Origin of the sequence: Serratia grimesii NBRC 13537 (assembly GCF_001590905.1) — a bacterium.
Taxonomy (GTDB): Bacteria; Pseudomonadota; Gammaproteobacteria; order Enterobacterales; family Enterobacteriaceae; genus Serratia; species Serratia grimesii.
Window position 1 is genome coordinate 1 of record NZ_BCTT01000003.1, and the last position, 56,702, is coordinate 56,702.

Annotated in this window: 57 protein-coding genes and 1 other RNA gene (1 of these 58 running past the window's edge); 25 read left to right on the plus strand and 33 right to left on the minus strand. The window is 50.8% G+C overall.

Annotation, left to right across the window (positions count from 1 at the left end; genetic code table 11):
- Positions 1 to 46: 46 nt before the first annotated feature.
- From SGR01S_RS02325 to SGR01S_RS02340, 4 genes are all read left to right on the plus strand, one after another.
- Positions 47 to 173: non-coding RNA, RtT sRNA (locus SGR01S_RS02325), on the plus strand.
- A gap of 222 nt (positions 174 to 395) precedes the next feature.
- On the plus strand, positions 396 to 968 hold the full coding sequence (locus tag SGR01S_RS02330) for an LOG family protein (RefSeq protein ID WP_037427044.1): 573 nt from the start codon (positions 396 to 398) through the stop codon (positions 966 to 968).
- A 102-nt stretch (positions 969 to 1,070) separates the two neighbouring features.
- Positions 1,071 to 1,877, plus strand: a complete 807-nt coding sequence (gene xthA / locus SGR01S_RS02335) for an exodeoxyribonuclease III (RefSeq protein ID WP_061806418.1) — start codon at positions 1,071 to 1,073, stop codon at positions 1,875 to 1,877.
- A gap of 45 nt (positions 1,878 to 1,922) precedes the next feature.
- Positions 1,923 to 2,324: a pyrimidine (deoxy)nucleoside triphosphate diphosphatase gene (locus tag SGR01S_RS02340; RefSeq protein WP_061806419.1), complete on the plus strand. Its 402-nt coding sequence runs from the start codon at positions 1,923 to 1,925 to the stop codon at positions 2,322 to 2,324.
- A 17-nt stretch (positions 2,325 to 2,341) separates the two neighbouring features.
- Here SGR01S_RS02340 and SGR01S_RS02345 read toward each other — a convergent pair whose 3' ends face one another.
- The 5 genes from SGR01S_RS02345 to SGR01S_RS02365 form a co-directional block, all read right to left on the minus strand.
- Positions 2,342 to 2,635 (minus strand): YnjH family protein, encoded by a 294-nt coding sequence (locus tag SGR01S_RS02345; protein WP_061806420.1) that lies wholly within the window; start codon positions 2,633 to 2,635, stop codon positions 2,342 to 2,344.
- Entirely contained in the window at positions 2,632 to 4,557 is a 1,926-nt protein-coding gene (locus SGR01S_RS02350; protein ID WP_061806421.1) for a DNA topoisomerase III, read from the minus strand. The genes SGR01S_RS02345 and SGR01S_RS02350 overlap by 4 nt, the downstream gene beginning before the upstream one ends.
- On the minus strand, positions 4,557 to 5,675 hold the full coding sequence (gene mnmH, locus SGR01S_RS02355; protein ID WP_061806422.1) for a tRNA 2-selenouridine(34) synthase MnmH: 1,119 nt from the start codon (positions 5,673 to 5,675) through the stop codon (positions 4,557 to 4,559). The genes SGR01S_RS02350 and mnmH overlap by 1 nt, the downstream gene beginning before the upstream one ends.
- Positions 5,675 to 6,718, minus strand: a complete 1,044-nt coding sequence (gene selD, locus SGR01S_RS02360; protein WP_061806423.1) for a selenide, water dikinase SelD — start codon at positions 6,716 to 6,718, stop codon at positions 5,675 to 5,677. The genes mnmH and selD overlap by 1 nt, the downstream gene beginning before the upstream one ends.
- 156 nt (positions 6,719 to 6,874) lie before the next feature.
- A complete protein-coding gene (locus tag SGR01S_RS02365) occupies positions 6,875 to 7,426 on the minus strand; it encodes an NAD(P)H nitroreductase (protein ID WP_037419683.1) in 552 nt (183 codons plus the stop codon).
- A gap of 160 nt (positions 7,427 to 7,586) precedes the next feature.
- On the opposite strand from SGR01S_RS02365, the gene sppA reads away from it, so the two are divergent.
- The 4 genes from sppA to chiD all read left to right on the plus strand — a co-directional run bounded on the left by sppA (position 7,587) and on the right by chiD (position 12,718).
- Entirely contained in the window at positions 7,587 to 9,443 is a 1,857-nt protein-coding gene (sppA, locus tag SGR01S_RS02370; protein ID WP_037419686.1) for a signal peptide peptidase SppA, read from the plus strand.
- Positions 9,444 to 9,536: 93 nt separating this feature from the next.
- A complete protein-coding gene (gene ansA / locus SGR01S_RS02375) occupies positions 9,537 to 10,553 on the plus strand; it encodes an asparaginase (RefSeq protein WP_037419689.1) in 1,017 nt (338 codons plus the stop codon).
- A 23-nt stretch (positions 10,554 to 10,576) separates the two neighbouring features.
- Positions 10,577 to 11,209: a bifunctional nicotinamidase/pyrazinamidase gene (gene pncA, locus SGR01S_RS02380; protein WP_061806424.1), complete on the plus strand. Its 633-nt coding sequence runs from the start codon at positions 10,577 to 10,579 to the stop codon at positions 11,207 to 11,209.
- Between the two features lie 228 nt (positions 11,210 to 11,437).
- A complete protein-coding gene (gene chiD, locus SGR01S_RS02385) occupies positions 11,438 to 12,718 on the plus strand; it encodes a chitinase ChiD (protein WP_061806425.1) in 1,281 nt (426 codons plus the stop codon).
- 38 nt (positions 12,719 to 12,756) lie between these two features.
- On the opposite strand, the gene SGR01S_RS02390 is transcribed toward chiD, so the two are convergent.
- Both SGR01S_RS02390 and msrB read right to left on the minus strand, forming a co-directional pair.
- A complete protein-coding gene (locus SGR01S_RS02390) occupies positions 12,757 to 13,029 on the minus strand; it encodes a YeaC family protein (RefSeq protein ID WP_061806426.1) in 273 nt (90 codons plus the stop codon).
- Between the two features lie 63 nt (positions 13,030 to 13,092).
- Positions 13,093 to 13,506: a peptide-methionine (R)-S-oxide reductase MsrB gene (gene msrB / locus SGR01S_RS02395; RefSeq protein ID WP_037419703.1), complete on the minus strand. Its 414-nt coding sequence runs from the start codon at positions 13,504 to 13,506 to the stop codon at positions 13,093 to 13,095.
- Positions 13,507 to 13,854: 348 nt separating this feature from the next.
- On the opposite strand from msrB, the gene gapA reads away from it, so the two are divergent.
- The gene (gene gapA / locus SGR01S_RS02400) at positions 13,855 to 14,850 is read left to right on the plus strand and encodes a glyceraldehyde-3-phosphate dehydrogenase (protein ID WP_012145453.1); all 996 of its coding nucleotides are present in this window, start codon (positions 13,855 to 13,857) and stop codon (positions 14,848 to 14,850) included.
- 78 nt (positions 14,851 to 14,928) lie between these two features.
- A complete protein-coding gene (locus SGR01S_RS02405; RefSeq protein ID WP_061806427.1) occupies positions 14,929 to 15,804 on the plus strand; it encodes a D-hexose-6-phosphate mutarotase in 876 nt (291 codons plus the stop codon).
- Between the two features lie 115 nt (positions 15,805 to 15,919).
- On the opposite strand, the gene SGR01S_RS02410 is transcribed toward SGR01S_RS02405, so the two are convergent.
- Positions 15,920 to 16,684, minus strand: a complete 765-nt coding sequence (locus SGR01S_RS02410) for a MipA/OmpV family protein (protein ID WP_061806428.1) — start codon at positions 16,682 to 16,684, stop codon at positions 15,920 to 15,922.
- 428 nt (positions 16,685 to 17,112) lie between these two features.
- Between SGR01S_RS02410 and yeaG the strand changes: the two genes are divergently transcribed.
- The 3 genes from yeaG to SGR01S_RS02425 all read left to right on the plus strand — a co-directional run bounded on the left by yeaG (position 17,113) and on the right by SGR01S_RS02425 (position 21,900).
- A complete protein-coding gene (yeaG, locus tag SGR01S_RS02415; protein WP_037419709.1) occupies positions 17,113 to 19,047 on the plus strand; it encodes a protein kinase YeaG in 1,935 nt (644 codons plus the stop codon).
- 179 nt (positions 19,048 to 19,226) lie between these two features.
- Positions 19,227 to 20,495: a YeaH/YhbH family protein gene (locus tag SGR01S_RS02420; RefSeq protein WP_037419712.1), complete on the plus strand. Its 1,269-nt coding sequence runs from the start codon at positions 19,227 to 19,229 to the stop codon at positions 20,493 to 20,495.
- Positions 20,496 to 21,324: 829 nt separating this feature from the next.
- Complete coding sequence (locus tag SGR01S_RS02425) at positions 21,325 to 21,900, plus strand: type 1 glutamine amidotransferase family protein (RefSeq protein ID WP_061806429.1); 576 nt, start codon at positions 21,325 to 21,327, stop codon at positions 21,898 to 21,900.
- 39 nt (positions 21,901 to 21,939) lie between these two features.
- Here the strand turns inward: SGR01S_RS02425 and SGR01S_RS02430 are convergent, their stop codons facing one another.
- The 6 genes from SGR01S_RS02430 to SGR01S_RS23565 all read right to left on the minus strand — a co-directional run bounded on the left by SGR01S_RS02430 (position 21,940) and on the right by SGR01S_RS23565 (position 25,849).
- Positions 21,940 to 22,602 carry an anti-sigma factor gene (locus tag SGR01S_RS02430; RefSeq protein WP_061806430.1) on the minus strand — a complete coding sequence of 221 codons (663 nt, stop codon included), beginning with the start codon at positions 22,600 to 22,602 and terminating at the stop codon, positions 21,940 to 21,942.
- On the minus strand, positions 22,599 to 23,159 hold the full coding sequence (locus SGR01S_RS02435) for an RNA polymerase sigma factor (RefSeq protein WP_061806431.1): 561 nt from the start codon (positions 23,157 to 23,159) through the stop codon (positions 22,599 to 22,601). The genes SGR01S_RS02430 and SGR01S_RS02435 overlap by 4 nt, the downstream gene beginning before the upstream one ends.
- Before the next feature lie 64 nt (positions 23,160 to 23,223).
- A complete protein-coding gene (locus SGR01S_RS02440; protein WP_061806432.1) occupies positions 23,224 to 23,784 on the minus strand; it encodes a fasciclin domain-containing protein in 561 nt (186 codons plus the stop codon).
- A gap of 158 nt (positions 23,785 to 23,942) precedes the next feature.
- Entirely contained in the window at positions 23,943 to 24,632 is a 690-nt protein-coding gene (locus tag SGR01S_RS02445; RefSeq protein WP_061806433.1) for an alpha/beta hydrolase, read from the minus strand.
- A 157-nt stretch (positions 24,633 to 24,789) separates the two neighbouring features.
- Entirely contained in the window at positions 24,790 to 25,341 is a 552-nt protein-coding gene (locus SGR01S_RS02450; protein ID WP_061806434.1) for a GNAT family N-acetyltransferase, read from the minus strand.
- Positions 25,342 to 25,690: 349 nt separating this feature from the next.
- Entirely contained in the window at positions 25,691 to 25,849 is a 159-nt protein-coding gene (locus SGR01S_RS23565) for a YqaE/Pmp3 family membrane protein (protein ID WP_037419737.1), read from the minus strand.
- Positions 25,850 to 26,071: 222 nt separating this feature from the next.
- On the opposite strand from SGR01S_RS23565, the gene SGR01S_RS23570 reads away from it, so the two are divergent.
- Positions 26,072 to 26,248, plus strand: a complete 177-nt coding sequence (locus SGR01S_RS23570; RefSeq protein ID WP_037419739.1) for a GhoT/OrtT family toxin — start codon at positions 26,072 to 26,074, stop codon at positions 26,246 to 26,248.
- 52 nt (positions 26,249 to 26,300) lie between these two features.
- Here the strand turns inward: SGR01S_RS23570 and SGR01S_RS02455 are convergent, their stop codons facing one another.
- Positions 26,301 to 28,418, minus strand: coding sequence for a TonB-dependent siderophore receptor (locus tag SGR01S_RS02455; protein WP_061806435.1), 2,118 nt, complete (start codon positions 28,416 to 28,418; stop codon positions 26,301 to 26,303).
- Positions 28,419 to 28,839: 421 nt separating this feature from the next.
- Positions 28,840 to 29,130 (minus strand): hypothetical protein, encoded by a 291-nt coding sequence (locus SGR01S_RS23575; protein ID WP_073963401.1) that lies wholly within the window; start codon positions 29,128 to 29,130, stop codon positions 28,840 to 28,842.
- Between the two features lie 170 nt (positions 29,131 to 29,300).
- Between SGR01S_RS23575 and SGR01S_RS02460 the strand changes: the two genes are divergently transcribed.
- From SGR01S_RS02460 to SGR01S_RS02470, 3 genes are all read left to right on the plus strand, one after another.
- Entirely contained in the window at positions 29,301 to 29,783 is a 483-nt protein-coding gene (locus SGR01S_RS02460) for a hypothetical protein (RefSeq protein WP_061806436.1), read from the plus strand.
- Between the two features lie 464 nt (positions 29,784 to 30,247).
- The gene (locus tag SGR01S_RS02465) at positions 30,248 to 30,808 is read left to right on the plus strand and encodes a 3'-5' exonuclease (RefSeq protein WP_061806437.1); all 561 of its coding nucleotides are present in this window, start codon (positions 30,248 to 30,250) and stop codon (positions 30,806 to 30,808) included.
- Positions 30,809 to 30,916: 108 nt separating this feature from the next.
- Entirely contained in the window at positions 30,917 to 32,110 is a 1,194-nt protein-coding gene (locus tag SGR01S_RS02470; RefSeq protein WP_061806438.1) for a multidrug effflux MFS transporter, read from the plus strand.
- Between the two features lie 5 nt (positions 32,111 to 32,115).
- On the opposite strand, the gene dadX is transcribed toward SGR01S_RS02470, so the two are convergent.
- Both dadX and SGR01S_RS02480 read right to left on the minus strand, forming a co-directional pair.
- On the minus strand, positions 32,116 to 33,189 hold the full coding sequence (gene dadX, locus SGR01S_RS02475; RefSeq protein ID WP_061806439.1) for a catabolic alanine racemase DadX: 1,074 nt from the start codon (positions 33,187 to 33,189) through the stop codon (positions 32,116 to 32,118).
- Positions 33,190 to 33,261: 72 nt separating this feature from the next.
- Positions 33,262 to 34,566 carry a D-amino acid dehydrogenase gene (locus SGR01S_RS02480; protein WP_037419747.1) on the minus strand — a complete coding sequence of 435 codons (1,305 nt, stop codon included), beginning with the start codon at positions 34,564 to 34,566 and terminating at the stop codon, positions 33,262 to 33,264.
- A 538-nt stretch (positions 34,567 to 35,104) separates the two neighbouring features.
- On the opposite strand from SGR01S_RS02480, the gene SGR01S_RS02485 reads away from it, so the two are divergent.
- Positions 35,105 to 36,640 (plus strand): SpoVR family protein, encoded by a 1,536-nt coding sequence (locus SGR01S_RS02485; protein WP_037419977.1) that lies wholly within the window; start codon positions 35,105 to 35,107, stop codon positions 36,638 to 36,640.
- Positions 36,641 to 36,701: 61 nt separating this feature from the next.
- Here SGR01S_RS02485 and fadR read toward each other — a convergent pair whose 3' ends face one another.
- The gene (gene fadR / locus SGR01S_RS02490) at positions 36,702 to 37,421 is read right to left on the minus strand and encodes a fatty acid metabolism transcriptional regulator FadR (RefSeq protein WP_037419750.1); all 720 of its coding nucleotides are present in this window, start codon (positions 37,419 to 37,421) and stop codon (positions 36,702 to 36,704) included.
- A 243-nt stretch (positions 37,422 to 37,664) separates the two neighbouring features.
- On the opposite strand from fadR, the gene nhaB reads away from it, so the two are divergent.
- Complete coding sequence (gene nhaB, locus SGR01S_RS02495) at positions 37,665 to 39,236, plus strand: sodium/proton antiporter NhaB (protein ID WP_061806440.1); 1,572 nt, start codon at positions 37,665 to 37,667, stop codon at positions 39,234 to 39,236.
- A 123-nt stretch (positions 39,237 to 39,359) separates the two neighbouring features.
- Positions 39,360 to 39,890, plus strand: a complete 531-nt coding sequence (gene dsbB, locus SGR01S_RS02500) for a disulfide bond formation protein DsbB (RefSeq protein ID WP_037419753.1) — start codon at positions 39,360 to 39,362, stop codon at positions 39,888 to 39,890.
- A gap of 735 nt (positions 39,891 to 40,625) precedes the next feature.
- On the opposite strand, the gene SGR01S_RS02505 is transcribed toward dsbB, so the two are convergent.
- Together SGR01S_RS02505 and ycgN are read right to left on the minus strand one after the other, a co-directional pair.
- Entirely contained in the window at positions 40,626 to 40,952 is a 327-nt protein-coding gene (locus tag SGR01S_RS02505; RefSeq protein ID WP_061806441.1) for a TonB family protein, read from the minus strand.
- A 179-nt stretch (positions 40,953 to 41,131) separates the two neighbouring features.
- A complete protein-coding gene (gene ycgN / locus SGR01S_RS02510; RefSeq protein ID WP_037419758.1) occupies positions 41,132 to 41,578 on the minus strand; it encodes a cysteine cluster protein YcgN in 447 nt (148 codons plus the stop codon).
- 403 nt (positions 41,579 to 41,981) lie between these two features.
- Between ycgN and SGR01S_RS02515 the strand changes: the two genes are divergently transcribed.
- Entirely contained in the window at positions 41,982 to 42,230 is a 249-nt protein-coding gene (locus SGR01S_RS02515) for a CsbD family protein (RefSeq protein ID WP_037419760.1), read from the plus strand.
- Positions 42,231 to 42,301: 71 nt separating this feature from the next.
- On the opposite strand, the gene SGR01S_RS02520 is transcribed toward SGR01S_RS02515, so the two are convergent.
- From SGR01S_RS02520 to SGR01S_RS02530, 3 genes are all read right to left on the minus strand, one after another.
- A complete protein-coding gene (locus tag SGR01S_RS02520; protein ID WP_012145477.1) occupies positions 42,302 to 42,958 on the minus strand; it encodes a fumarylacetoacetate hydrolase family protein in 657 nt (218 codons plus the stop codon).
- A gap of 83 nt (positions 42,959 to 43,041) precedes the next feature.
- Complete coding sequence (locus SGR01S_RS02525) at positions 43,042 to 44,103, minus strand: lytic murein transglycosylase (protein WP_061806442.1); 1,062 nt, start codon at positions 44,101 to 44,103, stop codon at positions 43,042 to 43,044.
- 63 nt (positions 44,104 to 44,166) lie between these two features.
- Entirely contained in the window at positions 44,167 to 44,439 is a 273-nt protein-coding gene (locus SGR01S_RS02530; RefSeq protein WP_061806443.1) for a YcgL domain-containing protein, read from the minus strand.
- Positions 44,440 to 44,575: 136 nt separating this feature from the next.
- On the opposite strand from SGR01S_RS02530, the gene minC reads away from it, so the two are divergent.
- The 3 genes from minC to minE are packed head-to-tail and all read left to right on the plus strand — an operon-like array spanning position 44,576 to position 46,388.
- Positions 44,576 to 45,277 carry a septum site-determining protein MinC gene (gene minC, locus SGR01S_RS02535; protein ID WP_037419762.1) on the plus strand — a complete coding sequence of 234 codons (702 nt, stop codon included), beginning with the start codon at positions 44,576 to 44,578 and terminating at the stop codon, positions 45,275 to 45,277.
- A gap of 25 nt (positions 45,278 to 45,302) precedes the next feature.
- Positions 45,303 to 46,115 carry a septum site-determining protein MinD gene (minD, locus tag SGR01S_RS02540; protein ID WP_037419763.1) on the plus strand — a complete coding sequence of 271 codons (813 nt, stop codon included), beginning with the start codon at positions 45,303 to 45,305 and terminating at the stop codon, positions 46,113 to 46,115.
- 3 nt (positions 46,116 to 46,118) lie between these two features.
- Positions 46,119 to 46,388, plus strand: a complete 270-nt coding sequence (gene minE / locus SGR01S_RS02545; RefSeq protein WP_012145482.1) for a cell division topological specificity factor MinE — start codon at positions 46,119 to 46,121, stop codon at positions 46,386 to 46,388.
- Between the two features lie 236 nt (positions 46,389 to 46,624).
- Here minE and rnd read toward each other — a convergent pair whose 3' ends face one another.
- The 5 genes from rnd to yoaA all read right to left on the minus strand — a co-directional run bounded on the left by rnd (position 46,625) and on the right by yoaA (position 53,112).
- Positions 46,625 to 47,746: a ribonuclease D gene (gene rnd / locus SGR01S_RS02550; protein ID WP_037419979.1), complete on the minus strand. Its 1,122-nt coding sequence runs from the start codon at positions 47,744 to 47,746 to the stop codon at positions 46,625 to 46,627.
- Positions 47,747 to 47,835: 89 nt separating this feature from the next.
- Positions 47,836 to 49,524, minus strand: a complete 1,689-nt coding sequence (gene fadD, locus SGR01S_RS02555) for a long-chain-fatty-acid--CoA ligase FadD (RefSeq protein ID WP_061806444.1) — start codon at positions 49,522 to 49,524, stop codon at positions 47,836 to 47,838.
- Between the two features lie 209 nt (positions 49,525 to 49,733).
- Positions 49,734 to 50,324, minus strand: coding sequence for a Slp family lipoprotein (locus tag SGR01S_RS02560; RefSeq protein ID WP_037419767.1), 591 nt, complete (start codon positions 50,322 to 50,324; stop codon positions 49,734 to 49,736).
- 101 nt (positions 50,325 to 50,425) lie between these two features.
- On the minus strand, positions 50,426 to 51,127 hold the full coding sequence (gene tsaB / locus SGR01S_RS02565; protein WP_061806664.1) for a tRNA (adenosine(37)-N6)-threonylcarbamoyltransferase complex dimerization subunit type 1 TsaB: 702 nt from the start codon (positions 51,125 to 51,127) through the stop codon (positions 50,426 to 50,428).
- An 80-nt stretch (positions 51,128 to 51,207) separates the two neighbouring features.
- Positions 51,208 to 53,112, minus strand: coding sequence for a DNA repair helicase YoaA (gene yoaA, locus SGR01S_RS02570; RefSeq protein ID WP_037419770.1), 1,905 nt, complete (start codon positions 53,110 to 53,112; stop codon positions 51,208 to 51,210).
- 227 nt (positions 53,113 to 53,339) lie between these two features.
- On the opposite strand from yoaA, the gene SGR01S_RS02575 reads away from it, so the two are divergent.
- Positions 53,340 to 53,684 (plus strand): RidA family protein, encoded by a 345-nt coding sequence (locus tag SGR01S_RS02575; protein WP_037419773.1) that lies wholly within the window; start codon positions 53,340 to 53,342, stop codon positions 53,682 to 53,684.
- Positions 53,685 to 53,738: 54 nt separating this feature from the next.
- Here the strand turns inward: SGR01S_RS02575 and mdtI are convergent, their stop codons facing one another.
- The 4 genes from mdtI to zwf form a co-directional block, all read right to left on the minus strand.
- Positions 53,739 to 54,068: a multidrug/spermidine efflux SMR transporter subunit MdtI gene (gene mdtI, locus SGR01S_RS02580; RefSeq protein WP_037419775.1), complete on the minus strand. Its 330-nt coding sequence runs from the start codon at positions 54,066 to 54,068 to the stop codon at positions 53,739 to 53,741.
- On the minus strand, positions 54,055 to 54,423 hold the full coding sequence (gene mdtJ / locus SGR01S_RS02585) for a multidrug/spermidine efflux SMR transporter subunit MdtJ (protein ID WP_061806445.1): 369 nt from the start codon (positions 54,421 to 54,423) through the stop codon (positions 54,055 to 54,057). Before mdtJ ends, mdtI begins: the two co-directional genes overlap by 14 nt.
- A gap of 565 nt (positions 54,424 to 54,988) precedes the next feature.
- Positions 54,989 to 55,630, minus strand: coding sequence for a bifunctional 4-hydroxy-2-oxoglutarate aldolase/2-dehydro-3-deoxy-phosphogluconate aldolase (locus tag SGR01S_RS02590; RefSeq protein WP_061806446.1), 642 nt, complete (start codon positions 55,628 to 55,630; stop codon positions 54,989 to 54,991).
- A gap of 151 nt (positions 55,631 to 55,781) precedes the next feature.
- Positions 55,782 to 56,702, minus strand: the 3' portion of a protein-coding gene (zwf, locus tag SGR01S_RS02595) for a glucose-6-phosphate dehydrogenase (protein ID WP_037419787.1). It continues 555 nt past the right edge of the window; the window shows 921 of its 1,476 coding nt (coding positions 556-1,476); its start codon lies beyond the right edge, outside the window — the gene reads right to left on this strand; it ends in the stop codon at positions 55,782 to 55,784.

The window sequence follows — 56,702 nt, forward strand, 5'->3', positions numbered from 1 at the left end:
CCTTTTTATATATCCCCCAAAATCAAATCAAACCTGACAGCATCCATATCACCCCTTACCGGGAAGGATGAGAAGCTTCGACAAGGTTCGAGTCTCATGCAATGAGACAACGCGCTTCAGCGCGGCCCACAGGGTAAGGAGTGCAACGACGAGTAATCCTTCCCCCACCACCATCCTTGTATGCCCCCCAGATTTAAATCAAATTTGAATGCTCCATATAACTCCCAAACGGGAAGGATGCGAAACGTCCAGTATTACACTGTAAATATTTCCCTTCAGCCTCTCAGATTTATCATTTATCAATTCCCTTAACCATTCAGCAGATCCTCAACTTGAACTCCGGCTAACAATTCGCTATACCACTGACTTCTTTAATGCAGTAAGGAAAGAAGTGCATGCGTAACAATATCTGCGTTTTTTGTGGCGCCAGTGAAGGCGTTAACCCTGCTTATGCCGATAACGCACGGCAGTTGGGCCAAATACTTGCCGCTCAAGGCCGACGCTTAATCTATGGCGGCGGTAAGAAAGGATTAATGGGCATTGTGGCTGATGCCGTGCTGGCCGCCGGTGGCGAGGCCATTGGCATCATTCCTGAACGATTGGTAGAAGCAGAAACTGCACACCGTGGCCTGACTGAGCTGGAAGTCGTACCCGACATGCACACGCGTAAAGCCCGCATGGCAGCCCTGGCAGATGGTTTTATCGCATTGCCCGGTGGCATAGGCACGCTGGAAGAGTTGTTCGAAATCTGGACCTGGGGACAGATCGGTTACCACAGCAAACCGGTCGGCCTGCTGGATGTAAACGGTTTTTATCGCCCGTTAAACGGTTTCTTGCAGCATGTGGCCGATCAAGGCTTTATGCGTCATGACTACCTCAACACCCTGCACATCAGTGACTCTGCGCAGACCTTGCTGCAGCAGTTCGACGATTACCAACCAAAGACTTACGATCGCTGGGCGAAATAACACAGCACGCCGCTGGCGGCCATTGCCGCTGGCCTGCGTTACATTTCTGGCTAAACTCTGCTACTATCTCAACACATTTTTCTCGTAAAAACGGCATCGCTCATGAAGTTTGTCTCTTTTAATATCAATGGACTGCGTGCGCGTCCGCACCAACTGGCCGCCATCATCGAACAGCACCAGCCTGACGTGATTGGTCTGCAAGAAACAAAAGTTCACGATGACATGTTCCCTCTGGAAGAGGTCAGCCAGTATGGTTATCACGTGTTCTATCACGGCCAAAAAGGCCACTACGGTGTAGCGCTGTTGACTAAAGAAAAACCGCTCGCCGTACGTCGTGGTTTCCCGACCGACGAAGAGGACGCACAGCGCCGTATCATTATGGCCGATCTGGCGACGCCTCAAGGCACACTGACGGTGATCAATGGTTATTTCCCTCAGGGTGAAAGCCGCGACCATCCCATCAAGTTCCCCGCCAAAACACGCTTCTATCAGGACTTGCAGAACTACCTGGAACAGCAAATGTCGGTAGACTCCCCCGTCCTGGTGATGGGTGATGTGAATATCAGTCCAAGTGATTATGATATCGGCATCGGCGAAGAAAGCCGCAAGCGTTGGCTGCGGACCGGTAAGTGCTCGTTCTTGCCGGAAGAGCGTGAATGGATGGACCGCCTGCTGAACTGGGGTCTGGTAGATACCTACAGACATGCAAACCCAGAACGTAACGATGAATTTTCATGGTTCGACTACCGTTCACGCGGTTTCGATGAAAACCGAGGTCTGCGTATCGATCTGCTGTTGGCCAGCACGCCACTGGCTGCACGTTGCACCGCAACCGGGATCGATTATCAGATCCGCGGAATGGAGAAACCCTCGGATCATGCCCCGGTCTGGGCGGAATTCTCGCTGTAATTAACTCAACCCCGGCCATTGCCGGGGTTTCTCTATGTGGTACAGATGAAAACAATCGATGTCGTCGCTGCCATCATTGAAAAGAATGGCAAAATTCTCTTGGCGCAACGCGATGCCAGTAGCGATCAAGCTGGTCTGTGGGAATTTCCCGGTGGGAAGGTCGAAGCGGGTGAAAGCCAGCCACAAGCACTGGCACGTGAACTGGATGAAGAATTGGGGATTATCGCCAGCGTCGGCAACTACGTTGCCAGCAACCAGTGGCAGCAAAGCGAACGCACGATCCGTCTGCATGCCTGGCGTATTGAAGCGTATAGCGGTGAATTACAAAATCGCTGTCATTCCAACTTTGTGTGGGTAACGCCGGAGCAGGCGTTTGACTATCCTCTGGCCCCGGCTGATGTACCGTTATTAGGCGCCTATATCACTGCGCGGCAGACAGAAACTTAACCATAAGCGTTACGATGTCACTTCTTTAATCGCACCCAGACCAAGGGATTGGTCCCAATCACATTGGGATCACGTACGCACTGCAGCGTTTCCCCTTCTACCTTGAGCACTGCACCTTCAGAATAGTTTTGATTCTGATAAATACAACAGCGGCTGCAAGGTTGTACCGCAGGCTGGGCGGCAGCACTTTTCGCCGTGCCCCAAATTTCCGGAGATACCGGCACAACGACATCCACGTCGCCACGATGGGCCGTTGCTGCAGCGGAAAATAGCAGTGTGCCAGTCGCCAGCATCAGTAACCTGTGATTCATTCACTCTTCTCCCGCGCCTTACCGGCGCTTTTTTTACGTTTCTTCGCCCCGGAGGAAGGTGACGGCGGCAACCCGCGAAACGCCATACTCGCCCGGCTCTGCTTGGCCTGATAAATCAGCTCCTGCAAAGTACCTACCAGAGGTTGCATAAAGTCCTGATAGCGACAGGATTTTTCACTGATTTGCGTCAGTGTAGCTTCCCAGTTAGCCGTCATATCAGGACGGGCAGCAATATCCGGCAACGAATGGATCAATGCACGACCCGTTTCACTAGAGTGAATATAACGTCCCTTTTTATACAAAAATGCCCGCTTGAACAGTAATTCAATGATCCCCGCGCGCGTGGCCTCGGTTCCTAAACCATCGGTCGCTCGCAGGATTTTCTTTAGCGCTTTATCCTGAACGAAACGCGCAATACCTGTCATGGCGGAAAGCAGACTGGCGTCGGTGAACGGCCTTGGGGGTTGGGTCTGACGCTCAACCACCTCACCGCGCTCACACAACAGTTCGTCATCTTTTGCCACCACCGGCAACGGTGCGCCTTCGTTTTCTTCATCACGCTCTTTACTGCCCAATAACGTCCGCCACCCTGCCTCTGCCAAAAAACGTGCCTTGGCAATAAACTTGCCACCAGCAATATCCAGCTCAATCACACACTTGCGGAACATAGCGTCCGGGCAAAATTGCATCAAATATTGACGCGCAACTAACCCGTAAACATTCAATTCGTCCTGACTGAGGTTCACCTTACTGGCACGGGCGGTAGGAATAATGGCGTGGTGAGCATCCACCTTCTTGTCGTCCCAACAACGATTACGACGATCGCTATCGATCACCGGCTGTGGGTAAAGATCTGGTTGATGAACACTGATGGCGTTTAAGACCGAATGACGTCCGGCGAAATGTTCTTCCGGGAGGTACCGACAATCGGAACGTGGGTAGGTGATCAACTTATGGGTTTCATACAACCGCTGACATACATCCAGCACCTGTTGCGCGCTCAGGTTAAAGCGTTTAGACGCTTCAATCTGTAAGGTCGACAGAGAAAACGGCAACGGTGCAGTATCTGATTCCCGTTTATCATTATAAGATGTCACCAGCGCCGGCTGGCCTTCGATACGCTTGAGCACATGCTCTGCCAATGGCCGATGCAGCAAGCGCCCCTCTTCGTCCTGATAAGGCTCACAGGACTCGCTGGGTTGCCAGAGAGCGACAAAACGCTCCTCTTTTGGCGTCACAATGTGTGCTTTCACTTCGAAGAAGTCTTTCGACACAAAGTTTTCAATCTCTTCATCACGCCGAACCACTAGCCCCAATACCGGCGTTTGCACCCGTCCAACAGACAGCACGCCATCATAACCAGCATTGCGCCCCAAAATAGTGTAGGCGCGGGTCATATTGATGCCATACAACCAATCAGCACGTGAACGAGCCAATGCGGAAACGCACAGTGGGATAAAGTCGCGGTTATCACGTAACCGTTCAATAGCGCGTTCTACCGCTTGCGGGTTGAGATCGTTAATCAGGCAACGGCGAACACTTTGACGTTTTTCCGGCGTCAGTGCCAAATAGTCCAGCACTTCGTCCACCAGCAACTGGCCCTCGCGATCGGGGTCACCAGCATGCACGACTTCGTCGGCGTCCTGTAACAGCTTTTTAATGGCATTAAGCTGTTTGCTCACCGAAGGTCGTGGCTGCAATTGCCACTTCTCAGGAATAATTGGCAGGTCAGCCAGCGACCAACGCGCATAACGGCTGTCATAGGCATCGGGTTGCGCTTGCTCTAATAAATGACCCACACACCAGGTGACCACATCATTGTTACCACAAGTGATAAACCCGTCGCCGCGGCGATGCGGTTTGGGAAGTACGTCGGCAATGGCGCGCGCCAAACTCGGTTTTTCGGCAATAAACAGTCGCATTATTCACCGTTATTCTGGCTGTACGTCATCAGGAAATCTCTTACTTCAGCATAATTCCCGCGGAAGACAATTCGCTGGGATTTCTTTTCCAATTGATAGTGATACATCGGATCGTAGTAATGCTGCAACAACAACACCAGCCACTCCTGATGTCCATCACTATTACCGCTGGCATATTGGCTCTGTAATGCCCATTCCAGGCGCTGCGTCAGCTGTTGGAAACGTTCCATCCCCAAGCGACGGCGAATGGCAAACAGGCCGTGATGCAGATACTCACCGTATTTATGCCAACCCAGCTCTGCCCCATAAACCTGTTCAAATTCGAGCCGCATGCGGTCAATGTATTCGTGCTGCAACCGTGCCAATCGCACCTCAAAGGGGTCGTCTATCACCGCCACAGGTGCTTGCTGCATACGGTTGAAGATGGGTAATGGCAGATTATTGCTGCCGATAATACGCCCTTCATCCTCCAGTACCCAGCGGCGGCAGCCACCATGCTGTTTTTTCAGCAATAACACAGCCAGACGATTCTCAAAATCAATCTGAGTGCTTTGATCCACGAGCGTTCGGCCAAAAGATGAACCGCGATGGTGTGCGGCACCTTCCAGATCGACCCCATCGGCCAGTTCATTGATTAACAGCGTTTTACCGCTCCCGGTATTGCCACCGATCAACACCATTGGCAATTCGGCGCTCTGCTCCAGCGTAGTGAGCAAGAAATTGCGCAGCGCCTTATAGCCGCCTGTAATACGTGGGTAGGCAACGCCAGCTTCACGCAGCCACTGCTGTACCAATTGTGAACGCAGACCACCACGGAAACAGTAAATATACCCTTCTGGCCATTGAGCGCATTGCGCCAGCCATGCCGCTGTTCGTTCTTCACGTAGTCTGCCCGTAACCAGGCTGTGACCCAATGCAATTGCAGCCTGCTGCCCCTGCTGCTTGTAACAGGTGCCGACCGCTTGCCGTTCTTCATCATTCATTAACGGCAAATTCATTGCATTGGCGAACGCGCCCTGCTGAAACTCAACAGGGGCACGCACATCTATCAGCGGAATATCTTGCAAAAAAATACGGCGATAGTCTTGGGTATCCACCCGCTCTAGCGTTACGGACACTACACAACCTCTATCAATGGCTTAGCCGGCACTGGCGCATGGAGTTCACCAATAGCCTGGAGTTGAATACCATGACGTTCGGCAATGGCCAACACCTGCGGTTCCGCCGCCGGTAACACAGCCAATAACAAGCCACCAGAAGTTTGCGGATCGCACAGCAGTTGACGCTGTAAATCGGTCATTTCACCGACCAAATTGCCATAACTGTCAAAGTTACGCCCCGTGCCACCCGGCACGCACCCTTCGGCGATATAACGTTCGATGTCCGGCAGCTTCGGCACCTGATCAAACCATACCGTTGCCTGTAGGCCTGAGCCCTGGCAAACCTCACTCAGATGTCCCAGCAGACCGAAGCCCGTGACATCGGTCATCGCCGTCACACCCTCGACGTCGGCAAAATCCGCGCCAGGTTTGTTTAGTTGGCACATGACTTCGGTTGCCAGTCCTTCATGTTCAGGACGTAGTTTGCTCTTCTTCTCGGCAGTGGTCAGAACACCAATACCCAACGGCTTGGTCAGGTACAGTTTGGCTCCAGCCTGAGCGGCACTGTTTTTCTTCACCCGTTCAGTATTAACAATACCGGTGACCGCCAGACCAAAAATAGGCTCAGGCGCATCAATAGAATGGCCGCCAGCCAGAGCAATACCCGCCTGTTGGCAAGCATAGCGCCCACCGTCGATCACCTGTTGTGCCACTTCCGGCGGCAGCGTGGCAATCGGCCAGCCAAGAATAGCAATCGCCATGATCGGCTTTCCACCCATGGCATAGACATCGCTGATCGCATTCGTCGCGGCAATACGGCCAAAATCAAACGGGTTATCGACGATTGGCATAAAAAAGTCGGTGGTGCTGATAATGCCAACACCGTTACCAATGTCATACACCGCCGCATCGTCACGAGTTTCATTGCCAACCAACAAACTCGGATCGACAAATTTCTCCCGCTCACTGTGCAGAATAGTTTCGAGAACTTTCGGTGAGATTTTACAACCACAGCCAGCGCCATGGCTGTACTGGGTTAAACGGATCGCTGGCGATGACATATACCACTCCCTTCGGTTAACGGCATTCAAGATATCATAGGGTAGCGCTTGCCGACGGGATTGGTAAGAGCAGGTTGTCGATAACCGAACAGCCTGCTCAGAAACAACACAGAATGGCGGGATTTAGTGCATTTTTTCCGCAACCCGCGCAGGGGATCAGAAATAGCTGACGAATGGAGTGCTGTCTGGAGCGATCACTTTGGTAGACGCTTTTAGCTGAGGTGTGCCCAAATACAGGAATCCAACAATTTCATCCTGTTCGCGGCAACCAAAAGCGTCACGAACCAAAGGATGTTCGGTCCAGGCACCCGTGCGCCAGATACCGTTAAACCCCTGAGCCAATGCGGCCATCTGCATTGCCTGTACCGCACAACCGGCGGATACAACCTGCTCCCAACGCGGTACCTTGGTTTCTTCGGTGCAATGCGCCACCACAGTGATAATCAATGGAGCACGAAATGGTGCCTTTGTCGCTTTTTCTATCGCGGCATCATCCATTTCGTCTTGTTTTGCAGCAGCTTGTAACAATTGGCTAAAACGCTCCAGCCCCTGATCTTCGATCATCACGAAACGCCATGGTTGCAAAGCACCGTGGTCTGGCGCCCGCAGACCTGCGTTAATGATATTCTGACGAACCTCACCTGTAGGCGCAGGGGCCGCGAGGCGTGACGCAGAACGGCGATTCAGTAAAAGATCCAGTGCATCCATCGTAAACTCCTGATAACAATTTTCATTACGATCACGTTAACATAGCTAAACGGCGAGTGACAGTCTCGGCATTACCCTCTGTGACCCACGATTTAAAGCTGACATTTCCTCGCCCGCTCATTAGGATAGCGGAACATTCTCGACTCTTGTTGGAGAGCACATGCGCACATTGTGGCAAATCATTGCCGGCGTTTTTAGGTGGACATGGCGTCTGCTGAACTTTATCAGGGAACTTATCCTCAATCTGTTCCTGGTGTTACTGATCTTGGTTGGGGTGGGTATTTATCTGTCGTTCCAGAGCTCAACCACCCCAGCCGTCCCTACTCGCGGGGCATTACTGGTGGATCTGAGCGGCGTGGTCGTTGACCAGCCTTCAATGAACAACAAAGTGCGCCAATGGGGCCGCGAACTGCTGGGCGCTTCAAGCAATCGTCTGCAGGAAAACTCCCTGTTTGACGTCGTTGACAGTATCCGTAAGGCAAAAGACGATAAAAACATTACCGGCATGGTATTGCAGTTAAATGACTTTGCCGGAGCCGATCAGCCTTCGCTGCAGTATATCGGCAAAGCGCTGCGTGAATTCCGTGACAGCGGTAAACCGATCTTTGCCATCGGTGACAGCTATAACCAGACACAATATTATCTGGCCAGCTACGCCAACAAAGTTTACCTGTCACCGCAAGGTGCGGTCGATCTGCACGGGTTTGCTACCAACAACCTTTACTACAAGTCGTTGCTGGAAAAACTCAAGGTCACGACCAACATCTTCCGCGTTGGGACCTATAAGTCCGCCGTTGAACCGTTGATCCGTGATGATATGTCACCGGCAGCTCGAGAAGCTGACAGTCGCTGGATTGGGGGTCTATGGCAGAACTATCTGGAGACAGTAGCAGCTAACCGTCAGATCACGGCGCAACAGCTGTTCCCTGGGGCCGCAGGCGTGCTGAGCGGTATGCAGGCTGCCGGTGGTGATACGGCCAAGTATGCACTGGACAACAAGCTGGTCGATGAACTGGCGTCACGAACCGTCATCGAGAATCAACTGATCAAGACCTTCGGTTGGGACAAACAGGCGAATGATTTCAACGCCACCAGCATCTATGACTATCAGCCGAAACCTACACCAGATCAAGGCGGAAAAATCGCTGTGATCTTTGCCAATGGCGCAATCATGGATGGTCCGCAAACGCCGGGCGCCGTGGGTGGTGATACCACTGCATCAGAATTGCGTCAGGCACGACTGGACCCAGCTATCAAAGCCGTTATTTTCCGCGTTAATAGCCCAGGCGGCAGTGTCAGTGCGTCTGAAGTTATTCGCTCCGAATTGGCTGCTGTGCGTGCCGCTGGTAAGCCTGTAGTGGTCTCAATGGGCGGTATGGCTGCCTCAGGCGGTTATTGGGTCTCTACACCGGCGGACTACATCATCGCCAGCCCGAGTACCCTTACCGGCTCTATCGGCATCTTTGGGGTGATCAACACCTACGAGCAGACGCTGGACAGCATTGGCGTTCATACTGACGGCGTAGCAACCTCACCGTTGGCAGATTTGGCCGTCACCAAGGCGCTGCCACCAGAGTTCTCGCAGATGATGCAACTGAACATCGAAAAAGGTTATCAAAACTTTATCGATCTGGTCGCCAAATCCCGCAAAATGACACCGCAGCAGGTTGATCAGATTGCTCAGGGTCACGTGTGGCTGGGCAGCGATGCCAAGACCAATGGTCTGGTCGATCAACTGGGTGACTTCGACGACGCGGTGAAGAAAGCCGCCGAGCTGGCACAATTGAAACAGTGGCAGCTTAACTGGTTTGTTGATACCCCAAGCCTGACCGATATGGTCCTCAGTCAGTTTGGTGTATCTATTCACGCTATGCTGCCGGCGGCTATCCAGTCAATGCTACCTGCCCCGTTGGCGTCAGTAGCCATGGCGGTCAAAGAGCAACCAGGTTTATTCAATAATCTCAACGATCCACAAAACCGCTATGCCATCTGTTTGACCTGCGGAGAAGTCCGCTAACAAATTAATCCTCAGCCCGGCACCCGCCGGGCTTTTTTTCTGCGCTTATCCCCCTATAATTCAGCCCATCTAATTTCTGTTAAAACAATTACTATGCAAAAGAAATCGATTTACGTCGCCTACACCGGTGGCACCATCGGCATGCAGCGTTCTGAGCACGGCTACATCCCGGTTTCCGGCCATCTGCAACGTCAACTGGCCTTAATGCCAGAGTTCCACCGACCGGAAATGCCAGACTTCACCATTCATGAATACGCGCCGCTGATAGACTCCTCAGACATGACGCCAGAAGACTGGCAACATATTGCCGATGACATCAAACTGAATTACGACCGTTATGATGGCTTTGTGATCCTGCACGGTACCGACACCATGGCCTTCACCGCATCTGCGCTGTCGTTCATGCTGGAAAACCTGGCCAAGCCGGTGATTGTGACCGGCTCCCAAATCCCATTGGCGGAACTCCGTTCCGATGGCCAGACCAACCTATTGAATGCGCTTTATCTGGCTGCTAACCATCCAGTGAATGAAGTCAGCCTGTTCTTCAACAACAAATTGTTCCGAGGCAACCGCACCACTAAGGCGCATGCTGACGGTTTCGACGCCTTTGCTTCACCCAACCTGCCGCCACTGTTGGAAGCCGGTATTCATATCCGTCGCCAAAACGGCATCGATAGTCCGGCCTGCAACGGCGAACTCAAGGTTCATGACATCACGCCACAGCCGATCGGCGTAGTGACAATTTACCCAGGGATTTCCGGCGCTGTAGTGCGCAACTTCCTGCTGCAACCAGTGAAAGCATTGATACTTCGCTCTTACGGCGTGGGTAACGCACCACAAAAAGCAGAGTTGGTCGATGAATTGCGTGATGCTTCTGAACGCGGCATTGTGGTGGTAAACCTGACACAGTGCATCTCCGGAAGGGTAAACATGGAAGGTTATGCCACCGGTAATGCCTTGGCCCATGCCGGCGTCATCAGCGGATTCGACATGACCGTTGAGGCCGCCTTGACCAAGCTGCATTATCTTCTGAGCCAACCGCTAACACCGGAACAAATCCGCAGCCAAATGCAGCAGGATCTGCGTGGTGAGCTGAGCATTAGCGGTTAACGATTCCACACCACGGAGTAGAAATGAAAACAGCCTTGTTGCTTATCGATTTGCAAAACGACTTTTGTCCCGGTGGCGCGCTGGCGGTGGCGGAAGGCGATGCCGTGATCGCCGTAGCCAATAAGGCCATAGCGGCCTGTAGCGCTCGCGGTGAGCCGGTGGTCGCTAGCCAGGATTGGCACCCCGCCAATCACCGCAGCTTTGCCGTCAATGCCAATGCACAGGTTGGAACCCTGGGTGAACTCGAAGGTTTACCTCAGGTCTGGTGGCCAGTGCACTGCGTGCAGGAAAGTCAGGGTGCCGAGTTTCATCCACAACTAGAGCAACAACGTATTAATGCCGTGTTCCGTAAAGGCCAAAATACAGGCATCGATAGCTACAGCGCTTTTTTCGATAACGGGCACCGTTCACACACTGAACTGAACGCGTGGCTGAAAGCGCAGAACGTCACTCACCTTGCCATCATGGGACTAGCGACTGACTACTGTGTGAAATTTAGCGTGCTGGATGCACTGGCGCTGGGGTATCAGACGTCGGTGATTATCGATGGTTGCCGCGGTGTTAATTTACAGCCAGACGACAGCCAGAAAGCCTTTCAGGCCATGCAAGAGGCCGGAGCGCAACTTGTGACATTGTCACAGATTCTCTCGCAATGATGCAAACGGGCGTGAAGCACGCCCGTATCCTCTCCGTTTGAAACCTCGATATCGCTCACATTCCGACCATTCTCCTGTGATTACATCTTGTTCGCATGCAGTGCTTTTGCTGTTATGAACAGTGATGCATTGCATCAATGAGTTATACGCATCCGGGGCCCATTGAGCCCGGCTTTATGTTACCGCCTTAGGCGGTTTCGGTCGGCCTTGCCGACCAAAGGAGATGACATGGCATTAACCCGTAAGCTGCTGCCTTTACTGGTAGCGGTACAGCTTGGTATGGCTGGAACCAGCATGGCTCACGCTGCTTCTTATCTGTCCGTTGGTTATTTCAACGGTGGGGGTGACGTTACTGCAGGCCCCGGTGGCGATATCAATAAGCTGGACGTCACGCAAATCACCCACCTCAATTACTCATTCGGTCTGATCTACAACGACGAGAAACAGGAAACCAATCCGGCACTCAGAGATCCCGCTCGTCTGCACCAAATTTATCTGTCACCCAAAGTGATGGCCGATCTGCACTTGCTGCCCGTTCTTCGTAAGCAAAACCCTGAACTGAAAGTGTTGCTGTCCGTTGGTGGCTGGGGTGCTCGCGGGTTCTCCGGTGCTGCTGCAACACCTGAAAGCCGTGCCGTTTTTATTCGTTCGGTACAGCAAGTCATTAAGCAATATCACCTGGACGGAATCGACCTCGATTGGGAGTACCCGGTGAACGGTGCCTGGGGCTTGGTAGAAAGTCAGCCGGCGGATCGCGCTAACTTCACCCTCTTGCTGGGGGAACTGCATAAGGCTCTGGACAAAGGCAAATTGCTGACCATCGCCGTCGGCGCCAACGTGAAAAGTCCGCAGGAATGGGTGGATGTTAAGGGCATTGCGCCCTACCTCGACTACATCAACCTGATGACCTATGACATGGCGTACGGCACCCAATACTTCAACTCTAACCTGTATGACTCCAAACAGTGGCCGACTGTCGCTGCCGCCGACCGTTACAGCGCCAATTTTGTCGTGGATAACTATTTGGCCGCAGGGTTAAAGCCCGCGCAATTGAACCTGGGTATTGGTTTCTATGGCCGGGTACCAAAACGGGCGACAGAACCGGGTATAGATTGGGACAAGCCAGACGCGGCTAAAAACCCAGTCACCCAACCCTATTTCACTGCCCGTGAAATTGCCGTGTTCAAGTCCATGGGCTTGGATCTGACCAAGGACAGCTATTTCAAATACAACGATATCGTCAGCAAACTGTTAAACGATCCGCAGCGGCGCTTCACCGCACATTGGGACAGCGATGCTCAGGTCCCTTATCTGACGATGAAATCTGCCGAAGGCAAGCCGCTATTCGCTATTTCGTACGAAAACCCGCGCTCGGTTGAACTCAAAGCGGACTACATCAAAAGCAAAGGGCTGGGGGGCGCGATGTTCTGGGAATATGGTGCAGATGACAATAACCGGTTGGCACATCAACTGGCGGAATCACTGGGAATTAATAACGTGAAAAGTTAAATCAACGGGGCGATGGCAGCATCGCCCCGCTGTCAGATTTACTGCGGCTTTAACTTGACCAGCGGTTCTGCAATGAACTGCTGTTTCAGTTCTTGCTTACTCTTCATCACTATCTGGCCGTCAGTGCCGATGCTCATATGCTGCGGATCAGTATTGTGCAATGACTGCCACAGCATCACTGCCTGCAGGCTATTTTCTTTCTGTTCCGGGGTCAACGCGACACCATCCTGCCATTTACCCAATTCAACCGCCAATACCAGGCGTTGATAGATTTCCGGCGTCATCGCGGCAATCAGATCTTTCACGTCCATCAGAGCACTTCCTCACTCGTGGAAGAATAATTAGCTGAATCGATTTTTCTAACTGAATAATCGTTAGCCTGCCGTTTTTTCACCGTTCTCGCCGTCGGTAAAGCTAAGCGACGCGGAATTAACACAAAAACGTTCGCCGGTCGGTTGCGGGCCATCCGGGAAAACATGCCCCAAATGCGCATCACAATGACCACAGCGAATTTCAACGCGATGCATATTGTGCGTATTATCATCAAGATAACGAATAGCATCGTCAGATACCGGCTCATAGAAGCTTGGCCAGCCACAACCGGAGTCATACTTGCTGTCGGAGTAGAACAGCGGCTGGTTACAGCACAGACAATGGTACACGCCCTCGCGTTTGTTGTGCAGTAATTTACCGGAATACGGAGCCTCAGTACCACGCTCTTGGGTCACATAACGTTGGATTTCATTCAGTTCCGTGCCCGGATGGTCAGGGGTTGTCTCTTTAGCCATTTGTGCGATTCTCTGAATGTGGATAATGTCAACGAAAACAATGAGTAATAATAACAAAAAATTAACAACACTGCAGCGGTTTTTGGCCTAAACTGTAGCCCATAAAGGTCACGCCATAACGATATGTGATACCGATCACATATATTAAACAGGCTGACTTTATACTTAGCGGTTTGACCCCATATAACGGATGAGGCCGAACGCAAACGGAATGTGCAATAAGCACTCAAACCAGCGTCCCAGGTTTGATTTGCAGCAAGAATTGACACGATTCCGCTTGACGCTTGGTAAGGTTTTTGTAATTTTACAAGCAACCTTTTATTCACTAACAAATAGCTGGTGGAATATATGACTATCAAAGTAGGTATCAACGGTTTTGGCCGTATCGGTCGCATTGTTTTTCGTGCTGCTCAAGAACGTTCTGACATCGAAATCGTTGCAATCAACGACCTGTTAGACGCAGAGTACATGGCTTACATGCTGAAATATGACTCTACTCACGGCCGCTTCAACGGCACTGTAGAAGTTAAAGACGGCCACCTGGTTGTTAACGGCAAAACCATCCGTTGTACCTCAGAAAGAGATCCGGCTAACCTGAAGTGGAACGAAGTCAACGTTGACGTCGTTGCTGAAGCAACAGGCCTGTTCCTGACTGACGAAACTGCACGTAAACACATCGCTGCAGGCGCTAAGAAAGTTGTTCTGACTGGCCCATCCAAAGACGACACTCCAATGTTCGTTATGGGTGTGAACCACAAATCCTACGCAGGTCAGGAAATCGTTTCTAACGCTTCTTGTACCACCAACTGCCTGGCACCACTGGCTAAAGTTATCAACGACAAGTTCGGTATCGTTGAAGCGCTGATGACCACTGTGCATGCAACTACCGCAACTCAGAAAACTGTTGATGGCCCGTCTCACAAAGACTGGCGCGGCGGCCGCGGCGCATCCCAAAACATCATCCCTTCTTCTACCGGTGCAGCTAAAGCTGTAGGTAAAGTTATCCCAGAACTGAACGGTAAACTGACCGGTATGGCGTTCCGCGTTCCAACTCCGAACGTGTCTGTGGTTGACCTGACTGCTCGTCTGGCTAAACCAGCTTCTTACAAAGAAATCTGTGCTGCTATTAAAGCCGCTTCTGAAGGCGAGCTGAAAGGCGTGCTGGGCTACACCGAAGACGAAGTAGTTTCTACCGATTTCAACGGTGAAACTCTGACTTCTGTATTCGATGCTAAAGCCGGTATTGCACTGAGCGACACCTTCGTGAAACTGGTTTCTTGGTACGACAACGAAACTGGCTATTCCAACAAGGTTCTGGATCTGATCGCTCACATCTCCAAATAATGGATTGATGTTAAGTGATGATGAGGGCGACATTTGTGTCGCCCTTTTTTGTTTCTACGGCGAACAAAAGGCAATCTGATGAACGAAAAGATTTTCACCCTACCCGTTACCGAACAAATTTCACCTTACATCAGCCAACGTCAGCTCGACGAACTGCCTGTGGTGGTGGTTTCCCACCCCAAAGTACGCGCAGCAATCTCATTGCAAGGTGCGCATCTGTTAGCTTGGCAACCTAGCGGTGCAAAACCGGCTATTTGGCTGAGCAACAGCACGCCGTTTAAAAAAGGAAATGCCATCCGTGGTGGCGTACCTATTTGCTGGCCCTGGTTTGGTCCGGTGGCAAAACCCTCACACGGTTTCGCCCGCAATCAGCCATGGGGTCTAACGGCGCATGACGAAGACGAAAACGGTGTCATCCTGACATTCACACTGAAAGATAATGAGCAAACTCGCAGCTTATGGCCACACGCTTTTACACTGATTGCCCGCTTCAAATTGGGTGAAGAGTGTGAAATCGAACTGGAATCCCATGGCGACTATCAGGCAACCGCTGCACTGCACACGTATTTCCAGATCGGTGATATTGAACAGGTTAAAGTCGCCGGTCTCGGTGAGTCGTATATCGATAAGGTAGCTGGCGGCTCAGAAGCACGTCAGGTGGGCGATGTGACCTTCGTTGGGCAAACTGACCGGGTTTATACCAAACCAGATGCATTCAGCCTAATCAAGGACGCATCGCTACAACGCACCATTGAAGTTCATCACCACCATATGAGTGATGTGATTGCCTGGAACCCAGGTGTGGAGCTTTCTTGCAGCATGGCAGATATGCCGAATGACGGTTATAAAACCATGGTTTGTGTGGAAACCGGTCGCGTCAGTAAACCCCTGGTTGCCGCAGGTGAGCAACCGGCTCGGTTGGCAGTGACCTTCCGCATCCGTCACACCCTGTAGTCTCTGTAAGCGCGGTCAATACAACCTTTTTGAACCGCTGCACCACAGATGTGCAAAAGGGGCGTTAACGCCCCTTTATGATGCATACGATGCACAAATATTGTGCAGCGACTGATTAGAAGCTGTATTTCACGCCCGTCATCAACACGCCGGTGTAAGATTTATCCACCATTGGGCTGTCTTTTACTTCACTAGCCAGACGGATGTAACGCCCCATAAAGAAAGCATCCCAATCTTTGTTGATTTGATAGTTGGCGCTCAGCTCAACATACGGCGCCCAGCTATCGCTTGGGGTGTAGCTATCCAGACCACTACGACGAGATTCGTTTTCACTGACGCCATAGTAATATTTGTTCTGGTTTTTGCTGCTCCACGACACACCGGCACCCGGTACCAGCGTGAAATCGCCCAGATCAAATTTATACAGATAGGCAAAATCACCCACCATACCGTTGCTGTAATTCAGCGTGTCGCCAGTAAAGGTGGTGCGCAGAATGCCCCACTTCGCGAAATGCGAATAAGCCAAACCAGCCATCAGCGTGCCGCGACGCTTGTCCAACTGCTTCATGCGATCGTCATCACTGTCACCTGGGCGATAGCCCAACGGTGAGAAGTAGCCCATCAGACTCAGTTGATTTTCCTGATCTTTCCACAGGTAATAACCGGCGGTCAGCGTACGGAAGTAGAAGTCGTCACCTTCATAATTAATAACGGGTACCGGATACACGCGGTCCTGATAACCACGATACGGGTCCGGACTAACCAGTGCGGAAGCACCGAGTGACCAAGTTCCAGCCTGAGCACTTTGCGCACAAACCATTGCGGAAGCGATAATTGCTAGCGTTTTGAGTTGAAAAATCTTCACTGGTTCTTTTTCCATAAATAACAGAGTTAATAGCAGGCTTAGTTTATGTGAAAACTTCGTTACGCGCTGAATCTTTACAATGGAAAACGACTAAGATCGAATAACTTAGAACAGAAATATGAATTAATCATGGCAGAACAGTGACGTTTTTTGCCGCAGGCCGCGCCAGACAAGGCATTTGATACGCCTGTAATAACTGAGTCATTGATATGACTTAAAAAAAGCTTTTTATGACGCAGGAAATTTTCTGGTATGCAAACTAAGCTTAAATCAGAAGGTGAATGAATCCTGAGCCAGTGGCAATACAGCGCAACTCGCGATTATAAGCGCACCAAGTTGGCATACGGGTTGCTGTACTCAGGGATAACTTCTTCTTTCGGGGGCCAAAAGACTATCACTAGCTCCCTTTAACCTGTGCTAATAACGAAAGGACGGGCATCGCCATGAACATATTTGACCACTATCGCCAGCGCTACGAAGCTGCCAAGGACGAAGAGTTCACACTGCAGGACTTTCTTACCATTTGCCGGCAAGATCGCAGTGCATATGCCAATGCGGCCGAACGTCTGCTGATGGCTATCGGTGAACCAGTTATGGTCGACACCGCGCTTGAGTCGCGCATGTCTCGCCTGTTCTCCAACCGCGTGATCGCACGCTATCCAGCATTCGAAGAGTTCTACGGCATGGAAGAAGCTATCGAACAGATAGTCTCTTATCTGAAACATGCCGCGCAGGGGCTCGAAGAGAAAAAACAAATTCTTTACCTGTTGGGCCCTGTGGGCGGCGGGAAATCATCGTTGGCGGAACGCCTGAAAGCGCTGATGCAGCTCGTACCGATTTACACACTGAGTGCCAACGGTGAACGCAGCCCGGTCAACGATCATCCGCTGTGCCTGTTTAACCCGCAGGAAGATGCCAATATTCTGGAAAAAGAATATAACATCCCGAATCGTTATCTCGGCACCATCATGTCCCCGTGGGCGGCAAAACGCCTGCATGAATTTGGCGGCGATATCACCAAATTCAAAGTGGTGAAAGTACGCCCTTCCATCCTGGAGCAGATCGCCATCGCCAAAACGGAACCGGGTGATGAGAACAACCAGGATATCTCTGCGCTGGTCGGTAAAGTGGATATCCGCAAGCTGGAAAACCACGCTCAGAACGATCCTGATGCTTATGGCTATTCCGGCGCCCTTTGCCGTGCTAACCAAGGGATCATGGAGTTCGTAGAGATGTTCAAAGCACCGATCAAGGTGCTGCACCCTCTGTTGACTGCCACCCAGGAAGGTAACTACAACGGTACCGAGGGGATTTCTGCCCTGCCGTTCAACGGCATTATTCTGGCCCACTCCAACGAATCCGAATGGGTGACCTTCCGTAACAACAAGAACAACGAGGCCTTCCTGGACCGTGTTTATATCGTCAAGGTCCCGTACTGCCTGCGCGTGTCGGAAGAGATAAAAATCTACGACAAACTGCTGGATCACAGCGAACTGACCCATGCCCCATGCGCCCCTGGCACACTGGAAACACTGGCACGCTTTACCGTACTTTCACGCATGAAAGAGCCTGAAAACTCGAGCATTTATTCTAAGATGCGCGTCTATGATGGCGAAAGCCTCAAGGATACCGATCCGAAAGCCAAGTCGTATCAGGAGTACCGCGATTATGCGGGGGTTGATGAAGGCATGAACGGCTTGTCCACCCGTTTTGCATTTAAAATCCTCTCAAGGGTATTCAACTTTGATCACGCGGAGGTCGCCGCTAACCCGGTACACCTGTTCTACGTACTGGAGCAACAAATCGAACGTGAGCAGTTCCCGCAGGATTTGTCAGAGAAATACCTGGAACATCTGAAAGGCTATCTGATCCCGAAATACGCCGAATTTATCGGTAAAGAGATTCAGACAGCTTATCTGGAATCCTACTCGGAATACGGCCAGAACATTTTTGACCGCTACGTGACTTATGCAGATTTCTGGATCCAGGATCAAGAGTACCGTGATCCGGATACTGGACAGCTGTTCGATCGCGAGTCCTTGAATGCTGAACTGGAGAAAATCGAAAAACCAGCTGGCATCAGTAACCCGAAAGACTTCCGCAACGAAATAGTCAACTTCGTGCTGCGTGCCCGGGCTAATAATAGTGGTCGTAACCCTAACTGGACCAGCTATGAGAAGCTGCGTACCGTGATAGAGAAGAAAATGTTCTCGAACACCGAAGAGTTACTGCCGGTTATTTCGTTTAACGCTAAAACCTCAACGGATGAGCAGAAGAAACACGACGACTTCGTCGACCGTATGATGGAAAAAGGCTACACCCGCAAGCAAGTGCGTCTGTTGTGTGAATGGTATCTGCGGGTCAGGAAGTCTTCATAACGTCTATGTCCAAGATAATTGGAGTTGTATCAGCGGCAACTGAGCCCATCCCCAGGAGCGTACAAAGAGTACGTGACCTGGGGAAACCACCAAAGATACAGCCTCAAATATGACGGATATAATGAGAATTAGCGTCATGGAGATGGCATAGAAAGTTGGCAACGTCGTTTGGGGGATGTATGGCGTATTTTATTGACCGACGGCTTAATGGCAAAAACAAGAGCATGGTTAACCGCCAGCGTTTCTTGCGCCGTTACAAGTCGCAAATCAAACAGTCGATTGCCGAAGCCATCAACAAGCGTTCGGTCACCGACGTAAACAGCGGGGAATCCATCTCGATCCCCACTGGTGATATCAACGAACCGATGTTTCATCAGGGTCGCGGTGGCACACGCCACCGTGTTCATCCTGGTAACGACCACTTTGTACAGAATGATCGCGTCGAACGCCCTCAGGGCGGTGGAGGCGGTGGCAGCGGTCAGGGCAATGCCAGCCAAGACGGTGAAGGCGAGGACGAATTCGTCTTCCAAATCTCCAAGGACGAATATCTTGACCTGTTATTTGAAGATCTGGCCCTGCCGAACCTGAAAAAGAATCAGTATAAGCAGCTCACCGAGTACAAAACCCATCGGGCCGGTTATACGGCCAACGGCGTGCCAGCCAATATTAGCGTAGTGCGTTCGCTACAAAATTCACTGGCACGACGCACTGCGATGACCGCTGGCAAACGACGCGCGTTACATGCGTTGGAGGACGAACTCACCCAGATGGAAAACACCGAGCCGGTGCAACTGTTGGAAGAGGAACGACTCCGCAAAGAAATTGCTGAATTGCGCAAAAAAATCGAAAGCGTGCCCTTTATCGATACGTTTGATTTGCGTTACAAAAACTATGAGCGCCGACCCGAACCTTCTAGCCAGGCGGTTATGTTCTGCCTGATGGATGTTTCCGGCTCCATGGACCAGGCCACCAAGGACATGGCGAAGCGTTTCTATATCCTGCTCTATTTGTTCCTGAGCAGAACCTATAAAAACGTTGATGTGGTGTATATCCGCCACCATACGCAAGCGAAAGAAGTGGATGAACAGGAGTTCTTCTATTCACAAGAGACCGGTGGGACCATTGTTTCCAGTGCGTTGAAACTGATGAATGAAGTCGTTGAAGAGCGTTATGACCCGGCGCAATGGAACATCTATGCTGCACAGGCGTCAGATGGTGACAACTGGGCAGATGACTCACCGTTGTGCCATGAACTGCTGGCAAAAAAACTACTGCCAATGGTGCGTTATTACAGCTACATCGAAATCACCCGCCGCGCCCACCAGACGCTGTGGCGTGAGTACGAAGACTTGCAGGCTAAATTCGAAAACTTTGCCATGCAGCATATCCGCGAACCGGATGATATCTACCCCGTATTTCGTGAGCTTTTTCACAAGCAGACTGCATGACTAACAATATGAATAACAGCCGGTTAATCTAATTGGCCGGCTGTTTTTTAGCAGAATAAATTGCTTAACGATATTCATACTCACTATCTCGATTGAACCCGTCCCCAACCCTGCCTCTTCGCAAATCAAAACAACAAGATAAAGACCATAGACTGAGTTACTTCACCTTGAAGGTAAAGCGCAGGCACGCTCGCTAAGGTAAATCCTAATTATCTCTTCTTTATCCAATGCTCATTGCGCAAGTTAGGAATAATCCTATTTAATGAATGGCCAAATTGCCATCTTAGGTGAGTGCTATGGAGTTCCTTCCAATTGCAATCATCGTCGTTTTGATCGCAGTTGTTGTATTTTCCTTTGTGATGTATTTGAAGCAAAGAAAGGTAAGTACTTTCAACACCAAGCGGAAACGACGCTAGGACGCCCCTCCACAAGGAAGTGGTCCCCCTTAACGCTTCTCCTACTGCCCTACCATTTTCTTCTCTACAACACATGCTATGATTTCGTTTGGATGAATACTGTGGAATTTTGTTGAGGATATTCTGATACCTGCACCATTTCGTCTTTTCCCCTTGTCGCTGAAATTTAGCTGCGCTACTGTCGCCATCTGGACACACACCACACCAAAATCAGAATAGAATCCAGTTTGTCGCTATCATCCCTTAATCCCGCCGCTGTGCGGGATTTTTTTGGTATCAACCTACACGAGTCAACGAGATAGCACGTCACTCACCCTACTGACAGAAATTGACAGTGGCAGCCTTTAAGCTTGGCACTCCTGCGAGGGATTCGACCTCGCTCTACACCAACAAATGCAGGGAGCTACACCCCAATGAAGCGCGCCATCACCGTTATTACTGACAATTTTTCCGATTGGGAAACAGCGTTAATCAACTCAACTTGCCGGGGTTATTATGGTTTCGATGTCCGCTTTGCGGCCCCACAAGGCGTCCCAGTCATCTCCTCCAGTGGAATGCTTGTGACACCGCAATTGCCAATCGAGGCCATCCCGCTGGACGAAATTGATTTATTAATCATTTGCGGTGGTACGGCATGGCAGACAGAACACGCACCGAATATCAGCAGTCTGGTGGCTGATGCACACCGTAAAAATATCGTTGTCGCAGGTATTTGCGATGGAACTCGCGTGTTGGCGCAAGCGGGTGTGCTTGATAACTGCCGTCATACCTCTAATTCGGCGGAAAACTTGTCGTCAGTATCAGGCTATCGGGGAGCAGCGTGCTATCAAGATGTACCTTATGCCGTGGCCGATCAGCGCGTTGTGACAGCGCCGGGGAGCGCCCCCGTCAGCTTTATGACAGAAATTTTAGCGATGTTGGGGATCAGCGACAGTAACATTCAGGCTTATCAGGCAATGCATGCGGCCGAGCACAGTAAGCCGGCTTAACCCGCTGGCGCGATGATCACCGAAAAAGTCCGTAAGCCACTAAAGTGAAACTAGCTGCCCAGCGTACAGAACTGGCCCTGTAGGCTGGCCAGTTGGCGAACCACCGGCTGGCTCCAGGCTGATGGCGATGGTCATTCCCCTGGCTAACTGAATCTGATCCAGTGTCAGTCTGGTCACGTCTTTTGCCGCAACCAAACCCAAAGACACCGGTTTTTCCCCGGCAGGTATCGCCCACAGTTGCAGACTGTTTGTCGCAGCAATTTGTTGCGGATTAATGGGGGTGAGTTGCAGATGCTTCACCGCTTTGTCCAGGCTCAAAATCCACTGCTCGCTACCAGTTTGCCCGCTACTCAGCACCAACGCAGGGGTAAACTCGGGTGTTTGTTCGATAAAACGCGGCACCAACACCACTGCGGCCAAACCGGCTGCGAGTGCCCAAGCAAGATAATCCCAGCGCCACCGGCGTTGGCGTGCTAAGGGTGGCAGGCTAAGCTGGATTTTCTTCCATACCCGTTCAGGCGGCGTGATCGGTATCAAGGCGTGATCGAGAGGAGCTAGCAACCGCTGCCAACGCGCCACCAATACGGCCAGCTCTGGTTCGTGGCGAATTCGCTGTTCCAGTTTGAATCTCGCCGGACCGCGCAGCGTGCCTAACGCATACTCCGCAGCCAGGGCTGAGTCGTACTCCCCCCGGTTTTTCATAATCCCACGCAGTCTTTTAGATGGTCGAGAGCTCGGCGGATCCAGCTTTTAACCGTGCCAAGCGGTTGTTGAAGATAAACGGAGACTTCACCGTGCGACATCCCCTGATAATAGGCAAGTACGATGCTTTGTCGCTGGTCGATGGGTAAATGCTCCAGACACGCCGAGAGCTTTTGTCCCTCTTGCGAACGCTGTAACGCCTCGGCGGGCTCAGCGAAACTGCCAACCTCAACATCAACATCAACAACCTCATCCTCACGTTCTGCCGCCTTCCCACCCGCACTGCGTAACCAGTCAATGGCACGGTTGCGTACAATGTGTGTCAGCCAGGTCAGTGGAGAACTGAGCTGCGGATCGTAACTGGCAGCCCGATTCCATACGCTGATGAAACTTTCATGTAACACTTCTTCTGCCCAGGATTGTCGCCTGAGAATACGCAAGGCAATGGCATACAAACGCGGCGATGTTTGGCGGTAGAGTTGCTCAAAAGCCTGACGATCGCCACGACCAATGGCTTTCATCATCGCCACATCATATTCTGGTAAGGGTTCAGTCATGTCCCATCCTGATTAAGGTGCGGGGGCTGTCGCTCAGGCCACCCGCACCAAGTATAGACCCAATTTATTTAGGCATCAGGACGGTATCAATAACATCAATCACCCCATTTTTCTGGTACACATCATAGGTGCTGATATTCGCTATATTGCCCTTTCCATCTTTAAGCTGAATATTGTGTGGCCCATTGTTCATGATCCACAAAGGTTGCCCATTCACCGTTTTCAATTCAGCTGATCCCTTACCGTCATGGATTTTCTTCTCCAGTTGCTTCATGTCATACCTGCCTGCCACGACGTGATAGGTCAGCACACTGGTCAGCAACGCCTTGTTTTCCGGCTTCAGTAAATTATCAACGGTACCCGCAGGTAATTTGGCAAAAGCAGCATTGGTAGGTGCGAAGACAGTAAATGGCCCTTGCCCCTGCAGGGTATCTACCAGCCCTGCCGCTTTAACCGCAGCCACCAGTGTTGAATGGTCTTTGGAATTAATCGCATTTTCGATAATGTTTTTACTCGGATACATGGCGGCACCACCGACCATAACCTGATCAGACATCATGGCAGCAGCAGACACGCCGCTGAACAGGACAGATGCACATAAAACGCCAGTAATAAGCTTTTTCATGACCATTTCCTCGAAGGTAAGGGAGGTAAAGTTTTGCCTCACATCCGGATATACGTACGAGGAGATGCTTTTGGATGCAGCTGATGAAAAATTATTTAAGCAGTTAAGATCTGTAAATGAAAAACCCCACAGCCGTGGGGTCTTGGAATGCACAACCTTTACGACGCGTTGGCTGCATCATCAATTAAAGCCGCTATTTCCTGAGGGTGTGAAGCGAGAGAGGCATGACTGGCATTCAACGTAATGACTTTTTTCGCTTTTAACCGTGTTGACATACGTTGTTGATTCTCTGGCGCAATCATCCGGTCGCTACTGGAGATTTGATACCATGATGGTTTGTGCTTCCACGCAGGCTCAGTAATAGCGTTACCGAAGGTACTGGCCAACGGCGCCTTTTGCGTCACTGCCATCACCAGAGCTTCATCAGCAGAAAGATCCTGGCAGAAGCTTTCATGAAATTTATCTGCTTTAATCCATAAATAACCGTCACTGTCCGGCACCAGATTCGCCGCCGCAACGGGAGGATGTTCTTGCGTAATTCCACCAGGGCTTTCACCAGCATCCGGGGCAAACGCGGCGATATACACCAATCCGACGACATTCGGTAGATTACCCATTTCACTAATAACCGCACCGCCATAAGAATGACCGACCAAGAGCACCGGGCCGTCCTGCTGCGCCACCATCTTACGCGTGCGTTCAGCATCATCAGCCAGCGATGTCAGTGGTACCTCAACGGCGTGAATGGAGTGATAACCCTTACGTGACAATTCGGTAATGACTTTGCTCCAGTGCGCTGCACCGCCCCAAAATCCATGCACCAGGACTACTGTAGGTTTTGCATTCATTACTGATTCCCTCTTTAACGTGGAGGCGCTACGCCAGACCTGTGCAATGAGTGCTGTGATCCTTCCAACATCCTCAGCCCTGAATCAAAACGCCTTATATGCCCTGTTGTATATAGTTCACATCCGTCGCTTTCAGCAATAGCTACGAATAGTTAACTCAGGGTCCATCCACCCGCGCATTCCATTGAGCCCGTGTTATTTCCCAGATTTCCGTAAGCATACGACCGCCGACATAGTCATTTTCTTTCGTTGCGACCACACGCATACCGCTATGCTTAGATATACGTCGTGACGCCAGGTTATTTTTTGCCTTGGGTACCCTCAATACAGCTTGCCCCAGCACATTGAACCAGTAATCTGTCACAATCTGACTGGCTTCCGTCATCAATCCCTGACGTTGCCATTCCTGAGCAAGCCAAAAACCACGGTTGCTGCCATCGCCAAGACTCAGGTTAATCACGCCGATCAAATGCCGCTCATCCTCTTGCCGTCGGATAGACCAAAACCAGCCAGTACCCGCAGCCATCGCCGGTAATGCAACATGATTGATAAACTCAAGCGCGGCCCCCTCAGGGTATGGCCAAGGTATTTTGCTGGTCATGTGGCGTACGATTTCCCATCGTGGAAACAAATGCTGAATATCTCCAGCATCTGCGCGTTCCAATGGCCGTAATACCAATCTAGCGCTGACTAATACGGGAATATTCATGGGACAGTCTCCAATACTTATGGGTGGTCTTGGCAGCAAAACACTCACTCGATGACATTAAAACTAGGATTTATACCTATTACGATCTAAAATCCCATGTAAAAACAATAAGAAGTAATTTCACCAAAACCGAAAGGGAAGTTTTACATGAAGGAAATGATCTCTATCCTTTTTATCGCAGGCTTGTTGGCGATGCTGTTTTCATGGCTGTTTGTCTATGGCCTCAACATCCATTAGGGTCTCATAAAGATAAAAACCCCGGCACGTACAAACGCCAGGGTCAGTCGTGCTACACGACATTCATGGATGCATTTCCACTGAAAATGCCGGGAATTAGACAGCCTAGCGACTATTGTTTCGTCTGGATCCAGAAGGCGTGGATCAACCCAGGGAAGTAACCCAGTAAGGTTAAGATGATATTGAGGATAAACGCCCCGCCGATGCCTTTATCAAGCAATACACCCAGTGGCGGCAGGATGATGGTAAATACGATTCTCCAAAAGCCCATAATTGCACCTCATGTTGTTCTATCAGCCTCCAACATATTACATCTGCTTAACATTTTCAAATTACCTCATCACTGAATAACCTTATAAACCTGCGGCAGACATAAGTATCCACACATAATGTAGTTATATATTGCAAATTGAACAAACAATTAATAAGCGTTGATTATGTGGAATTAAGCTCCTAGAATTTACGGCTTAAAAATACAACTGGGATTGGTTTCATGTCGTCGCTGTGGGTTGCAACACAATACTTTTATTTAATTGGCCTGTTCGTTTCTATGATTTTTACCTACTTGGTCAGTCGGGACACCATAAAGATTCGTTTTATCAGTGCATTAACGATTGGTTTGACCTGGCCTCTGAGCTTGCCTGTAGTGTTGATGTTCTCCTTGTTCTAGCGCTATAGAAACCGCCCCGCCAAATACCGACGGGGCGATACTGGCCCTTTCCTCAGAAGTCGTATCCTACCGTTGCCACCACGGTACGTTCCGCTCCCCAGTAGCAATACCCAGTGCCGTAACACGCAGCAACGTACTCTCTGTCCGTCAGGTTATTCACATTCAATTGCACATAGGCACCTTTCAACGACGGATTAACACGGTCCAAATTCATTCGCACCGAGGCATCCAGCAACGTCACAGAAGGAATACGCAGCGTATTTTCATTATCCGCCCACTGTTTACCGATATAACGCACCCCAGTACCAAGTTCCACACCGTAAGCAGCCGCGTATTTTCCCCATAATGATGCCATTTGTTCTGGCACCAAATACGGTGTATTGCCGTCGTTGCCATCAATCGCATCTTTGAACTTCACTTTGTTATAGGTATAGCCAGCAATCAGATCGAGACGATCTGTGAGCTTGCTACGAGCCTCGAGTTCAACGCCCTGAGAATGCACCTTACCGGCAGGCAAATAATAACTTTGCTGTACAACACGGTTGGCTACATCTTTCTGCGTCAAATCATAAAGCGCCACGCTGTAGATTGATGAACTGCCTGGTGGCTGATATTTCAAGCCCACCTCATACTGTTCGCTGGTGCTCGGTTTCAGCATATGCCCGTTCTGATCGGGCAGCGCCTCTGGTGTCACTGCCGTGCTATAGCTGGCATAAGGTGAGAAACCGCTATCAAAGTGATAAAGCAACGACGCGCGCCCGCTGAAGTTATCATCATTACGCGCATCGCTGGTGCCCGTATTAAACACCGTATTTTTTGATTCTATCCGGTCAAAACGACCGGACAGATTCAGATACCAGTTCTGCAGGCTGATTTCGTCCTGTAGATAAAGTCCTGTCTGCTCATAGTGGCGTCTGGAATCGGTCTGTGTCAGGTTGGTTAACCCTGCGCCACCGGACACGCCGGTATAGGGATTCACCTTAGAAGCCCCTGCTGACTCGTCCCACAGGTTGTTACGAAAGCGCTGGTAATCCAGGCCCAGCATCACTTTGTGCTCCAGTAACCCGGTAGCAAAATCCGCTTCAAGTTGGTTATCGACAGCAAACGCATCTAACGACGTCGCCGAACCACTGTAATAACGGTTCAGTAATTGGTGTTCTGGATCCCAGCCAATCTGGTATACCTGCTGTAATTCAACATTAGAATGGGTATAACTGGCATTTTGCCGGAATGACCAAACATCGTTAAAACTGTGTGAGAAAGCATAGCTGTAGATTTGCTCCCAACGTTTGAACACATTACGGCTGCTTTCACCATCAAAGAACCCTCGGCCCAGTTTGTCTCCGGAGCTTGAGTAGAGACTGCCATCTGCCGGCACCGCGCTGTGATAGCCGCCAGAGGGATCCTTTTGCAAATAAGCTTTCAACAGTAACGAGGTATTTTCATCGGGCTGCCACAGCAATGATGGTGAAATAGCATAGCGTTCTTCGCGCTGGTGGTCATACATGGTTCCACTGCTGCGCGTCATTCCTGTCAATCGATAAGCCCACTGATCCGACAATGGACCTGTCACATCAAAAGCGCCACCTTTGGTGCTGTTATTACCGGCACTGAGGTTGACGTGCCCCTGCGTGTCGAATTGTGGCCGCTTGGACGTCAATGCAACCAACCCGCCCGGAATACTCTGCCCATACATCACCGAAGAAGGCCCTTTGATAATATCGATACGTTCCAGGAACCAGGGATCAACCTGCAAAGCATTGTAGGTGCCACCGTCACTCAGTAAACGTAAACCATCAAGGAAAGTATTATTAACGTCACCGCCATGGAAACCACGCAACGCAATGGTGTCATAGCGCGTCGCACCACCGGAAAAATTGGTAAAAACACCGGGTGCATATTTCAAAGCATCATTAACCGTTTGGCTATTCTGATCGGTCATCTGCTGGCGTGTAACCACCGAGACAGACTGCGCAGTCAGGACCAATGGCTTGTCGGTTTTATTGGCCCCTTGGCTGGTCGTGGCCTGGTAACCTTGTGTTTGTGCTTCTGCCGTATCGGCGGGTTTTGCCGTGACGACAAGTGTATCTTCAGCTAACGACGTCAACGGCAACAAGATCGCGAGTGCACATAAAACACACGACCGTTTGACAGGAAAAATCATCGGCATGCCTGTAATCCCTGGTAAGTATCATTAATTCGCACTCTATAAGCAGACCAGCCAGTCACACTGAGTAATGCCGTCCATAGAGGTTTCTTCGGTGCATTTATTTAAATGCAAATAATAATGATAATCACTATCTTTATCCATAATGATTTACAATATACGTTGGCTTTTTATGAGCGATCGAAGCGAGTCAATCCACAAACGCCCTTATAGTCACAGTGGACATAGCTTATTGAAAAGAAAAAATGCCAGCACAAGGCTGGCTAGAGAGTTAGAGTAAATGGAACAGGAACGTGCCGGATATGGGTGGCGCATAAGGAGACACTCCTTCTCACCCTTACCAGCCAAAAATGATAACGATTATCATTATATTTTGAAAAGTGCTTACTATCTTCAACTTTCACAACCACTGGGAGGTTGACCTTCAACGAGGTCTGGTGAACCGGGCATACAAACGCCCTATCGTTAACAGCGTGCCCCAAACCAGAATATTCACCCCACTCCATACGATGAATACATATATAAAGGTTTGATAAATGGGAATCCCTCTATCGGCGGAGAAAGGATTAAAATGCCAAAATCGAATAATGACGAAAGGGTTCAAGTTAAACCACTTAAAAAAGAAAGCGACAAGCATTGGCGGAAGGAAAAAATAAAGACCCAGCGTAAAAATCAGCAGATACGCTGCAAAACGGCTATTTTTATAATCTTTCATATCAATGATTTACCATTAAAATTCAACTAAAAACGCCACAAGCCGTACTGTTTGAACAGACCTGACATGCACTGATTAGTTCCCCTTCGGGGGTAAAATAAAGCCTGTTTGGCGTTTCAAATTCATTTAGTTTTTGGGTGCTATAACGCTTGTCAGCTCAGGAGGCTTCAATGATACCGGACTATTGCTCTATACAGCCAACCCCCAAAAAACTCAAAGTCATCTATGGCTGGTATATATATACCGTCTACGCACAGTTGATCTTTAATATTTACCTGGCGGTTTATAACGGCTGTGTCAGGCGCCCGATTGAAGCACCGTTGATCTCCGTGTGCCACAGCCTGTTCATAGCATTTATACTCTATCACGTGTTGAAAAAACGCACGCATTTTGCGTGGATTATGCTGGCCTATTACATTCTGATGCGGCTGTATTACGCCAATGTGCTGCATATCGAATTCAATGCATGGAGCCGTGGGCTGGTATTCATTTTTCTGACCCTGCTACTTACTGGCACAGTCGCCGTAGGGCAACTGGCAACACCACCGCTGCGTCAGGATTGGTTGGCACGCCTGGGCTGGCGGCAATGGATAACACTGGCTGGTGTGGCGGGTATATTGACACCGCTGATTACCATCGATTATTTAGGCTGATCGCCGGTCATTATCTTGGGATATGGGGCTCTGAGATATCCACCAGGCGGCATACCTTGGTGTAGTTGTTAGACTTTTCACATATTTTATCAGTGACAAAAACGCCAAGGTAGCTCAATACCAGCAAATAACCGACCATGCACAAAATGAAAATAAACGTTCTCACCGATAAGACCAACCCGACAACAAAACCCTGAGCATCATACCTTGGTTACCCTGCCTTAGACTATTTCAAAGTATTTTATAAATCCGCAGGTCTTTACATATCGGCAAATCGGATGTGACTACAGGCCAAAATGAGCACTCATACTCATGTTCATTTTGTATGTCTGTGAACATGGTGCCTGCTTGATACATCTGGGTTACGCCAATGTCGCCCCCGCGTTTGGCCGCCAGAGCTAACGGCGCATCCTCACCCGGTTTGTAGTAATATTATGCACGACCTCACTCAGCCGGGAGACCCAATGCACCATCTCATGTTAGACATTGAAACGCTGGACATAAAGCCGAGCGCAGTGATTCTGGTCGTTGCCGCTGTTTTTTTCGACCCGCAAACTGGTCAACTCGGCGCTGAGTTTGAAAACGCCGTCAATAGCCAAAAAGATCAACCCGGTAGAACCATCAGCCTGGATACCGTCGCCTGGTGGGCGAAGCAATCAGATGAAGCTCGTAAGCTGGCTTTCGGCGGCACGGAAAGCCTTAAGCGTACACTGACCAACCTGAGCCGGTTTATCCATATGAACAGCACCGATCAGGTAAAAGTCTGGGGCAACGGCAAGGAATTCGACTGCACCATCCTCGAGCATGCCTTTCAGCAGCTTGAAATGCCGTGCCCGTGGAAGTTTTGGGATACGCAAGATGTCCGTACGGTGATCACACTGGCCGAACTGCTGGGTTTCAATCCCAAGAAAGAACGGGCATTTGAGGGCACACCTCATCGCGCATTGGATGACGCCAAACATCAGGCGCGCTACGTAGCAGATACGATCTCGGCACTCTACTATCGCAAAAGCTCCGCACTGTAAGTGGAGCAGACAGACGAAGCGTTGGCCGGCTGATGTTTTGCCTCTTTCTATTTAACGCCAGAGTCTCTACTCTAGCCCTCTTTGTCACTCGGATGTGCTGTTTTTGTTATGCAAAAATTTCTGTTTCTGCTTCTTAGCCTGGTGCTACTCGGTCCGCTGGGCATCGATCTCTATTTACCGACTATCCCCGCGATCGCTCTCGGCCTTAACAGCAGCGAAGCGCTGATTCAGTCCACTATTTCTCTGTTCATCCTGGTGTTAGGCCTTGGACAGATTATCGCCGGCCCATTAGTGGATAACTACGGTCGTAAACCGGTAGCACTGGCAGGCATTGTGATTTACATGCTTGGTGCTGCCATGGCTGCGCTGGCAACCACACCAACGGTGTTTGTTGCTTCGCGCCTGCTGCAAGGTGTAGCGGTTTGTTGTACTGCGGTAGTGGCATTCAGTGGCGTACGCGACCGAATGAACGGTGACGATGCTGCGCGCGCCTTTGGTTTTCTCAACGGCACGCTGAATATCATTCCTGCACTGGCGCCGCTTCTTGGTGGTCTGCTAGCCGAAGCCTTTGGCTGGCGCGCACCATTCTGGTTCCTGGTGTGTTACGCCTTAGCCGTATTGGTGCTGATCGCCCTGCGGCTGCCAGAAACTCGCCCGGCAGATACCGTGCGTGTCAAAGGATTACCGGTGCGGCAATATGCCCGCATTCTCAGCGACCGCCGCTTTCTGTCCTTCGCAGTCGTTAACTCTGGCGCCATGGGTATGGCGCTGACTTATGTCTCACTGGCACCTAACGTGTTGATGGGAACTGCCGGCCTAACACCGTTGCAATTCTCTCTGGTGTTTGGCGCTAACGGCTTTTGGATCATGCTGGTGAGTTTTTTCGCAAACCGGATTATTCACAAAGTCGGACGACCAATATGTCTTGCGACCGGCGGAATGTTGATGGGCATCGGCTGTATTGGATTACTGCTTGGCGTGTTTTTACTGCCAGGGTCAGCACAAACTCATTGGCTCACCTATATGTTACCGGTCGCTTTCGCCTGCGCGGGGCTTGCCTTTGTTATGGGGCCGGCAACCAGTTACGCGCTGGAGCCGTATTCCAACGAGGCTGGTGTTGCTTCAGCATTAGTGGGCTTTGTACAGATGGCCGGTGGTGCGGGACTAGGCTTGCTGGCAATGGCACTGCCGTTACAACCCAAGTTGTCATTGGCACTGGTGATGCTGGTAGGTTGCCTGCTGGCGCTGCACGCACGGCAGCGCAGCAAGCAAATTAAAGGTCAATTGAAGAAAGTAGCCTGAGGCTTTTAAGCCTCAGTGGTCACAGGCACTCTGACGGCCAACGCCGTCAGTAATTCATAACCCAACGTGCCTGCCGCGGCGGCAACATCGTCAACCGGCAGGCGCTGCCCCCAAAGCTCAACTTCCGCCCCGATACCCGCATCGGGGCAAGGCGTCAGATCAACCACCAGCATATCCATCGAAACCGTACCTAGCGTTCTCGTCAGCACACCGTCTACCCAGACAGGTGTCCCGGTCTGCGCATGGCGCGGATAACCGTCCGCATAACCACAAGCAACTACGCCGATACGTTGCGCGCCCTCGGCACGGTATCGCCAACCATAGCCAACCTGATCACCGCGCTTCAGCGTTTGAATACCAATAATTTCGCTGCTCAGCGTCATGGTGGGCTGCAAACCGCTATCAGCAATGTCACGCCATTGCCCACTAGGCGAAGCCCCATAGAGCACAATGCCTGGCCGCACCCAGCTACCGTGGGTTTCTGGGTGCCACAGCGTGGCAGCAGAATTAGCCAAACAACGCGGCAACGGAATAAGCGACGCAGCATCTTCAACGGTCGCCATTTGCTCTACTACACCCTGAGGGCCGTCAGCGGTGGCAAAATGGCTCATTACCGTCATATTCGCAATATTGCTTATCTCCCGCGCTTTTAACCAAACGGAGTGCAAACGTTCCGGTACAAATCCCAAGCGATTCATACCGCTATTCACTTTTAGATAAACATCTAGCGGCGCCGACAGTTTAGCCTCAGCTATCGCCGACAATTGCCAATCACTGTGCACTGACGTCGTCAAACGGTAGTGATCGATCAGGGCCAAATCTTGCGACTTGAAGAAACCTTCCAGCAGCAGAATCGGCCCCTGCCAGCCCGACTCTCTCAATGTAATGGCTTCGGCGAGATCCAACAGAGCAAAACCGTCGGTCTGTGCCAGACTGCGCCAAATGTGTTTAATACCGTGCCCATAGGCATTGGCCTTTACTACCGACCAGACTTTAGCACTGGGTGCAAAACGACGAACAACCTGCAAGTTATTTTCAAATGCGCCAAGGTGCAGCGTGGCGGAAATCGGGCGAGGCATGGGCACTCCTACGGGCCTGCGAATGCAGTCACGGGCCAACGCCCGTGACAATCACGTCAATAAATTAGGTTTTTAACGCGCGGGATGCACATCATTTAAAGGACCGGCATAGAGGTTACGAAATCCAGCGCTGTAGCGCGCCACCCCCAAGTCGTCTGAAGGAATAGCCGGCGTGATACCAGAGATGAGATCAGAAAGTAGCTGGCCAGAACCGCAGGCCATTGTCCAACCCAAGGTGCCGTGCCCGGTGTTCAGGAACAGGTTTTTCAGCGACGTTTTACCGACAATCGGTGTGCCATCCGGCGTCATCGGGCGCAGACCGGTCCAGAAGGTCGCTTCTTCAACTCGCCCACCATTAGGGTAAAGATCACGCACAACCATCTCAAGTGTCTCCCGCCGCTTTTGCTCAAGCTGCGTATTAAAACCAACAATCTCCGCCATGCCGCCGACACGTATACGCTGGTCAAAACGAGTAATGGCGATTTTGTAGGTTTCATCCAGAACCGTCGAGAATGGGGCCGCAGCCTCATCCGTAATCGGGATGGTCAGTGAATAGCCCTTCAGCGGATATACAGGGATCGACACCAGGTCGCGCAGCAGCGCAGTGGAATAGGAGCCGAAAGCCACCACATAGCTGTCAGCCTTGAAGATTTCACCGCCGCATTGCACACCACTGATTTTGTCGCCTTCCACCAGCAAGCGATCAACGCTGCGGTTATACAAAAAGGTAACTCCTGCTTGCTGCGCCAGTTTAGCCAGTTGCTGGGTAAACAGTTGGCAATCACCGGTTTCGTCGTTTGGCAGTTGAAGACCCCCGGTCAGCTTATGGGCTACCTGTGCCAATGCAGGCTCAACGCTAGCCAGTTGGTTGGCTTCCAACAGCTTGTAAGGCACGCCGGCATCTTCCAGTACAGCAATGTCCTTCGCCGCACTTTCAAACTGTTGCTGGGTTCGGAACAATTGCAGCGTACCGCCTTGGCGGCCTTCGTACTGGATGCCGGTTTCCTGGCGCAGTGCCTTGATACAGTCACGACTGTATTCCGCCAACCGCACCATCCGCCCTTTATTGGTCATATAGTGTTCAGTGTTGCAGTTTTTTAGCATCTGCCACATCCAGCTCAGCTGGAAACTGCTGCCATCAAGACGAACAGCCAGCGGCGCGTGGCGCTGGAACATCCACTTAATCGCCTTCAGTGGCACACCCGGCGCAGCCCACGGAGCTGCATAACCCGGTGAGATTTGCCCGGCATTTGCCGCGCTGGTTTCCATCGCAGGACCAGGCTGACGATCAATAACCGTGACCTCATGCCCCGCCTTCGCCAAATACCAGGCACTCGCAACACCAACAACTCCACTACCTAAAATTACCACTCGCATCGCTGACTCCAGCTCAAGGCATCACAAAGCATAATCTTCTGCTCACAGGAAATTAACTCAGTGGAAAAATCCGTCCAACATCTTAGTCATCAAACGTGACAACATTCACAATTAATTTATCGTTCATGGCCGGTTCTTTTGCAATAGCTACCTATAAATAGCGATAAGATGTTGTGAAAGCCCGATTTAAGAGCGAAACAATGACCAATATGCTAGCAATGACATCATTGACAGCACAGAAAAAAACCATGGCATGCAACATGGATTTAACAGAATATAAAAATGAAACAACGGCGTTACGGCAGGATAAAAAACCATAAAAACAGGATTAAACTGCCACAACCTTTTGCAGGCCTTCCAGCCCTCCTCAGCAGAAAAAACTCACAAGAAAATCCCTCTGGCACGTCCTCATTGGGAATCGATGAGTCAGATCGTTGAATTTTTAAGCTTTATATCATTATTCCCTCTGCCCAGATTGAGCTACGATTGATCTAGGGTCTGCCGTTTGAGCAAGGTCCGTAATAACGAGGGTGCGCTGATGACTACTTCAACACATGACAAGGTCAAGGAAGATAAACGTCTGAGTGATGGACCGGACTGGTCGTTCGAACTGCTGCAGGTGTACCTGGAGCACATCGATCGCGTGGCCAAACATTACAAGCTCGACACCTACCCTCATCAGATCGAGGTCATCACCTCAGAACAGATGATGGACGCTTATTCGAGCGTCGGCATGCCGATTAACTATACCCATTGGTCATTCGGTAAAAAATTCATTGAGACCGAGCAGCGTTATAAACATGGGCAGCAAGGCTTGGCCTATGAAATCGTGATCAACTCTAATCCCTGCATTGCGTATCTGATGGAAGAAAATACCATCACCATGCAGGCGTTGGTGATGGCGCATGCCTGCTACGGGCACAACTCCTTTTTCAAGAATAACTATCTGTTCCGCAGTTGGACCGATGCCAGTTCTATCGTCGATTATCTGCTGTTCGCCCGTCACTACATCAGTCAGTGCGAAGAACGCTATGGCGTTGAAGAGGTGGAGAAGCTTCTCGACTCCTGCCACGCCTTGATGAACTACGGTGTTGATCGTTACAAACGACCTCAGAAGATCTCATTGGTCGAAGAAAAAGCCCGACAAAAAAGCCGCGAAGAGTACCTGCAGAGCCAGGTAAATACGCTATGGAAAACCCTGCCGCGTGTCGAACGTGAAGAGGCACCAGAGCAGGCTCGCCGCTATCCAAGTGAACCTCAGGAAAATATCCTCTATTTCATGGAGAAAAATGCTCCGCTGCTGGAACCATGGCAACGTGAGGTTCTGCGCATTGTGCGTAAAGTGAGCCAGTATTTTTATCCGCAAAAGCAAACGCAGGTGATGAACGAAGGTTGGGCGACATTCTGGCACTACACCATCCTTAATCATCTGTACGATGAAGGTCGGGTAACCGAACGTTTTATGCTGGAGTTTTTGCACAGCCATACTAACGTGGTGTATCAACCGCCTTACAACAGCCCTTATTACAACGGTATTAACCCGTATGCACTGGGCTTTGCCATGTTCCAGGATATCAAACGCATTTGCCAATCGCCGACAGAGGAAGACCGTTATTGGTTCCCGGACATTGCCGGTAAAGACTGGTTGGAAACACTGCACTTCGCCATGCGTGACTTTAAGGATGAAAGTTTCATCAGCCAGTTCCTGTCACCGAAAATCATGCGTGACTTCCGGCTGTTCACCGTGCTGGATGACGACCGTAATAACTATCTGGAAATTGCGGCGATCCACAATGAAGCAGGCTACCGGGCAATCCGCGAAGAGCTTTCGGCGCAATATAACCTGAGTGATCATGAACCTAACATTCAGATCTGGAATGTGGATTTACGTGGTGATCGCTCGTTAACGCTGCGTTATATCCCGCAGGACCGTGCGCCTCTGGACAAAAGTCGGCGTGAGGTAATGAAACACCTGCACCGTCTGTGGGGGTTCGACATTATTTTGGAACAGCAAAACGAAGATGGCAGCGTCGAGCTATTGGAACGGTGCCCACCACGACCGACACCGTTATAACCTTGCAACCATAACAAAAGGGGCGCCACTGGCGCCCCTTTTACATCATACGGGAAGACTTCTAACGACGGGCTTCGGTCAGGTCGCTTGGCATAGTGCCTTGCATGCTTTGCCAAATGGCGCCGCTATCTTTACCGTAGTTACGCACGCAGTCCATGACCTGATCATATGACTTCTCATGACACAGCGTCGACAGCTTGCTATAGAAAGTCAGCGCCAGCTTGCGAGACTCCGGGTTTGAGAAGTAGTAACGGCCAACACGGGTGTACAAGCCTTTTAGGCCGTTGAAGATCAGACCGTAAATCGGGTTGCCTGAGGCAAACGCCAAACCACGGAAAATTTCGTAGTCCAACAGATTGAATGCATCCGCCTGATCTTCCACTTGGGTGGCTTTCGCCAGCACTTCCTGAGCGGCCTCTGGATGATTACGCACCGCTGCGCGAATAAAGATCGCCGCAATATTGGTGCGAACAGACAGCAGGTTGTCGATCAATTGAGGGACACTTTGGTGATCAAGACGTGCCACTGTCTCAAGAATATTGAGGCCAGATGTTTCCCAGAAATTATTTACTTTGGTCGGTTTGCCATGTTGAATGGTCAGCCAGCCATCACGGGCCAGGCGTTGTAAAACTTCGCGTAACGTGGTGCGTGTAACACCAATCAACTCTGAAAGCTCACGCTCCGCGGGCAAAATAGAGCCAGGGGGGAAGCGATTATTCCAGATACTCTCGATAATGTATTCTTCCGCGAAACCGGCAGGACTCTGCGCCTTTATGACCATGTGTTTGACGTTCCGTAGCGACGATAATCAGTAATAGTAGTCGGCTGATCATACCAGATCGCCAAAGCATGACATAGCGTGAGCGAAAAACATTAAACGAAACTGTGCATAAAGTGGCAAAAATTGTGCAAAAACACCGCGTCAGAGAAATTTCACGTCGTAAAGCAAGCCCATGTTGCATCTGCCCCGGCAGCATTGTTAGGGTAATATGCGATAACTTATTTTCAGGACGTGTAACGCATAATGGAAACAACCTTACGCAGTGCCCTGGTGAAAAACTTCCTTGGGCAATCACCTGACTGGTACAAACTGGCCATTCTCATTTTCTTGGTGGTCAATCCGCTGGTTTTCTTTTTCGTCGATCCTTTCATTGCAGGTTGGCTCTTTGTCGTTGAATTTATTTTCACTCTGGCAATGGCGCTAAAGTGCTACCCGCTGCTACCGGGCGGTCTGCTGGCAATTGAGGCCGTGCTGATCGGTATGACCAGCCCCGACCGTGTGAGCGAGGAAATTGCTCATAATCTGGATGTCCTGCTGTTGCTGGTATTTATGGTGGCAGGTATTTACTTCATGAAGCAGTTGTTGCTGTTCGTCTTCACCAAGCTACTGTTAAACATTCGCTCTAAAATGCTACTTTCTTTGGCATTCTGTTTTGCGGCAGCGCTATTGTCAGCCTTCCTCGATGCACTGACGGTAGTCGCGGTGGTTATCAGCGTCGCGACCGGGTTTTATTCGATTTACCACAACGTGGTGTCGAACCGAACTGACAGTAATGCCGATGTTGGTGACGACAGCACATTGGTAAGTGAGGATAACAAACAAACACTCGAGCAATTCCGTGCGTTCCTGCGTAGCCTGCTGATGCACGCAGGCGTTGGGACCGCGTTAGGGGGGGTGATGACCATGGTTGGCGAACCGCAAAACCTGATCATCGCCAAAAGTGCAGACTGGGGATTTGTCGACTTTTTCCTGCGCATGGCACCAGTGACGCTGCCGGTGTTGGTCTGTGGTCTGTTGGTCTGTCTGCTGGTCGAGCGTTTCTGCGTCTTCGGGTACGGTGCAAAACTGCCGGACCGCGTGCGCGAAGTGCTGACAGAGTTTGATCGTCAGGCTACCGCCGGACGCAGTAAACAAGAACAGATTAGGCTGGTGGTTCAGGCGCTGATTGGCGTTTGGCTGGTTGTCGCGTTGGCCTTTCACCTTGCGGAAGTTGGCCTGATTGGCCTGTCGGTGATTATCCTCGCAACCTCTCTGTGCGGCGTCACCGATGAACACGCCATTGGCAAAGCCTTCCAGGAGGCACTGCCCTTTACCGCCCTTCTGACGGTATTTTTCACCGTGGTGGCGGTAATCATTGAACAACATTTGTTCACTCCGATCATCCAATTTGTATTGCAGGCTGACCCTTCATCTCAGCTGTCGCTGTTTTATCTATTTAACGGCTTACTGTCTTCCGTTTCTGATAACGTGTTCGTCGGCACGGTGTATATCAATGAGGCACGCACGGCATTTGCAAACGGTGCTATTTCGCTCAAACAGTTCGAAATGCTGGCGGTTGCCATTAACACCGGAACCAATTTACCGTCGGTCGCCACACCGAATGGCCAAGCGGCATTCTTGTTCCTGCTCACCTCAGCGCTGGCTCCCTTGGTACGCTTGTCCTACGGGCGTATGGTATGGATGGCTTTACCCTATACTGTGGTCTTAACCCTTGTCGGCTTGCTGTGCGTGCAATTCACTCTGGCCCCAATGACTGACCTGTTAACCCAGTGGCACTGGTTGACGCTACCGTCGATTGACGCTGCTGCACATTGATCGTGTTACCCTCCCCGCTGTCAGCGACTATTTTTGTGCTGAATACGCTCCAGGTGGCTGGCAGCGGGGTTGAATTGGTTTACACTGCCGGTTCAATTGCTTACTGCATGGAAGAATAAATATATGTTGCAATTCTTTAACCGTTGCTCGCAGGGGCGCGGTGCTTGGCTGTTGATGGCCCTGACTGCATTGGTACTGGAATTAGTTGCACTCTACTTTCAGCACGTAATGCTGCTGCAACCCTGTGTGATGTGCATTTACGAACGCTGCGCGTTGTTTGGTATTCTGGGTGCCTCACTGCTTGGTGCCATTGCGCCAAAAACGCCACTGCGCTATGTCGCTATTCTGCTGTGGATTTACAGTGCCTGGGAAGGCCTGCAACTGGCGTGGAAACACACCATGATCCAGCTGCATCCTTCGCCGTTTAATACCTGTGATTTCTTCGTCAGCTTCCCTTCCTGGCTGCCGCTGGATAAATGGCTGCCAGCCGTGTTCCATGCGTCAGGTGATTGCTCTGTGCGCCAATGGGAGTTCCTGACACTGGAAATGCCACAGTGGCTGGTCGGCATCTTCACTGCGTATCTGTTGTTCGCCATTATCGTGCTGCTCGCGCAATTTGTCCGCCCGCGACGTCGCGACCTGTTTGGCCGCTAAGCGCAAAAGAATAAAAAACGGCGCCCCAGGGCGCCGTTTTTTATCGAGTTATTGATGATCTTCAGAGGTAAGTCGGTATTAAGTATGTGTAAGGTAATAAACAACCACAATCAGCGCACCAGCCACGGCAAACAGACGTATCATTTTCATTATTTTACTCTCGGAACTTAGCGTGAGAGCGGTCAAACTACCTAACCTTATGTATAAAAAGAAGCATCCGAACAGGTTTCAGTACGTAATTTACATAACATTAAGTTAGTAGCGTGAAAAGTCGCATGTGGGGGCTAATAAATTACGCGTTCGGGATGAACGGCGTGAGAGGCTGAGACATTCAGTGTTCTAACTCATCTGCTTTATACAAAAAAACTCATCATAGTGATGCATTATTGCATCAATATTTTGATGAAGTTTTGCCGAAAAATCCTTATAGTATCTGCAAGTTAGTATCACCGATTTCCCTGGTGTTGTTGTGTGTCTTGCCCCTCATCTTTGCAGGGGCTTTTTTCTTTATTATCTCACCAAATCGGTTTAAATACGTTCACCTCTGAATATCCCCACTCTCCTCTACCACGAGCCGCATAACGTCTGATAACACCCCTACGCGAATGGTGTCCTGATCTCTGTAGCATTTTCATGTCGAGCGGTACGATTCGGGCATGCACAGGAGAAACGGAGAGGAAGCTGCATCGGCACCGATGCACTGGTCGCGGTTAATCACGAGTCAACACGCTTTTATCACTTAGACATTTTAAAGTGTATGGTTGAGCTCATATTCTTATACGGCTTGTTTTTTTCATATCGCCACTGTGCCATCGCGATAATAGCCTTATCATCAAAGAGTCCGCGAGGTTTTGAATCGATAATTCTAACCTCACTAATTTTCCCATCGCTCCCAACATCAAACCGCACTTTAACATAACCCTCTATTTGATGGTCATGAGCATAGATTGGATAAACCGGTAAGACTCGAGACAAAAGTTTTGGTTTGGGGCCTTGTGCTGCATCGGGCGATGTACACGCACTGAGAATGAAGATAATAAAGAACATCAAAGGCTTCAACATAGCAACACCCTGTTGGCAAAAGTATAAAGCTCAGTCTAACTCACAGGTAATGAAAATCATTATCAATAAAATACATGACTGGAGGCCGTTGAGCATGTCAAACGCCAATTTGGTAGGAATCACCACGTGCAAAGCCCTGGCGATTTCCTACCTAATGGAATCCTTTTCTTCTCGACGTCTCAGCGTGCCCAGCTTGGTTTGTTCAGGATGTGATCCTGCCAGTCCACCACTTCACTTTCGCGTACGGCAATATGGCGTACGGTAATACGTTCACCGTGCATCGCCGCCTTGGAGCCGCTAACCAGCGGATGCCACGGAAATAAAGGCTTACCTTCACCAATCAGGCGATATGCACACGTCGGTGGCAACCAGTCGAAAGTCGTAAGATTTTCACGCGTCAACTTGATGCAATCCTCTTCCAGCTCAAAGCGGCGCTCATAATTGCGGCACTGGCACGATTTAATGTTCAGCTGGTTACAGGCTACGTTGGTGAAATAAATCTCGTCGGTGTCTTCGTCGATCAGCTTATTCAGACAGCATTGCCCACAACCGTCGCACAGCGATTCCCACTCTTGTTCTGACATTTCCGCCAGCGTTTTTTGTTGCCAAAAAGGGGTTTGTGACATGTTCGCGTCCGGTATAGGTAAATGAATAGATAACCTGCGTACAGGTTTTGAGGGTGCACTATATAGATATCCCAGCCAGATAGGAAGGCTGAAAACACTATATAATCATAGCGATAACAAAGTATCGCTTAAAAAAAACGCTATTTAAAACAACGGTATTCAACATTGCACGACATCACTGTCGGGCGATTACTCTATGTTTTCGGTGGTTTAGAACACCGAACTTATCGCTCAATTATACGTACAAATCGCAGACCCATCACCTTTCGTTTTTTCTCATGGTCGAATAAGCCCGTTCTCAGTCTCAAGATAAGATTCATCTCATAAAGCACGTTACGCCGCCCTAAGCAGCATAATCCTGCTATGGTTAATGTTCGCCTTTATACGAAATAGGGAGCCAAATATGTTTGGAAAAGCAGAAGATAAAGTGAATGAAGCTGCCGGCGCCGTGCAGGAAGCCTTTGGTAAAGCCACAGACTCGCCAGAACATCAGGTTAAAGGCGCGGCCCGTAAATACGCCTCTCAGGCCAGCTACGCAGCACGCGATGCGGCCGATACGGTGCGGACCCAGGTTGAATCCAATCCACTGGCAGGTGTGGCCATCGCCGCTGCTGTTGGCATTGTTTTCGGTTTCTTGCTGGGCCGTAAATAAACCATTTACTCAGCTATAACCGAAAAAACAAAAGGCCCCGTGGGGCCTTTTTACGTTGTTTCAATGTAGTTTTAAATCACACGTGTCGTTAGTGATTTACCGTTGAGCGTGATTTTCAACATGTCACCCGAACTCATTGGGCCAACGCCTTGCGGTGTACCGGTGAGAATAATGTCGCCAGCACGCAACGTGAAAAAACGGCTCATGTAACTGATCAGCGGTAAGATCGGCGTAATCATGTCACGGGTATTGCCCTGCTGACGTACTTGATCATTAACCGTCAGGGACAGTTCTGCGTTTTGCGGATCACCAAACTCTGCCACAGGAATGAAACCGGATATCGGACAGGATCCATCAAACCCCTTGGCTTTTTCCCAAGGTTGCCCCGCTTTCTTAAAGCCGGCTTGCAATTCACGCAATGTCAGATCAAGCGCAACACCGTATCCGGCGATAGCACGAGCCACACGATCTTCATTCGCTTGTTTTAACGGCGTGCCAATCAGCACTGCCAGCTCCACTTCATGGTGCACCGAACCGAACTCTTTGGGGATCGCCACCGGCTGACGGATATCACAGAGCGCCGTTTCGGGCTTAATAAAAACTACCGGTTCCGCAGAGGTTGCACTGCCCATTTCCTTGATGTGGTCAGCGTAATTACTGCCGACACAAACCACTTTATTCACTGGAAAATCAAGTAATGAACCCTGCCAGTCTCTATGTTGATACATACCGCCTCTCCCTACAATCATGTAGGGGCTTAGCATGCTAAGCCCGTTATTCCACGCGCTGGTGGAGGCACCGTGGTCTTTATCTATTGCCCGATGCCGTCAGCCATCATACCCACACCGATCGCAAAATAGTAAGAGCGATTCCAGTGCATAATTGTGCGGAAGTTATCATAAACCAGGAATGCACGCCCTTGCATGTCATCCGGAGTGATTACCCAACCGCGTAAGGTAGAATGCGGCAGAGCCGAACCGTCAGGGCGACGCACACCACGCTTTTGCCATTCATTCACGCTATGCGCCTGACTATCTTTCAACCCCACATTATCGGTGTCGAAACCGGCAGGCAATGTAACCTCTCGCCCCCAACCGACACCCGGCTCCCAGCCTTCACTCGACAGATAATGGGCCGTAGAAGCAAACACATCATCAACGTTGTTCCAAATATCAATACGGCCGTCCCCATCGCCATCCACCGCATAGTGAAGGAACGACGTCGGCATAAACTGGCACTGGCCCATCGCACCAGCCCAAGAGCCTTTCAGCTGTTCACGGCTAACATGCCCCTGTTCGAGGATTTGCAACGCCGCCATTAACTGTTGACTGAAGAACGCCTCACGACGCCCTTCAAACGCCAACGTGGCAAGCGCGGATATCACATCTTCACGCCCCTGAATCTTGCCAAAGGCACTTTCCATTCCCCACAGCGCCACCACATAACGTCCTGGCACACCATAACGTGCAGTGATGTGCGACAGCTGCGTCTGGTACTGCCGGTATAAGGTTCGCCCTTGCGCAATCTTGGCTGGCGGCAATACTCGCTTAAGATAATCATCCAGCGTAATTTTCTTTTCTGGCTGACTGCGATCTGCCTTTATGACCCGATCAACAAAATGCACACTGGCAAAAGCACTTTCAACGACGGCCGGGCTGATGCCTTTCGCCAATGCTTGGCGTTTTAGCTGCTCAACATAAGCGGGAAACTGCGCAGGATCACGGCCGGTTTCGGCAAGCGTGCTCTGGGCCGGCGGGTTGGTTACCCCCGGTAAAGTGGCCTGCTGAGGAGTCACAACCTGCGCCCCGACCTGCTGGCCAACACATCCCAGCGCCAGCAGAGTCAACACCGTCGTTATCGCCGACAATCTCATTACACAGCTCCTTTGTCAGTTTAGGGTTACTGATCCAGCGTAGCCCCTGTGCGCCAACGACGGTTATTTTTTATCGTTAGACAAATGCTGGTTTAATAAATTTTCCAACGGCGGTGGAACCTGCAGATAAAACCCTTCTTCTTTCAGGGCTTCCTTCACTTTTTCAATATCCGCCGAGGCTAACTTTTCCCGACCTTCAAGCGAAAGCATCATGGCCAATTGTGGCGTACCGAAACTTTTCATCAGATCTTCAGGCACGCGAGAGAAATCGTCTTTTTTTTCGACATAAAGATAAGTTTGATCGCGTTTCGAGCTTCTATAGATCACACAAAGCATGTTTTTAACTCTATTTAATTGGGGCAGCGTCTTGCCTGGATATAACTCTGACTATAACATGCTTATAGTACTTCGGAATATCGCACCCCGATTGGTATTCCGGGGATTTAAAGTTGCTGAGACTGAGTCAGGATAGATGTCACAATCGCCAATTGAGCTAAAAGGCAGCAGTTTTACCCTATCGGTTGTTCATTTGTATAATTCGGAACCCGAGGTAATACGTCAGGCATTAGTGGAAAAAGTGGAGCAAGCGCCCGCTTTTTTGAAAAATGCCCCTGTTGTTATCAACGTTGCGACGCTGAACGGCGACGCAAACTGGAAAGAACTTCAACAGGCTGTCACGGCAGCAGGACTGCGCGTTGTAGGTATCAGCGGTTGCAGAGATGAGCGGCAAAAACGTGCAATAGCCCGTGCCGGGCTGCCGTTATTGAACGAAGGCAAAGGCCAAAAGATGGCTGCCCAGGAACCGGCTCCCGCGCCTGTCCCAGTGGTGGATCCCAACGCCCCCGCCAAGACGCGCATCATCAGTGCTCCTGTCCGTTCCGGCCAACAGATTTATGCCCGCAATAGCGATCTGATTGTGACCAGCAGCGTCAGCGCCGGCGCCGAATTAATTGCCGATGGCAATATTCACGTCTATGGCATGATGCGAGGTCGTGCGCTGGCCGGGGCATCCGGTGATACACAGTGCCAGATTTTTTGCACGCACCTGGGTGCTGAGCTAGTCTCTATCGCAGGGCAGTACTGGTTGAGCGACCAAATCCCGTCCGATTATGTCGGGCAGGCCGTACGACTCAGCCTGTTGGATAACGCTTTAACCATACAACCTTTAAATTAAGCCCTTTTGACAAGGAATCCATTTCATGGCACGCATTATTGTTGTTACATCGGGTAAAGGGGGCGTTGGCAAGACCACTTCAAGCGCGGCCATCGCTACCGGCTTAGCCCAAAAAGGGAAGAAAACCGTGGTAATCGATTTCGATATCGGTTTGCGGAATCTTGACCTGATCATGGGCTGTGAACGCCGGGTTGTTTACGATTTCGTTAACGTCATTCAGGGTGATGCCACACTGAATCAAGCGTTAATCAAAGACAAACGCACGGAAAACCTCTTTATCCTGCCAGCATCGCAAACACGTGATAAAGACGCGCTGACCCGCGATGGCGTTGAGAAGATCCTCAACGATTTGGGCGAGATGGATTTTGATTTTGTGGTCTGTGACTCTCCAGCAGGGATCGAAACTGGTGCACTGATGGCCTTGTACTTTGCTGACGAAGCCATCATTACAACCAACCCGGAAGTCTCCTCGGTACGTGACTCTGACCGTATCCTCGGTATTCTGTCTTCCAAATCCCGTCGTGCAGAACGTGGCGAGTCAGCCATTAAAGAACACTTGCTGTTGACCCGTTATAACCCAGGCCGCGTTAGCCGTGGCGACATGCTGAGCATGGAAGACGTGCTGGAAATCCTGCGCATTCCACTGGTCGGCGTTATCCCGGAAGATCAGTCCGTACTGCGGGCATCTAACCAGGGTGAACCGGTAATTCTTGATGCTGAATCAGATGCCGGTAAAGCCTATGACGATACCGTTAGCCGCTTGTTAGGGGAAGAACGCCCCTTCCGCTTCATTGAAGAAGAGAAGAAGGGTTTCCTGAAACGCCTTTTTGGGGGATAAACCATGGCATTACTAGACTTCTTTCTGTCCCGCAAAAAGCAGACAGCCAATATAGCCAAGGAACGGCTGCAGATTATCGTCGCAGAACGTCGTCGCGGGGACAGTGAGCCCCCGTATCTACCTGATTTAAAACGCGATATTCTGGCGGTAATTTGCAAATACATCCAAATCGACCCTGAGATGCTGCACGTGCAGTTTGAGCAGAAAGGGGATGATATTTCGGTACTTGAACTCAACGTGACATTACCGGAATCGGAAGAAGTAACTAAATGAGTGTGACGCATTAATTACCCCCTGTATATTTTCTTGCAGGGGGTAACTGTATGCATACCCAGTTATTGAGATAAAAAAGACCCAATTATCATTTTTACCCTTTGGGATTAATCTCAATTAATCTTGCGTCACTGTTGTTTAGAGTAAATGCTGGTAGTAAGAGTCAGTACTTCAATTATTCCTAATAAATAATCAGAGCAGTGTTTCCTTACCCTGCCCTGACTTTTTAAATCCGATTAATAATCCTTCAGAATGTCCTGAAGCGGCGTCGATAATAAATCACCTCGCCAACCGCTGACTAATTCTGGCAAGTTGTCGCCACCTTTCAATTTCCAATGCCAATTCAGCAACTGATTAATCTGCCGACGTGATGCCAGCAATTCGCTGCTCAGCCCACTTTGCTCACTAACAATGACGATCGCCGCTTTGATTTCCTTGAACACCTTCTTATAACCAGGTTGATCGACCAGGTTCGACAATGGTTCAGGCAGGACGGATTCATCCAGCTCGGCGGCTTCAGCAACCAATGCCAATAATGTTTTACCGTGATAGCGAATTTCCGGGCCGCTTAAGCCCAGTGAGTCCAGTTCCCCTAAAGAAGTGGGCATATGACGCGCCACTTGCCAGAGATTCTCTTCACGTACCACGAAATTCACTGCCAGATCGCGTTCACGGGCCTGACGCAGGCGCCATTCCGCCAGTTTCTGCAAACACCCCAACTGACGCGGACGTAATTGCCAGGCATTGGTGATTTCACGGTAGGCCAATTCCGGCGCCAACGTCTCGCTACGGCGTTGACACAACAACAGGCATTCATTGCTTGCAGCTGCCGTCCAACCAGCCTCCTCCGTCTCCTGCACGAGCTGTTTAGCCATTGGCAACAGATAGAACACATCAGCCGCAGCGTAGACACATTGTTTTTCTGTCAGTGGGCGAGCGAGCCAGTCGGTACGGGCTTCGCTTTTATCCAGATCCACCTGCATATATTCCGACACTAACGTCGCAAAACCGCACGATAATGGTCGACCAGTAAAGGCTGCCAGGATCTGGGTATCCACCATCGGCGTCGGCAGCGTTTTGAACGCATTGAGGAACACTTCTAAATCCTCACTGCCGGCATGCAGGAACTTCACTATCTGGGTGTCACTGAGCAACTCGATAAACGGCTGCCATTGCTTGATTGGCAAAGGGTCAATCAGGGAAAGTTGTTCACCGTCGTATAACTGAATCAGACCTAACTGAGGATAGTAGGTGCGCGTTCTGACAAATTCGGTGTCCAGCGCAATCTGGGCATGCTTTTTCGCCTGCTCGCAGACCTGCTGCAATCCGGCATCGGTAGTGATCAACTGATAGTTCAAAACGTCATTCTCTTGGTCGCTTTCATGATTCAAACACAACAACGCCGGCATTCACCGGCGTTGTTGATCTGTAAGGCGTGGATGATGACCTAGGCGGCATTGGCCGCCACAGGTTTTTTCTGCTCATCACGCAGTTCTCGCCGCAAAATTTTACCGACGTTAGACTTCGGCAACTCGTCGCGGAACTCAACAATTTTAGGCACTTTATACCCGGTAAGCTGCCGACGGCAATGGGTCAACAGCTCTTCTTTGGTCAGAGATGCGTCTTTCTTCACCACGCAGATCTTAACCGTTTCACCGGATACGTCATTCGGCACGCCAATCGCCGCGCATTCCAACACTTTTGGATGCTGACTGACCACTTCTTCGATCTCGTTCGGGTAAACGTTAAACCCAGACACCAGAATCATGTCTTTCTTACGATCGACGACGCGCACAAAGCCCATGTCATCCACTGTAACGATATCACCGGTCGCGAGCCAGCCATCTTTTAATACTTCATCCGTCGCATCCGGCCGTTGCCAGTAGCCTAACATAACTTGCGGCCCTTTGACCCACAGTTCACCCGGCTCACCTACCGCAACATCATTGCCATTATCATCCACCAACCGAATATCAGTAGAAGGCACCGGCAAGCCGATGCTGCCGCTATAGTGTTTTAAGTCATGTGGGTTACAGGTGACCAACGGTGCGCATTCTGTCAGACCATAGCCTTCCAGCAAGTGCTTACCAGTAGTTTCTTCCCATCTGTCCGCCACGGCTTTTTGCACCGACATGCCTCCGCCTACTGAAAAACGCAGCGTCGAGAAATCCAATTGATGGAAATCGCTATTATTGAGCAGCGCATTGAACAAGGTATTGACCCCGCTTAGCGCGGTAAACGGATAGCGCCCCAGCTCCTTCACTAACCCTGGAATATCGCGCGGGTTAGTGATCAGAAGATTGCGGCCGCCTAGCTCGATAAACAGCAGGCAATTCACGGTTAATGCAAAGATGTGGTAAAGCGGTAATGCGGTGACAATCAGCTCCTGACCGTCACGGAACAGTGGCTCGTAGGCGGCTTTAGCCTGTGCTACGTTCGCCTGCATATTACGGTGTGTCAACATCGCGCCTTTCGCCACGCCGGTCGTACCACCGGTATACTGCAAAAACGCCAAATCAGAGTTGATGATATCAGGCTTAACATACTGCTGGCGGCGCCCGCGTTGCAGTGCGCTGCGGAAAGAAATCGCAGCAGGCAGATGATATTTGGGGACCAGTCGCTTAATGTATTTCACCACGAAGTTAACCAAGGTGCCTTTCGCCGTAGAGAGCTGGTCGCCCATGCGCGTCAGGATCACATGTTTTACTTGGGTGTTGAACACCACTTTTTCCAGCGTATGAGCAAAGTTGGAAACGATGACGATGGCACTGGCCCCGCTGTCATTCAGCTGGTGCTCCAGCTCGCGCGGCGTATACAGCGGGTTAACGTTTACCACCACCATACCGGCACGCAAAATACCAAACAGCGCGATCGGATACTGCAAAAGATTAGGCATCATCAAAGCGACACGATCGCCTTTCTGCAGGCCCAGCTCGTTTTGCAAGTACGCTGCGAAGGCTCGACTGCGCTCTTCCAGCTTACGATAGGTCATCACTTCGCCCATGTTGATGAAAGCCGGTTGATCCGCATAACGCTTAACCGCATTCTCAAACATTTCGACCAAAGATGAATAACGATCGGCATCGATCTCTGCCGGAACATCTGCCGGGTAACGTTTTAACCAGACCTTATCCAAGGTATTACTCCTGAAATCATTACTCATTATCATCATCGCAGCCCCTAACTCGCAGCTAAACCATAACAATATTTTAACTCAGCAGACCAGTTTGAGTTTTAAACATTATTCAGGTTGCGATGTACGTCACTAATTGGCGGTAATTCCCTGCGCCAAAAGAAAAAGGCGGCCGGAGCCGCCCTCTAAAAACTGTTAACATCAAGCGAACACTATTCGGTAACGATAGTTTGTACCTGCGCCGGGCCAGGATTATACCAGCCGTAACCCACGCCCCAACCGGGGCCCCAGGTTCCGCTACGCCAACCCCACGGCCCCATCGGCGCCGGTGGCATCATGACCTGTTGGGTGAGATGCCAACGTTTGTAACCGGTGGCATTCATGGTGACAAATTTGTACGGCGTCATACCAATCTTACCGTCTCTTACACCCGTGATCGGGCCGACAACGGTAACCAACTGGCCTCTGAAGTCAACCGGCTCCAGGAAACCGTTAACCGATGCCAGCAGCCGCCCCTGCGACGGTTCGCCCAAAATCGGTCGTGCGCCTGAATCTAGCGGCACCGTAGCGATTTCTAATACGGTCCGTCCCTGTTCGTTCGCAACATTCACCACGGTACCGCCAAAACGAGCTTCAGCACCCACAAACAGATTCGGCGCATTCTGTACCGAAGATAACTGCTGCACCGGCGTTTCCGTGCTGCCTTTGATCGCATCAGGCACAGTGACACAACCCGACAAAGCGAGCGCACCGCAGGCAATGGCCAGCAGCGACATTTTTTTACTTACAGTGTGAGTTAACATCGTCGCAATCTCCTGAAATAGCTATAACTTTGACATCAATACACAAAGCAAGTTGCAGGACATTCATTTCCTGGCATCAACCAATGCACAATAGGCTTCGGTTATTCGCGACCAGGCAGTTTTTTCCAGGTGACTTCATTGCGCAGGTAAGTCGGCTCGGCATTTTCTACCTGTACTGCCAGCCCTTTTTGCCAAGCTTGCAGTGCTAACGGCAGCATATCTTCCGCCTGCGGTAGCAGTATTTGCCCATCCCGCAGGGTTAAGGAAGAACCCGTAACCAGGTCAGGATAGGTTTGCCAGCCAGTGCCAACATGTGCCCATTCACCTTGCAGACCTTGCGCTCGTTCCAGCGCCTGCGGTGGAGAAAGCACAGCTTCACCTTCGCTTTCCAGCCAGCTACCGTCTTGTTGACGTTCAAACTGCCCCCAATAAACCTCACCCATGCGTGCATCTATTGCTGCCAGAACGCGGTTTGCGCCAGTGACGCGCCAAGCCCCTTCTGCCATAGTTTGCAAAGTAGAAATACCCAGCAATGGCAACCCAGCCCCTAATGCCAGTCCCTGCGCAATACCAATGCCAATACGCACGCCGGTAAAGCTGCCAGGCCCACGGCCAAAGGCCAAAGCATCAAGCTGATTAAGGGTTACACCGGATTCCGCCAGCACTTGCTGCACCATCGGTAAAATGCGTTGCGTATGCTCACGTGGGCACAGCTCAAACAGGGCGTGGATTTCGCCTTGATTCCAGAGCGCAACGGAACAGGCTTCCGTCGCTGTATCGATCGCTAAAATTCGCGTGGACATGCCAACCTCAGGCGGGAAAAAAACAGGGTTTTTCATACAGGGCGCGCATTGTAGCACAGCCCTGTGGTCACGCCTATCCGCTAGCGCTCGGCCTGCAGGAAGGCAATCGCCTGGGCAATATCACGGGTACGTGGCGTCGGCGGTAAACTGTTGAGGAATACTTCGCCATACGGTCGCATCACCAAGCGGTTATCACAGATCACCAATACGCCGCGATCGTCGGTATCGCGGATCAAGCGGCCAACGCCCTGTTTGAGGGTGATAACCGCATCCGGCAGTTGCACGTCGTTAAACGGATCGCCACCACGTAACCGACAGTCTTCAATCCGAGCTTTCAACAAGGGATCGTCAGGCGAGGTAAACGGCAATTTGTCGATGATCACACACGACAATGCGTCGCCACGCACGTCCACCCCTTCCCAGAAGCTACTGGTCGCCACCAGCAGCGCATTACCAGCCTCCACAAACTGCGCCAGCAGTTGTCCTTTACTGGTCTCCCCCTGCAGCAGAACCGGCAACGTCATGGTCGCGCGGAACTCTTCCGCCAGTTCACGCATCATCTGGTGCGAGGTACAAAGGAAGAAACAGCGGCCGTTATTGGCCTCAATCAACGGACGCAGCATGCGTGCCAGTTGCCTTGCGCCTCCAGGCTGATTCGGGGATGGCAGGAAGCGCGGTACACACAATAAGGCTTGTTTTGCATAGTCGAACGGACTGGCCAGCAACAACGTTTTGGCTTTGTTCAGACCCAAACGATCGGTGAAATGCCCCATTTGTTCATTCACCGACAACGTTGCCGAGGTAAAAATCCAACTGCCTGGTTTTTCATCCAACAGCTCACGGAAGCGATCAGCCACCGTCAGCGGCGTTAACGCCAGCACGAAATGGCGTGAATTGCACTCATACCAGTAGCTGAAACCCGGCTCATTGACCTCTTTCAAGCGTTTGAGGCGTGCACGGTACAGCGTGGCACGCTCGAAGGCAGCGTCCAGCAGAGCCGAACGACCAAGAGACAGTTTGACCACGTCGTAGCACAGCTCCAACGCGTCATCGAGCAACAGTAAGGCACGTTGCACGTTTGGCTGGCTCAATACCTCACGCAGGTTGCCGCGAAAGCCTGGTTCACCCAGCATCAAACGGAAGTCCTGCGTACTTTGGCTGAGCCGGTCGGCACTTTTTTGTAGCTGTGCGGCATCGCGAACTTCGGTACGGTAAGCAATGGAAATGTCTTTGGCCAGATCCAGCAGTTGGCGGCTAGTGAGCTGTTTGCCGAAGTACTGACTGGCGATATCCGGGATCTGATGCGCTTCATCGAAGATCATCACGTCAGCTTCTGGGATCAACTCAGCAAAGCCTCCCTCTTTCACCACCATATCCGCCAGGAACAGATGGTGGTTCACAACCACCACATCAGCATCCATCGCACGGCGACGCGCCTTAACCACGAAGCAATCTTTATACAGTGGACAGTCACTGCCCAGGCAGTTATCGTTGGTGCTGGTCACCAAAGGCCAGACGAAGCTGTCTTCAGCGACGTCACTACAACTACTGATATCGCCCTCTTTGGTCATTGACGACCATTTACGCAGATGGACCAAATCGATCAGCGCCTGTCCAGCCAGCTCTCCGCCCGCCATCGACTGTTGCTCGAGACGTTCCAGACACAGATAGTTTGACCGCCCCTTCAGCAACGCCATCTTGCCTTTGTACTTCAGCGCTTTAGCGACAGTAGGCAAATCGCGTGCATAAAGCTGATCCTGCAGCGCTTTTGAACCGGTGGAGATAATCACTTTACGATCGGCCCGCAGTGCCGGTACCAGGTAGGCATAGGTTTTACCGGTGCCGGTGCCAGCTTCGACCACCAGCTCCTGCTTGAAGTTAATGGCTTCGGTGACCGCTTCCGCCATCTGCCGCTGTGCTTCACGCGGTTTGAAACCTTTGATTGCCTGCGCCAGGGCGCCGTCTGTTGCGAAATCGTCTGTCACGCTATCTCTCTGCCGATGTAATTCAGCATTGATTATGCCAATCCTGCTGCACGGCTACCACCGACTTTTACCCGATGGCTTTCACGTCTTCGTTAGCAGCAGGCTCGCTTGTCCCCAAGCGTTGACTTAAGTCACTCACTGGGAAGACAACAACGCGGGTTTAACGTCGCGCATTTCTGTCGATGGCTGTGATACCCTTAAGGTGATGATGATATGGAGATAACTGAATGAATATCGAACGAATTGATCCTGCCGATCGCTGGTCTGAAGCCGTAGTTCATAACGACACCGTCTATTACACCAGCGTGCCCGAAAATCTGGATGCTGACGCTACAGCACAAACCGCCAACGCCCTGGCAGCGATCGACGTGATCCTGGCCCGTGTGGGTTCCGATAAAAGCCGAGTGCTGGATGCCACCATTTTTCTGGCGGACGGTGCCGACTTTGCTGCGATGAATGCCGCCTGGGATGCCTGGGTAGTGGCAGGCAGTGCCCCCGTGCGCTGTACTGTGCAAGCCAAGCTGATGAACCCGAAGTACAAGGTTGAAATCAAAATCATTGCCGCACTGTAAAAACAAAAAACCGCAGACGATAGCGCCTGCGGTTTTTTACTTGTTGTCAGTTGATTAAGCCAGCTTGATGATTACCATCCCCGCCAACAGTAACACCAGACCGATCCAACCTTTGGCATTCAGTCGTTGACCGAACAAGATCCAACCGGCAGCAATAGTCGCGGCAATACCAAAACCGCCCCACAGGGCGTAGGCAACCGACAGGTCAATTCCCTTTACCGCCTGTGCTAACGCACTGAATGCCCCCAGTACTGACAGCAAAGACAGGAGACCCATCCAGACTTTACGGAAGCCGTCAGACATCTTCAGGAAGATGTTAGCGACAATTTCCAACACGATCGCCAAGCCTAAAAAACCGATGTGGTACAACTCAAGCTGTTGCATGGTTGTCACCTCGCGGACTGACCTGTTTTCGTGGTTTGCGAGTACCAGACTTCACCAAAAGGATACCGGCAATTAACGTCACCAAACCCAACACTTTCAGTGCCGAGATAGGTTCATCAAACCACAACACGCTAAACAGCGTAATGAACAGGATACCGATACCTTCCCACAATGCATAAGCGACACCCAAGGCAACACGCTTTATCGCTAATGACAGCATCACATACGATGCGGTGATCATGACATACATCACTATATGACCGGTCATGCCGCCGCTGATGCTGGCGTATTTCATTGACAAGGTACCGATAATTTCGGCCACGATGGCCAAACCTAAAAAGATCCAATAAATCATAATTTCTCTCCCAAACGGCGAATAACGCACGCTAAGGCGTATTTATCCCGATTTATCTCGTCTGACAGGCGCAACAAGGCGCTGACGACGCAGAGATCCCTGGGGATAAACTGACCCAAACGTATTAAGAAGGTTTGCCCGGTTAAGCGGAATGACGAAGGACTGAGCCTGTCACCAGCACCGGTTAAGGGAGAAAGACGCTATAACTCGCTGCACCAGTGATGCTCACTGGCAAGGATGGCAGATAGGAAAAGCTGGCAAGTAGAGGTTCTGAGGGTAATTCCATTAGTTGTCATCATAAGTATTCTCTATTCTCAGCCGCACATTATCTTGTTACACGGAGTGCGATTTGCCCAATATCCTCATCAAGTAAAATTTTCAACTGTGATAGTTGTACCACAGCAAAAATTATAAAGCAAACCCCTGTTTTTGCAAAAACCATATAAAAAAAGTTTAAAAATAATAAAGTTAAGTAATTTAAAAATAAAAAAAGGTTCAACATCATGTTGAACCTTCGATTGGAACGAGTCGGCCAAATAATCGTCAAACCCAGGCTCGGCGCGGGTTACGCTGTAGCACCACTGACAGCGGTACGCGCCAGTTCGGTGATGCGTGCGTAGTCACCATTTTCTAACGCATCGGCTGGTACTAACCAAGAGCCGCCGATACAAAGTACACTTTTCAGCGCCAGATAATCACGGTAGTTATTCGGGGTTATACCGCCAGTCGGGCAGAAACGCACCTGTGGGAATGGTCCGCCGATCGCCTGTAACGCCTTCACGCCACCATTAGCTTCCGCCGGGAAGAACTTGAACTCGCGCAAGCCATGATCCATACCCAGCATCAGCTCTGAAACGGTGCTAATGCCTGGAATTAACGGAATGGAACCTGCGGTTGCTGCCTTCAGCAGTGCCTCTGTCAAGCCTGGGCTGATGGCGAATTGCGCCCCCGCTTCGGTCACTGCCTGTAATTGCTGTGGGTTAATCACCGTACCGGCTCCAATAATCGCTTCCGGCACCTCCGACGCGATAGCACGAATCGCGTCCATGGCGCAGGCAGTCCTTAATGTGACCTCCAGTACGCGCACGCCACCAGCTACCAACGCCTTGGCCAAAGGCACTGCATGTTCCAGTTTATTGATCACAATCACCGGAACTACCGGGCCTGCGGTCAGGATCTGTTCTGCGCTGGTTTTCCAGTTTTTCATTGTTACTTCTCCATTACTTACGGGTTATCAATGGCACGCCCCTGCCACAGGGCCCCGCGAATCAACGCAGGCGTCCGGCCGTACCCCAAGTGATGTTGCGCCCGGTATTGCGGGCAAAAAAATGCCGGCAGATAAACTGCCGGCAGAGTTATTACTCGAACTCGTTCCAGGAACGGCCGTCGCGAGTGATCATCGCGACTGACGCTACCGGCCCCCAGGTACCGGATTGATACGGTTTCGGCGCTTCGTTATCGGCTTTCCACGCGTCCATGATGGAGTCGACCCACTTCCATGCCTCTTCCACTTCGTCGCGACGCACAAAGAGCGCTTGAATACCGCGCATAGTTTCCAGCAGCAGGCGCTCGTAAGCATCCGCAACGTGCTCCTGGTTGAAGGTTTCGGAGAAGCTCAGATCCAGCTTGGTGGTTTGAAGACGGTGCTTGTGATCCAGACCAGGCACCTTGTTCAATACCTGAATCTCGATACCTTCATCCGGCTGTAAACGAATGGTCAGTTTGTTCTGCGGCAACTGCTGGTAAGAATCGCTGAACAGATTCAATGGCGGGTTCTTGAAGTAGACAACCACTTCGGAACATTTGGTCGGCAGACGTTTACCTGTACGCAGGTAGAACGGCACACCCGCCCATTGCCAGTTATCAATATCCACACGAATGGAGACGAACGTTTCCGTATTACTGCTTTTGTTCGCCCCTTCCTCTTCCAGATAGCCCGGCACTTTTTTACCCTGTACGAAACCGGCTGTGTACTGACCACGCACGGTGGTTTCACGGACATTGGTCTGATCAATACGACGCAGTGAACGCAGCACTTTCACCTTCTCGTCACGAATACGGTCGGTGGTCAGATCCGCAGGGGGTGACATCGCGATCATGGTCAGAATTTGCAGCAGGTGGTTCTGGATCATGTCACGCATTTGGCCGGCTTGGTCAAAGTAACCCCAACGCCCTTCAATGCCCACTTCTTCCGCCACGGTGATCTGCACGGAGTCGATAGTACGGTTGTCCCAGTTGGACGCGAACAGTGAGTTTGCAAAACGCAATGCCAACAGGTT

Coding starts and splice junctions, on each gene's coding strand:
- SGR01S_RS02520 (WP_012145477.1), bottom strand. CDS start 42,958: ATGTATCAACATAGAGACTGGCAGGGTTCATTACTTGATTTTCCAGTG.
- SGR01S_RS02515 (WP_037419760.1), top strand. CDS start 41,982: ATGTTTGGAAAAGCAGAAGATAAAGTGAATGAAGCTGCCGGCGCCGTG.
- selD (WP_061806423.1), bottom strand. CDS start 6,718: ATGTCATCGCCAGCGATCCGTTTAACCCAGTACAGCCATGGCGCTGGC.
- SGR01S_RS02445 (WP_061806433.1), bottom strand. CDS start 24,632: ATGAATGCAAAACCTACAGTAGTCCTGGTGCATGGATTTTGGGGCGGT.
- SGR01S_RS02455 (WP_061806435.1), bottom strand. CDS start 28,418: ATGCCGATGATTTTTCCTGTCAAACGGTCGTGTGTTTTATGTGCACTC.
- SGR01S_RS02365 (WP_037419683.1), bottom strand. CDS start 7,426: ATGGATGCACTGGATCTTTTACTGAATCGCCGTTCTGCGTCACGCCTC.
- SGR01S_RS02460 (WP_061806436.1), top strand. CDS start 29,301: ATGATACCGGACTATTGCTCTATACAGCCAACCCCCAAAAAACTCAAA.
- SGR01S_RS02440 (WP_061806432.1), bottom strand. CDS start 23,784: ATGAAAAAGCTTATTACTGGCGTTTTATGTGCATCTGTCCTGTTCAGC.
- SGR01S_RS02330 (WP_037427044.1), top strand. CDS start 396: ATGCGTAACAATATCTGCGTTTTTTGTGGCGCCAGTGAAGGCGTTAAC.
- msrB (WP_037419703.1), bottom strand. CDS start 13,506: ATGGCTAAAGAGACAACCCCTGACCATCCGGGCACGGAACTGAATGAA.
- SGR01S_RS02435 (WP_061806431.1), bottom strand. CDS start 23,159: ATGACTGAACCCTTACCAGAATATGATGTGGCGATGATGAAAGCCATT.
- SGR01S_RS23575 (WP_073963401.1), bottom strand. CDS start 29,130: ATGAAAGATTATAAAAATAGCCGTTTTGCAGCGTATCTGCTGATTTTT.
- SGR01S_RS02420 (WP_037419712.1), top strand. CDS start 19,227: ATGGCGTATTTTATTGACCGACGGCTTAATGGCAAAAACAAGAGCATG.
- SGR01S_RS02590 (WP_061806446.1), bottom strand. CDS start 55,630: ATGAAAAACTGGAAAACCAGCGCAGAACAGATCCTGACCGCAGGCCCG.
- gapA (WP_012145453.1), top strand. CDS start 13,855: ATGACTATCAAAGTAGGTATCAACGGTTTTGGCCGTATCGGTCGCATT.
- SGR01S_RS02405 (WP_061806427.1), top strand. CDS start 14,929: ATGAACGAAAAGATTTTCACCCTACCCGTTACCGAACAAATTTCACCT.
- pncA (WP_061806424.1), top strand. CDS start 10,577: ATGAAAACAGCCTTGTTGCTTATCGATTTGCAAAACGACTTTTGTCCC.
- chiD (WP_061806425.1), top strand. CDS start 11,438: ATGGCATTAACCCGTAAGCTGCTGCCTTTACTGGTAGCGGTACAGCTT.
- SGR01S_RS02505 (WP_061806441.1), bottom strand. CDS start 40,952: ATGTTGAAGCCTTTGATGTTCTTTATTATCTTCATTCTCAGTGCGTGT.
- SGR01S_RS02480 (WP_037419747.1), bottom strand. CDS start 34,566: ATGCGAGTGGTAATTTTAGGTAGTGGAGTTGTTGGTGTTGCGAGTGCC.
- SGR01S_RS02390 (WP_061806426.1), bottom strand. CDS start 13,029: ATGGACGTGAAAGATCTGATTGCCGCGATGACGCCGGAAATCTATCAA.
- SGR01S_RS23565 (WP_037419737.1), bottom strand. CDS start 25,849: ATGGGCTTTTGGAGAATCGTATTTACCATCATCCTGCCGCCACTGGGT.
- SGR01S_RS02485 (WP_037419977.1), top strand. CDS start 35,105: ATGACTACTTCAACACATGACAAGGTCAAGGAAGATAAACGTCTGAGT.
- SGR01S_RS02340 (WP_061806419.1), top strand. CDS start 1,923: ATGAAAACAATCGATGTCGTCGCTGCCATCATTGAAAAGAATGGCAAA.
- SGR01S_RS02525 (WP_061806442.1), bottom strand. CDS start 44,103: ATGAGATTGTCGGCGATAACGACGGTGTTGACTCTGCTGGCGCTGGGA.
- SGR01S_RS02345 (WP_061806420.1), bottom strand. CDS start 2,635: ATGAATCACAGGTTACTGATGCTGGCGACTGGCACACTGCTATTTTCC.
- nhaB (WP_061806440.1), top strand. CDS start 37,665: ATGGAAACAACCTTACGCAGTGCCCTGGTGAAAAACTTCCTTGGGCAA.
- SGR01S_RS02350 (WP_061806421.1), bottom strand. CDS start 4,557: ATGCGACTGTTTATTGCCGAAAAACCGAGTTTGGCGCGCGCCATTGCC.
- mdtJ (WP_061806445.1), bottom strand. CDS start 54,423: ATGATTTATTGGATCTTTTTAGGTTTGGCCATCGTGGCCGAAATTATC.
- SGR01S_RS02575 (WP_037419773.1), top strand. CDS start 53,340: ATGAATATCGAACGAATTGATCCTGCCGATCGCTGGTCTGAAGCCGTA.
- tsaB (WP_061806664.1), bottom strand. CDS start 51,127: ATGTCCACGCGAATTTTAGCGATCGATACAGCGACGGAAGCCTGTTCC.
- SGR01S_RS02430 (WP_061806430.1), bottom strand. CDS start 22,602: ATGAAAAACCGGGGGGAGTACGACTCAGCCCTGGCTGCGGAGTATGCG.
- SGR01S_RS02560 (WP_037419767.1), bottom strand. CDS start 50,324: ATGTTAACTCACACTGTAAGTAAAAAAATGTCGCTGCTGGCCATTGCC.
- SGR01S_RS02410 (WP_061806428.1), bottom strand. CDS start 16,684: ATGGAAAAAGAACCAGTGAAGATTTTTCAACTCAAAACGCTAGCAATT.
- mdtI (WP_037419775.1), bottom strand. CDS start 54,068: ATGCAACAGCTTGAGTTGTACCACATCGGTTTTTTAGGCTTGGCGATC.
- yeaG (WP_037419709.1), top strand. CDS start 17,113: ATGAACATATTTGACCACTATCGCCAGCGCTACGAAGCTGCCAAGGAC.
- ansA (WP_037419689.1), top strand. CDS start 9,537: ATGCAAAAGAAATCGATTTACGTCGCCTACACCGGTGGCACCATCGGC.
- minD (WP_037419763.1), top strand. CDS start 45,303: ATGGCACGCATTATTGTTGTTACATCGGGTAAAGGGGGCGTTGGCAAG.
- SGR01S_RS02530 (WP_061806443.1), bottom strand. CDS start 44,439: ATGCTTTGTGTGATCTATAGAAGCTCGAAACGCGATCAAACTTATCTT.
- dadX (WP_061806439.1), bottom strand. CDS start 33,189: ATGCCTCGCCCGATTTCCGCCACGCTGCACCTTGGCGCATTTGAAAAT.
- minC (WP_037419762.1), top strand. CDS start 44,576: ATGTCACAATCGCCAATTGAGCTAAAAGGCAGCAGTTTTACCCTATCG.
- SGR01S_RS02450 (WP_061806434.1), bottom strand. CDS start 25,341: ATGAATATTCCCGTATTAGTCAGCGCTAGATTGGTATTACGGCCATTG.
- SGR01S_RS02425 (WP_061806429.1), top strand. CDS start 21,325: ATGAAGCGCGCCATCACCGTTATTACTGACAATTTTTCCGATTGGGAA.
- SGR01S_RS02465 (WP_061806437.1), top strand. CDS start 30,248: ATGCACCATCTCATGTTAGACATTGAAACGCTGGACATAAAGCCGAGC.
- xthA (WP_061806418.1), top strand. CDS start 1,071: ATGAAGTTTGTCTCTTTTAATATCAATGGACTGCGTGCGCGTCCGCAC.
- dsbB (WP_037419753.1), top strand. CDS start 39,360: ATGTTGCAATTCTTTAACCGTTGCTCGCAGGGGCGCGGTGCTTGGCTG.
- minE (WP_012145482.1), top strand. CDS start 46,119: ATGGCATTACTAGACTTCTTTCTGTCCCGCAAAAAGCAGACAGCCAAT.
- SGR01S_RS23570 (WP_037419739.1), top strand. CDS start 26,072: ATGTCGTCGCTGTGGGTTGCAACACAATACTTTTATTTAATTGGCCTG.
- fadR (WP_037419750.1), bottom strand. CDS start 37,421: ATGGTCATAAAGGCGCAGAGTCCTGCCGGTTTCGCGGAAGAATACATT.
- SGR01S_RS02470 (WP_061806438.1), top strand. CDS start 30,917: ATGCAAAAATTTCTGTTTCTGCTTCTTAGCCTGGTGCTACTCGGTCCG.
- sppA (WP_037419686.1), top strand. CDS start 7,587: ATGCGCACATTGTGGCAAATCATTGCCGGCGTTTTTAGGTGGACATGG.
- ycgN (WP_037419758.1), bottom strand. CDS start 41,578: ATGTCACAAACCCCTTTTTGGCAACAAAAAACGCTGGCGGAAATGTCA.